General features: G+C 71.1%; 62 protein-coding genes and 1 tRNA gene (2 of these 63 cut by a window edge). 31 read left to right on the top strand and 32 right to left on the bottom strand.

Translation table 11 applies throughout. The features are described from left to right. From CP973_RS38665 to CP973_RS38720, 12 genes are all read left to right on the top strand, one after another. A protein-coding gene (locus tag CP973_RS38665) for a DegT/DnrJ/EryC1/StrS family aminotransferase (protein ID WP_150249505.1) crosses the window boundary here: on the top strand, positions 1–109 show its final stretch. It extends 1,127 nt beyond the left edge of the window; the window shows 109 of its 1,236 coding nt (coding positions 1,128–1,236); its start codon lies beyond the left edge, outside the window; it ends in the stop codon at positions 107–109. Positions 110–249: 140 nt separating this feature from the next. Further along, entirely contained in the window at positions 250–1,260 is a 1,011-nt protein-coding gene (locus tag CP973_RS38670) for a glycosyltransferase family 2 protein (protein ID WP_150249508.1), read from the top strand. Further along, positions 1,257–2,681, top strand: coding sequence for an NAD(P)/FAD-dependent oxidoreductase (locus CP973_RS38675; RefSeq protein ID WP_280119053.1), 1,425 nt, complete (start codon positions 1,257–1,259; stop codon positions 2,679–2,681). The genes CP973_RS38670 and CP973_RS38675 overlap by 4 nt, the downstream gene beginning before the upstream one ends. Further along, entirely contained in the window at positions 2,674–4,158 is a 1,485-nt protein-coding gene (locus tag CP973_RS38680) for an aspartate aminotransferase family protein (RefSeq protein WP_150249513.1), read from the top strand. The genes CP973_RS38675 and CP973_RS38680 overlap by 8 nt, the downstream gene beginning before the upstream one ends. Next, positions 4,155–4,487 (top strand): hypothetical protein, encoded by a 333-nt coding sequence (locus CP973_RS38685; protein WP_150249516.1) that lies wholly within the window; start codon positions 4,155–4,157, stop codon positions 4,485–4,487. The genes CP973_RS38680 and CP973_RS38685 overlap by 4 nt, the downstream gene beginning before the upstream one ends. Then, the gene (locus tag CP973_RS38690) at positions 4,484–6,004 is read left to right on the top strand and encodes a GMC family oxidoreductase (RefSeq protein ID WP_150249518.1); all 1,521 of its coding nucleotides are present in this window, start codon (positions 4,484–4,486) and stop codon (positions 6,002–6,004) included. The genes CP973_RS38685 and CP973_RS38690 overlap by 4 nt, the downstream gene beginning before the upstream one ends. Then, on the top strand, positions 5,982–7,709 hold the full coding sequence (locus CP973_RS38695) for a GMC oxidoreductase (protein WP_150249521.1): 1,728 nt from the start codon (positions 5,982–5,984) through the stop codon (positions 7,707–7,709). Before CP973_RS38690 ends, CP973_RS38695 begins: the two co-directional genes overlap by 23 nt. Then, complete coding sequence (gene sbnA, locus CP973_RS38700; RefSeq protein ID WP_150249524.1) at positions 7,706–8,740, top strand: 2,3-diaminopropionate biosynthesis protein SbnA; 1,035 nt, start codon at positions 7,706–7,708, stop codon at positions 8,738–8,740. Before CP973_RS38695 ends, sbnA begins: the two co-directional genes overlap by 4 nt. Then, the gene (locus CP973_RS38705) at positions 8,741–9,841 is read left to right on the top strand and encodes an iron-containing redox enzyme family protein (protein WP_150249527.1); all 1,101 of its coding nucleotides are present in this window, start codon (positions 8,741–8,743) and stop codon (positions 9,839–9,841) included. A 23-nt stretch (positions 9,842–9,864) separates the two neighbouring features. Then, positions 9,865–10,956 (top strand): ROK family protein, encoded by a 1,092-nt coding sequence (locus CP973_RS38710; protein ID WP_150249530.1) that lies wholly within the window; start codon positions 9,865–9,867, stop codon positions 10,954–10,956. Positions 10,957–11,220: 264 nt separating this feature from the next. After that, positions 11,221–12,747 carry a purine-cytosine permease family protein gene (locus tag CP973_RS38715; RefSeq protein ID WP_150249532.1) on the top strand — a complete coding sequence of 509 codons (1,527 nt, stop codon included), beginning with the start codon at positions 11,221–11,223 and terminating at the stop codon, positions 12,745–12,747. Position 12,748: 1 nt separating this feature from the next. Beyond that, complete coding sequence (locus tag CP973_RS38720) at positions 12,749–13,291, top strand: pyridoxamine 5'-phosphate oxidase family protein (protein WP_150249535.1); 543 nt, start codon at positions 12,749–12,751, stop codon at positions 13,289–13,291. A gap of 10 nt (positions 13,292–13,301) precedes the next feature. On the opposite strand, the gene CP973_RS38725 is transcribed toward CP973_RS38720, so the two are convergent. The 3 genes from CP973_RS38725 to CP973_RS38735 are packed head-to-tail and all read right to left on the bottom strand — an operon-like array spanning position 13,302 to position 15,908. Further along, positions 13,302–13,529 carry a hypothetical protein gene (locus tag CP973_RS38725; RefSeq protein WP_150249538.1) on the bottom strand — a complete coding sequence of 76 codons (228 nt, stop codon included), beginning with the start codon at positions 13,527–13,529 and terminating at the stop codon, positions 13,302–13,304. 40 nt (positions 13,530–13,569) lie between these two features. Next, a complete protein-coding gene (locus CP973_RS38730) occupies positions 13,570–15,009 on the bottom strand; it encodes an amidase (RefSeq protein WP_150249541.1) in 1,440 nt (479 codons plus the stop codon). After that, a complete protein-coding gene (locus tag CP973_RS38735) occupies positions 15,006–15,908 on the bottom strand; it encodes an aminoglycoside phosphotransferase family protein (RefSeq protein ID WP_167538599.1) in 903 nt (300 codons plus the stop codon). Before CP973_RS38735 ends, CP973_RS38730 begins: the two co-directional genes overlap by 4 nt. A gap of 318 nt (positions 15,909–16,226) precedes the next feature. Here CP973_RS38735 and CP973_RS38740 point away from each other — a divergent pair, with 318 nt between their 5' ends. From CP973_RS38740 to CP973_RS38785, 10 genes are all read left to right on the top strand, one after another. Continuing rightward, positions 16,227–17,045, top strand: a complete 819-nt coding sequence (locus tag CP973_RS38740; protein ID WP_150249547.1) for a hypothetical protein — start codon at positions 16,227–16,229, stop codon at positions 17,043–17,045. A gap of 68 nt (positions 17,046–17,113) precedes the next feature. After that, the gene (locus tag CP973_RS40545) at positions 17,114–18,499 is read left to right on the top strand and encodes a hypothetical protein (RefSeq protein ID WP_208853384.1); all 1,386 of its coding nucleotides are present in this window, start codon (positions 17,114–17,116) and stop codon (positions 18,497–18,499) included. A gap of 91 nt (positions 18,500–18,590) precedes the next feature. Further along, on the top strand, positions 18,591–18,761 hold the full coding sequence (gene rpmF / locus CP973_RS38750; RefSeq protein ID WP_003983351.1) for a 50S ribosomal protein L32: 171 nt from the start codon (positions 18,591–18,593) through the stop codon (positions 18,759–18,761). Beyond that, positions 18,761–19,990, top strand: coding sequence for a GTP-binding protein (locus tag CP973_RS38755; RefSeq protein ID WP_150249550.1), 1,230 nt, complete (start codon positions 18,761–18,763; stop codon positions 19,988–19,990). The genes rpmF and CP973_RS38755 overlap by 1 nt, the downstream gene beginning before the upstream one ends. Then, on the top strand, positions 19,975–20,370 hold the full coding sequence (locus CP973_RS38760) for a Fur family transcriptional regulator (protein WP_150249553.1): 396 nt from the start codon (positions 19,975–19,977) through the stop codon (positions 20,368–20,370). Before CP973_RS38755 ends, CP973_RS38760 begins: the two co-directional genes overlap by 16 nt. A 199-nt stretch (positions 20,371–20,569) precedes the next feature. Beyond that, positions 20,570–21,067: an LPXTG cell wall anchor domain-containing protein gene (locus CP973_RS38765; RefSeq protein ID WP_167538600.1), complete on the top strand. Its 498-nt coding sequence runs from the start codon at positions 20,570–20,572 to the stop codon at positions 21,065–21,067. 31 nt (positions 21,068–21,098) lie between these two features. Next, on the top strand, positions 21,099–21,749 hold the full coding sequence (locus CP973_RS38770) for an RNA polymerase sigma factor (protein ID WP_150249559.1): 651 nt from the start codon (positions 21,099–21,101) through the stop codon (positions 21,747–21,749). After that, the gene (locus CP973_RS38775) at positions 21,746–22,396 is read left to right on the top strand and encodes a hypothetical protein (RefSeq protein WP_150249561.1); all 651 of its coding nucleotides are present in this window, start codon (positions 21,746–21,748) and stop codon (positions 22,394–22,396) included. The genes CP973_RS38770 and CP973_RS38775 overlap by 4 nt, the downstream gene beginning before the upstream one ends. 502 nt (positions 22,397–22,898) lie before the next feature. Continuing rightward, a complete protein-coding gene (locus tag CP973_RS38780; protein ID WP_003986294.1) occupies positions 22,899–23,195 on the top strand; it encodes a type II toxin-antitoxin system VapB family antitoxin in 297 nt (98 codons plus the stop codon). Positions 23,196–23,328: 133 nt separating this feature from the next. Then, the gene (locus tag CP973_RS38785) at positions 23,329–23,982 is read left to right on the top strand and encodes a LytR C-terminal domain-containing protein (protein ID WP_150249564.1); all 654 of its coding nucleotides are present in this window, start codon (positions 23,329–23,331) and stop codon (positions 23,980–23,982) included. Between the two features lie 122 nt (positions 23,983–24,104). On the opposite strand, the gene upp is transcribed toward CP973_RS38785, so the two are convergent. After that, positions 24,105–24,740, bottom strand: coding sequence for a uracil phosphoribosyltransferase (gene upp / locus CP973_RS38790; protein WP_150249567.1), 636 nt, complete (start codon positions 24,738–24,740; stop codon positions 24,105–24,107). Between the two features lie 190 nt (positions 24,741–24,930). Between upp and CP973_RS41550 the strand changes: the two genes are divergently transcribed. From CP973_RS41550 to CP973_RS38810, 5 genes are all read left to right on the top strand, one after another. Then, on the top strand, positions 24,931–25,056 hold the full coding sequence (locus tag CP973_RS41550) for a hypothetical protein (protein ID WP_280119054.1): 126 nt from the start codon (positions 24,931–24,933) through the stop codon (positions 25,054–25,056). 116 nt (positions 25,057–25,172) lie between these two features. After that, a complete protein-coding gene (locus tag CP973_RS38795) occupies positions 25,173–25,457 on the top strand; it encodes a hypothetical protein (RefSeq protein WP_150249570.1) in 285 nt (94 codons plus the stop codon). Positions 25,458–25,635: 178 nt separating this feature from the next. Then, a complete protein-coding gene (locus tag CP973_RS38800; protein WP_244410233.1) occupies positions 25,636–26,193 on the top strand; it encodes a tRNA adenosine deaminase-associated protein in 558 nt (185 codons plus the stop codon). A gap of 23 nt (positions 26,194–26,216) precedes the next feature. Beyond that, a complete protein-coding gene (tadA, locus tag CP973_RS38805; protein ID WP_244410234.1) occupies positions 26,217–26,780 on the top strand; it encodes a tRNA adenosine(34) deaminase TadA in 564 nt (187 codons plus the stop codon). A gap of 68 nt (positions 26,781–26,848) precedes the next feature. Next, a tRNA-Ser gene (locus tag CP973_RS38810) sits at positions 26,849–26,935 on the top strand. 1,055 nt (positions 26,936–27,990) lie between these two features. On the opposite strand, the gene CP973_RS38815 is transcribed toward CP973_RS38810, so the two are convergent. From CP973_RS38815 to CP973_RS38935, 26 genes are all read right to left on the bottom strand, one after another. Next, a complete protein-coding gene (locus CP973_RS38815; protein WP_150249573.1) occupies positions 27,991–29,019 on the bottom strand; it encodes a YgjP-like metallopeptidase domain-containing protein in 1,029 nt (342 codons plus the stop codon). 118 nt (positions 29,020–29,137) lie between these two features. After that, positions 29,138–30,679, bottom strand: coding sequence for a ParB/RepB/Spo0J family partition protein (locus CP973_RS38820; RefSeq protein ID WP_150249576.1), 1,542 nt, complete (start codon positions 30,677–30,679; stop codon positions 29,138–29,140). Between the two features lie 57 nt (positions 30,680–30,736). Next, entirely contained in the window at positions 30,737–31,390 is a 654-nt protein-coding gene (locus CP973_RS38825; protein ID WP_150249580.1) for a hypothetical protein, read from the bottom strand. A 79-nt stretch (positions 31,391–31,469) separates the two neighbouring features. Next, positions 31,470–32,291, bottom strand: a complete 822-nt coding sequence (locus CP973_RS38830; protein ID WP_150249583.1) for an adenine nucleotide alpha hydrolase family protein — start codon at positions 32,289–32,291, stop codon at positions 31,470–31,472. Further along, complete coding sequence (locus tag CP973_RS38835; RefSeq protein ID WP_167538601.1) at positions 32,288–33,379, bottom strand: N-6 DNA methylase; 1,092 nt, start codon at positions 33,377–33,379, stop codon at positions 32,288–32,290. Before CP973_RS38835 ends, CP973_RS38830 begins: the two co-directional genes overlap by 4 nt. A 148-nt stretch (positions 33,380–33,527) precedes the next feature. Continuing rightward, positions 33,528–34,007 (bottom strand): hypothetical protein, encoded by a 480-nt coding sequence (locus CP973_RS38840; protein WP_150249588.1) that lies wholly within the window; start codon positions 34,005–34,007, stop codon positions 33,528–33,530. A 334-nt stretch (positions 34,008–34,341) separates the two neighbouring features. Further along, positions 34,342–34,866 (bottom strand): hypothetical protein, encoded by a 525-nt coding sequence (locus CP973_RS38845; protein WP_150249591.1) that lies wholly within the window; start codon positions 34,864–34,866, stop codon positions 34,342–34,344. After that, positions 34,863–35,339 (bottom strand): hypothetical protein, encoded by a 477-nt coding sequence (locus tag CP973_RS38850; RefSeq protein ID WP_150249593.1) that lies wholly within the window; start codon positions 35,337–35,339, stop codon positions 34,863–34,865. Before CP973_RS38850 ends, CP973_RS38845 begins: the two co-directional genes overlap by 4 nt. Positions 35,340–35,359: 20 nt before the next feature. Further along, positions 35,360–35,878, bottom strand: coding sequence for a hypothetical protein (locus CP973_RS38855; RefSeq protein WP_150249596.1), 519 nt, complete (start codon positions 35,876–35,878; stop codon positions 35,360–35,362). A 111-nt stretch (positions 35,879–35,989) separates the two neighbouring features. Continuing rightward, a complete protein-coding gene (locus CP973_RS38860) occupies positions 35,990–36,445 on the bottom strand; it encodes a hypothetical protein (protein WP_150249599.1) in 456 nt (151 codons plus the stop codon). 20 nt (positions 36,446–36,465) lie between these two features. Continuing rightward, positions 36,466–36,888 (bottom strand): hypothetical protein, encoded by a 423-nt coding sequence (locus tag CP973_RS38865; RefSeq protein ID WP_150249601.1) that lies wholly within the window; start codon positions 36,886–36,888, stop codon positions 36,466–36,468. 26 nt (positions 36,889–36,914) lie between these two features. Further along, on the bottom strand, positions 36,915–37,238 hold the full coding sequence (locus CP973_RS38870; RefSeq protein WP_150249604.1) for a hypothetical protein: 324 nt from the start codon (positions 37,236–37,238) through the stop codon (positions 36,915–36,917). Positions 37,239–37,544: 306 nt separating this feature from the next. After that, on the bottom strand, positions 37,545–37,889 hold the full coding sequence (locus tag CP973_RS38875) for a hypothetical protein (RefSeq protein WP_150249607.1): 345 nt from the start codon (positions 37,887–37,889) through the stop codon (positions 37,545–37,547). Positions 37,890–38,552: 663 nt separating this feature from the next. After that, positions 38,553–39,149 (bottom strand): hypothetical protein, encoded by a 597-nt coding sequence (locus CP973_RS38880; protein WP_150249610.1) that lies wholly within the window; start codon positions 39,147–39,149, stop codon positions 38,553–38,555. A gap of 194 nt (positions 39,150–39,343) precedes the next feature. Beyond that, positions 39,344–40,207, bottom strand: coding sequence for a hypothetical protein (locus tag CP973_RS38885; protein ID WP_150249613.1), 864 nt, complete (start codon positions 40,205–40,207; stop codon positions 39,344–39,346). Between the two features lie 90 nt (positions 40,208–40,297). Beyond that, positions 40,298–41,446 (bottom strand): PD-(D/E)XK nuclease family protein, encoded by a 1,149-nt coding sequence (locus CP973_RS38890; protein WP_244410235.1) that lies wholly within the window; start codon positions 41,444–41,446, stop codon positions 40,298–40,300. 70 nt (positions 41,447–41,516) lie between these two features. Beyond that, positions 41,517–42,629 carry an AAA family ATPase gene (locus tag CP973_RS38895; RefSeq protein WP_150249618.1) on the bottom strand — a complete coding sequence of 371 codons (1,113 nt, stop codon included), beginning with the start codon at positions 42,627–42,629 and terminating at the stop codon, positions 41,517–41,519. A 44-nt stretch (positions 42,630–42,673) separates the two neighbouring features. After that, positions 42,674–43,012 carry a hypothetical protein gene (locus CP973_RS38900; protein ID WP_150249621.1) on the bottom strand — a complete coding sequence of 113 codons (339 nt, stop codon included), beginning with the start codon at positions 43,010–43,012 and terminating at the stop codon, positions 42,674–42,676. Between the two features lie 174 nt (positions 43,013–43,186). Then, on the bottom strand, positions 43,187–43,750 hold the full coding sequence (locus tag CP973_RS38905) for a hypothetical protein (RefSeq protein ID WP_150249624.1): 564 nt from the start codon (positions 43,748–43,750) through the stop codon (positions 43,187–43,189). A 179-nt stretch (positions 43,751–43,929) separates the two neighbouring features. Beyond that, positions 43,930–44,757, bottom strand: a complete 828-nt coding sequence (locus CP973_RS38910) for a hypothetical protein (RefSeq protein WP_150249627.1) — start codon at positions 44,755–44,757, stop codon at positions 43,930–43,932. 1 nt (position 44,758) lies between these two features. Further along, the gene (locus CP973_RS38915; RefSeq protein WP_150249630.1) at positions 44,759–44,959 is read right to left on the bottom strand and encodes a DUF5999 family protein; all 201 of its coding nucleotides are present in this window, start codon (positions 44,957–44,959) and stop codon (positions 44,759–44,761) included. A 29-nt stretch (positions 44,960–44,988) separates the two neighbouring features. After that, entirely contained in the window at positions 44,989–45,123 is a 135-nt protein-coding gene (locus tag CP973_RS41555) for a hypothetical protein (protein WP_280119055.1), read from the bottom strand. An 85-nt stretch (positions 45,124–45,208) separates the two neighbouring features. Continuing rightward, on the bottom strand, positions 45,209–45,700 hold the full coding sequence (locus CP973_RS38920; protein WP_150249632.1) for a LuxR C-terminal-related transcriptional regulator: 492 nt from the start codon (positions 45,698–45,700) through the stop codon (positions 45,209–45,211). Continuing rightward, complete coding sequence (locus CP973_RS38925; RefSeq protein ID WP_150249635.1) at positions 45,697–46,431, bottom strand: hypothetical protein; 735 nt, start codon at positions 46,429–46,431, stop codon at positions 45,697–45,699. The genes CP973_RS38920 and CP973_RS38925 overlap by 4 nt, the downstream gene beginning before the upstream one ends. A 53-nt stretch (positions 46,432–46,484) precedes the next feature. Further along, positions 46,485–47,342, bottom strand: a complete 858-nt coding sequence (locus tag CP973_RS38930; protein WP_150249638.1) for a hypothetical protein — start codon at positions 47,340–47,342, stop codon at positions 46,485–46,487. Between the two features lie 290 nt (positions 47,343–47,632). Continuing rightward, a complete protein-coding gene (locus tag CP973_RS38935) occupies positions 47,633–48,205 on the bottom strand; it encodes a hypothetical protein (protein WP_150249641.1) in 573 nt (190 codons plus the stop codon). Between the two features lie 505 nt (positions 48,206–48,710). On the opposite strand from CP973_RS38935, the gene CP973_RS38940 reads away from it, so the two are divergent. Continuing rightward, entirely contained in the window at positions 48,711–50,060 is a 1,350-nt protein-coding gene (locus tag CP973_RS38940) for a hypothetical protein (RefSeq protein WP_150249644.1), read from the top strand. A gap of 22 nt (positions 50,061–50,082) precedes the next feature. Beyond that, positions 50,083–50,646, top strand: coding sequence for a GNAT family N-acetyltransferase (locus CP973_RS38945; protein ID WP_150249646.1), 564 nt, complete (start codon positions 50,083–50,085; stop codon positions 50,644–50,646). Positions 50,647–50,923: 277 nt separating this feature from the next. Here CP973_RS38945 and CP973_RS38950 read toward each other — a convergent pair whose 3' ends face one another. Continuing rightward, entirely contained in the window at positions 50,924–52,168 is a 1,245-nt protein-coding gene (locus CP973_RS38950; RefSeq protein ID WP_244410236.1) for a glycosyltransferase family 4 protein, read from the bottom strand. Between the two features lie 101 nt (positions 52,169–52,269). Then, on the bottom strand, positions 52,270–53,970 hold the full coding sequence (locus CP973_RS38955) for a hypothetical protein (RefSeq protein WP_150249649.1): 1,701 nt from the start codon (positions 53,968–53,970) through the stop codon (positions 52,270–52,272). A gap of 1,267 nt (positions 53,971–55,237) precedes the next feature. Here CP973_RS38955 and CP973_RS38960 point away from each other — a divergent pair. Beyond that, entirely contained in the window at positions 55,238–55,906 is a 669-nt protein-coding gene (locus CP973_RS38960) for an HNH endonuclease family protein (protein WP_150249653.1), read from the top strand. Next, positions 55,906–55,984: the beginning of a hypothetical protein gene (locus CP973_RS38965; RefSeq protein WP_150250871.1), read on the top strand. The gene runs 200 nt beyond the window's last position; only the first 79 of its 279 coding nucleotides appear in the window; its start codon is at positions 55,906–55,908; its stop codon lies off the right edge, out of view. The genes CP973_RS38960 and CP973_RS38965 overlap by 1 nt, the downstream gene beginning before the upstream one ends.

A 55,984-nucleotide genomic window follows, 5' to 3' on the forward strand; every position in this document is an offset into this window, starting at 1 on the left:
CGACACGTATCTGGGCGCCGACTTCGGGGTGGACGTCTTCAGCGGCGGCGACGAGATCGCCGAGGTCGCCGAGCGGTTCCGCGAGACGGCCGACGAAGTGCTCGGCTGACCGGCGCACGGGCCCGCCCCGTACGCCCCGCCCCGTACGACCTACCCCGTACGGCCGGGCCCACTTCCCGTACGACCGCCCCGCACGACCGCTCTCCCCCTCCCCCCGGATCGCCGCCCCCGCCCGAGGAAAGGACCGTCATGTCCGCGACCCGAACCACCGCGCAGTTGCCCGGCGGAGCCACCATGCCCCTGGTCAGCGTCGTGGTGCCGTGCTTCGACGAGGCGGCCGTCATCGGGGAGACGCACCGCCGGCTCAGCACGGTCCTGCGCGGCCTGCCGGAGTGCGAGTACGAGGTGGTGTACGTGGACGACGGCAGCGGCGACGCCACCTGGGACCGGCTCACCGCGCTCGCCGCCGAGGACGCGCGCGTCCGGCTGGTACGGCTGACCCGCAACTTCGGACACCAGCCGGCCGTCCTCGCGGGCCTGCGCGAAGCGTCCGGGGACGCGGTGGTGACCATCGACGCCGACCTCCAGGACCCGCCGGGCCTCATCGCCGACATGGTCGAGCGCTGGCGCGCGGGCTGGCCCGTGGTCTCCGCGCGGCGCACCGGACGGGAGGGCGAGAGCCGCTTCAAGACCGGCACCGCCCATGTCTTCTACCGGCTGCTCGCCGCCGTCGCCGACCACCCCGTGAACCTGGACACCGGGGACTTCCGGCTGCTGGACCGCGAGGTCGTGCGCACCCTCTCGCTGCTGCCGGAGAGCGAGCTGTACCTGCGCGGTTCGGTGTGCTGGGCGGGTTTTCCCGAGACGAGCCTGGAGTACGGGCGGCTGCCGCGGCTGGCCGGCCGGACGAAGTACACGCTGCGCAAGATGGCCGGGCTGTCCCGGCGCGGGCTGCTCGCCTGTTCGTCCGCCCCGGCCCGGGTGCCCGCCGTCGTCGGCCTGGCCTGGCTCGGCGGTACGGCCGCGGTCTCGGCCGTGCGGGGCCGCCCGCTGCCGCTGGCCGCGTGGACCTTCGGCTGCGAGGCGGTGCTGCTCGGGCTGCTGGGCGAGTACCTGCTGCTGGTCCACCGCGAGGTGCGCGGGCGGCCGCCGTACGTGGTCCGCCAGCGGTGGGCGGCCGGGGTGGCGACGCCGGTGGAGCTGGTCCCGGTGGAGGCGGCCGAGCACGCCAAGGCGTGGGCCGCCGGGAGCGCCCGGTGAGCGCCGGGGGCGGCGGCCGGGATGCGCGGGGGCCGTGGGACGTGGTCGTCGTCGGCGCCGGGTTCACCGGGCTGGCCGCCGCGCACGAACTCGGCCGGGCCGGACTGCGCTGCCTGGTGCTGGAGGCCGACGACCGGGTGGGCGGCCTGGCGGGCACGTTCTCCGTCGGTGACCGGCAGCTGGAGCGCTTCTACCACCACTGGTTCGCCTCCGACACGGACATCTTCCGGCTCTGCGCCGACCTGGGCCGCCCCGACCTGGTACGGCGGCACCACGGCCGTACGGGCTTCTACTACGCGGGCGGCATCCACCGCCTGTCGAACCCGCTCGACGTGCTGCGCTTCGCGCCGCTGCCGCCCGCCGACCGGCTGCGCCTGGGCCGCTCGGTGCTGCGCGCCGGGCGCGTGCGGCACTGGCGCGAGCTGGAGGCGCTGACCGCCGAGGAGTGGCTGGTCTCGCTGGGCGGGCGGCGGGTGTACGACCGGGTGTGGCGGCCGCTGCTGGAGGGCAAGTTCGGCCCGTACGCGTCCGAGGTCGGCGCCACCTGGATGTGGACGAAGCTGCACCTGCGGGGCGGCAGCCGCAGCCGGTCGGGCCGCGAGGTCCTGTACTACCTGCACGGCGGCTGCGGCGCCCTGCTGGACGCCTGGCTGCCCCGGCTGGCCGGTCTGGGCGTACGGATACGGACCGGCAGCCCGGTCACGGAGGTGCTGACCGGGCCGGCCGGGGTGACCGGCGTCCGGTGCGGCGACGAGGTGATCGAGGCGCCACGGGCGCTGCTGACCTGCGCGCCCGGCCCGGCCGCCGCCCTGCTCGCCCGGTCCGGCCACCCCGCCGCCCCGGCGCTGCGCCGCCGCCTCGGGGCGATCCCGTACCTGGCCAACCTGTGCCTGGTGCTGGAGAACGACCGGCCGCTGTCGGACACGTACTGGCTCAACGTCACCGACCCGCGCTTCCCGTACGTCGGCGTCATCGAGCACACCAACCTCGACGCGCCGGAGCACTACGGCGGGCGGCACCTCGTCTACCTGTCCGCCTACCTGCCGGCGGACGCGCCGCTCTACCGGATGAGCGACGCGGAGGTGTTCCGCCGCAGCCTTCCGCACCTGCGCCGGATGTTCCCGGCGTTCCGCGCGGACTGGGTGCGCGCCCACCACGTCTGGCGCGCCGACCACGCGCAGCCGGTCATCACCCGGCACTACTCGCGGGCCGTGCCCGGCGTCGAGAACGCCCTGCCGGGCCTCTACCTCTCCTCGATGGCCCAGGTCTTCCCGGAGGACCGGGGCACCAACTACGCGCTGCGGGGCGGGCAGCGCGCCGGCCGGCTGATCGCCGACCGCCTCCGTACGGCCCGGCGCCGTACGGACCGCAGCGCACCGCACGGCGCCGACGACCCACGGATCGGAGCGGACCATGACTGACCCCCGGGCGATACCGCCCCTGTTCACGACGGAGGACTGTGAGCGCATGCCCGCCCACCAGGTGCACGAGCTCTACCGGCACTACGTCAGCCGCGCCCAGGTCTCGCTCCTCGGTTCCTTCGGTTTCGGCCACGACCTGGTCGACCACGCCGAGGGCTGCTGGATCACCCTGCGGGACGGGCGCCGCATCCTGGACTTCACCGGCGGGATCGGCGTGCTCAACCACGGGCACAACCACCCCCGGCTCCTGGCCGCCCGCCGCCGCTTCGGCGAGCGGCGCGCCATGGAGGTCCACAAGAACTTCCTGTCGCCGTACGTGGCGGCGCTCAGCCACAACCTGGCCCGGCTGCTGCCCGGCGACCTGAACATCAGCTACTTCCCCAACTCCGGCGCGGAGGCCGTCGAAGGCGCCGTGAAGCTGGCGTACAAGTACCACCGCGGGCACCGCGGCACGGTGCTGCACAGCGACATCTCCTTCCACGGCAAGCTGCTCGGCGCGGGCAGCCTCACCGCCTCACCGGAGGTGGACTTCCCCTACCCCCGCCTGCCCGGCACCGACCACTTCGCCTACGACGACCTGGAGTCCTTCGCGCTCGCCCTGGAAAGGCACCGGGCGGGCAGCGGCGGCAGCGACGTGTACGCGGTGGTGCTGGAGCCGTTCAGCGCGTCCAGCGTCCGCGAGTGCTCGGAGGGGTTCCTGCGCGAGGTCCGCAGGCTGTGCACGGAACGGGACATCGTCCTGGTCTTCGACGAGGTGTACACGGGCTGGGGACGCACGGGCACGCTCTTCCACTTCATGCGCCACCCCGGGCTGGTCCCCGACGTGGTGACCACCTCGAAGTCGTTCGGCGGCGGCAAGTCCTCGATCTCCGGCTACACCGCGCGCGAACCGGTCTTCCGCGCCGCGTACGACAACCACGCCGACGCGACGCTGCACAGCACCACGTACTACGGCTTCGGCGAGGAGACCGCGACCGCGCTGGAGGCCGTCGCCGTCGCGGTCGAGGACGACTACCCGGCGCGCGCCGTGCGGATCGGCGAACGGCTGGGCGGCGGCCTCGCCGACCTCGCCGCCCGCCACCGCTCCCTGGTGAGCGGCACCTTCGGCCGGGGCGCGCTGCACGGCCTGTTCCTCAACGACGGCAACCCCGGCCTGGACCGGCTGCTGCGCCTGCTGCCCTCGACGTTCGCCAGGGACCCGCGCGCCCGCCGCAAGCTGGTCACCGCCGCCGTGATCGCCTCGCTCTACCGCGACTTCGGCGTGCTGGCCTACTACGGCTCCAACCACGGCCTGCCGCTCATCGCCTCGCCGCCGCTGGTGGCCGAGGAGACCGAGGTCGAGGTGTTCCTCCAGGCGCTGGACTCGGTGCTGGAGCAGGGAGCCGGGCGGCTGCTGGCCCGCTTCGCCAAGGACGTACTGGCGCAGCACGTACCCGTACGGGGGAAGGAGTCCAGGGAGCAGGTGGTGGCGCGGTGAGCGGCGCACACCTGGTGGACGGCGGGCGGATGGCGCGGGCTCTGCGGGCGAGCGGACTGCCGGCCCTGTGGGCGGCCCGCTACCCGGCGCTCGCCGATCCGCTCGCCGGTGCGCGCGCTGCCGCGCATGTCAGCGGGTCGCTGGGGCGGCTGCCGGTGCTGTATCGCGTCGGTGCCGAAGTGGCGCTGCGCGCGGCCGGGTTGGTGACGCGCCCGGTGCCCGCCGCCAAGTGCGACCGGCTGGCGCGGGTGCCCGGGTTCGGGCGGCTTCTGGCCGTCACCGACTCCCTCGCGCTGTACGGCGGGCTGGACGGTGAGCCGAGCAAATGACCCGCCGCCGCACCCCCACCCGCACCGTCTCCTGCGACGCCCTGGTCATCGGCTCCGGCGCCGGCGGCGCGGTCGCCGCGCTGGAACTGGCGCGGGCCGGACACCCCACCGTCGTCCTGGAGGAAGGCCCCCGGACGACCACCGCGGAGCTGGCCGCGTCCGCACCGGCGACCAATTTGCGCCGCCTCTACCGCGACGCCGGACTGACCCCCATCCTCGGCAGCCCGGTCATCCCGTACGGCGAGGGCCGCTGCGTGGGCGGCAGCACGGTCGTCAACGGCGGGCTGCTGTGGGCGCCGCCGGACGCGCTGCTGGACCGCTGGGCGCGGGTGATGGGCACCACCGGCTACCGCGCCGAGCGGCTGGCCGGACACCTGCGTACGGTGTCCGAGCGGCTCGGCGTCGGCGAGCAGCCGCACGGCGACGGCAACGCGGACTCGCGGCTGCTCGCCGAGGCGGCCGACGCCCTGGGCTGGCGGTGGTCCGCCGCCCGGCGGGCCGCCCCCGGCTGCCGCCACCTGAACCGCTGCCCGACCGGCTGTCCCGGCGGCGCCAAGCGCAGCATGCTGGTCAGCTATCTGCCGGAGGCGGAGCGGTACGGGGCGGTGATCGAGCCCGGCACCCGGGCCGTGCTGCTGCGGCACGACGGCCGCACCGTGCAGAGCGTCGTGGCCCTCGGCGGCCCGGACGGCCGCACCCGCGTCGACTACCGGCCGCGTACGGTCTTCCTCGCCGCCGGGGCCGTCGGCAGCGCCCTCCTCCTCCAGCGCAGCGGCATCCACGCCCGCACCGCCGGGCGCGACATGGGCTTTCACGTCAACTTCCGCCTGGTGGCCCGCTTCACCGACCCGGTGCACGCCGGGCGGGGCACGATCTTCACGGCCCAGCTCCGGGAGTTCGAGGACCTGGGCATCCACGTCATGCCCGCCAACCTCACCGCCGGATCGCTCGCGGCGGCGCTCGCCGGACACGGGCCCGCGGTGGTCAACGCGCTGCTGGCGGACCTGCCGCGGGTCGCGGTCTACACGGTGCAGGTGCGGATGAGCGGACGGATCGCCGTACGCCGATTGCCGGGCGGCGGGCGCCTGCTGCGGCACCGGATGACGCCGTACGACCGCGGCCTGCTGCGCTTCGCGCTCGGCCGGGCGGCGCGGCTGCTGTTCCGGGCGGGTGCCGCGGAGCTGTATCCGCCGTCCCCCGGCGTACTGCGCTCGCGGAGCGCGGCGCGGGAGTTCGCGGTCCGCGCCGACCCGCGCGGCTGGGACCTGGTGTGCGTCCACGCCATGGCGTCCTGCCCGATGGGGCGGGCCGCGCTGGGCGGGGTGTGCGACCAGCACGGCCGCCCGTACGGTTTCGGCAACCTCCGGCTGTGCGACGCCTCGGTGCTGCCGGGGCCCGCCGGGCTCAGCCCGCAGGGCACCGTCATGGCCTTCGCCCACGAGATCACCGCCCGCTACCTCTCCTCACCCCCGCAGGTCCCCACGAGGAGGCACTGTGACAGCGACACCCCATCCTGATCCCGACGGCGCGCGGCACCGCGCCGAAGGCCGCCCGCGCGGCCTGCTCCGCCCCACCGGGCCCGTCGTGGACTGCGACATCGCCGTCATCGGCTCCGGCATGGGCGGCGCGACCCTGGCGTACGCCCTGCGCGGCACCGGCGCCCGGGTCCTGGTCGTCGAGCGCGGCGACTTCCTGCCCCGGGAATGGCAGAACTGGTCCGCGCCCGCGGTCTTCACCGCAGGGCGCTACCGCAACGCCGAGCCCTGGTACGACGCCTCCGCCCGGCGCTACTTCGCCCCCGGTGTGCACTACTACGTCGGCGGCAACACCAAGGTCTTCGGCGCCACCCTGCCGCGCTTCCGGGAGGCCGACTTCGGGCCGCTGGAGCACGCGGAAGGCATCTCGCGCGGCTGGCCGTTCCCGTACGGCGTGCTGGAGCCGCACTACGCGCGCGCCGAACGCCTCTACCGGGTGCACGGCGCCCGCGGGGCCGATCCGACCGACCCCTGGCGCTCCGGCGAGTACCCGTGGCCCGCCGTGGCCCACGAGCCCCCGGTCGCCTCGCTGGCGGAGTCGCTGCGCGCCCAGGGCCTGAAGCCGTACGCGCTGCCCACCGGCATCGACCTGCGGGCGGACGGCGCGTGTCTGCGCTGTGCCACCTGCGACGGCTTCCCGTGCCTGGTCGAGGCCAAGAGCGACGCCGACGTGTGCGCGCTGCGGCCCGCGCTGGCCGCCGGCAACGTCTCGCTGCTCACCCGGGCCACCGTCACGCGGCTGGTGACCGGGCCGTCCGGGCGGCGGGTGACCGCGGCGCTGGCCCAGTACGAGGGCCGGGAGCTGCGCATCCACGCCGAGCGGTTCGTGCTGGCCTGCGGCGCGGTCAACACGGCGGCGCTGCTGCTGCGTTCGGAACCCGGCGCGCTGCGTACCGGCCCCGTACGGGACACCGGTCTGGCCAACGGCTCCGGACAGGCCGGGCGCAACTACATGGTGCACAACTCGACGTTCCTGATGGCCGTCGATCCGCGCCGCGCCGACGAGGTGGTGTTCCAGAAGACGCTAGGCGTCAACGACTGGTACCTGGGCAACGGCACCCACGGCCCGCTCGGCAACGTGCAGGCCCTGGGCAAGCTGCGGGCTCCCTCGGCGGGCGGCCTGTGGCCCCGGGCCCCGCGCCCGCTGCTCGCCGCCGCCACCCGGCGCAGCATGGACCTCTACCTCACCAGCGAGGACCTGCCCGTGCCGGACAACCGGGTGACCGTCGGCCCCAGGGAACGGGTCGAGGTGCGCTGGCGGCCGGTGAACCTGCCGCCGCACCGCGAACTGGTGCGCCGCGCCACGGCGATGATGCGCCGGGCGGGCTTCCCCCTGGTCTTCACCCGCCGGATGGGCATCGCCGTCAACTCGCACCAGTGCGGCACCGCGGTGGCCGGGGAGGACCCGGCGACCAGCGTCGTCGGCCCGGACTGCAAGGCTCACGAACTGGACAACCTGTGGGTCGCGGACAGCTCCTGGTTCCCGTCCTCGGCGGCGGTCAACCCGGCGCTGACGATCGCCGCGAACGCACTGCGGATCGCGCACATGGTGGCGGGGACCGCGGACGTGGCGGAGGAGACGGGAATGCCGTACGGGCCTGGGGAGGGCGGCCTCCGGGACGGCGGCTGCGCGGGTCCGTGCCCCACCGGCGGCCCCCGGAGAGACGGAGGGACCGCGGGCCCATGATCGTCGACCACGCCTACGACCTGGTCACCGACGACCTCTTCCTGCGCCTGGACGGACTGCTGCCGCACGCCGAGCTGTTCCTGAAGCTGGAAGGGCTCAACCCGGCCGGATCGGTCAAGCTCAAGACCGCCACCGGCCTGGTCGAGGACGCCGAGCGGCGCGGCGTGCTGCGCCCCGGCGGCTCGCTGATCGAGTCGTCCTCCGGCAACCTGGGCATCGCCCTGAGCGCGGTCTGCGCGGCCAAGGGCTACACCTTCACCTGCGTCACCGACCCGAACGTACCGCGGCAGAGCGTCGCCCTGATGCGCGCGTTCGGCGCCCACGTCTGCGTCGTGGACACCCGCGACGGCAACGGCGGCTACCTGGGCAGCCGGATCGCGCTGATCCGCAGCGCCCTGGACCTCGACCCGTCACTGACCTGGCTCAACCAGTACGCCAACCCGGCCAACCCGGCCGTGCACGCGGCGCGCACCGCGGCCGCCGTCCTGCGCGAGATCCGCACCGTGGACTACCTCTTCGTCGGCGCCGGCACCACCGGCACCGTCATGGGCTGCGCCGCGCACTTCCGCCGCCACTCGCCCCGCACGACGGTCGTCGCGGTGGACGCCGAGGGCTCGGTGACCTTCGGCGGCCCGCCCGGCCCCCGCCGCATCCCGGGCCTGGGCACCAGCCGGGTGCCGGAGATCTGCCGCCCGCGCGACGTGCACCGGGTGGTGTCCGTGCCCGAGCGGGACGCCGTGCTGATGTGCCGCCGCCTCGCCCGCAGCCACGGCCTGGCCGTCGGCGGCTCCACCGGCTCCGTGCTCAGCGCCGTCCTGCGGCTGCGGTCCGGCATCCCGCCGGGCGCCCGCGTGGTCGCGCTCTCCGCCGACCTCGGGGAGCGCTACCTGGACACCGTGTACGACGACGCCTGGGTCACCGGGCACTTCGGCGCGGCGGCGGCCGGGCCGTCCGGCCGCCCCCGCGACCCCGGCGCCTCCCCCGTCACCGCTCACGGCTCCACGAAGGCCGCCCCAGAGGAGGTTCGCTGAATGACCCCGCCGCCCCCCGTGAACGCCACCCCGGCCACCCGGAGACCCCAGGACCTCCCGGACCTCCAGGACCTGTACTGGCCGCCCGTCCACCCCTTCGAGTCCCTGGACCCGGAGCTGATCCGCTTCCTGGCCGCTCCCCCACCCGCCCGGGCCGCGCTGCTCGCCCGGCTGCGCGCCGACCCCGAGGCGCACGGCCGCTTCCTCCACGACCACCTCGCCACCCTCTACGCCCACTCCTTCGGCTACCGCGACGGTCCGGCCGCGCACGCCCCCGACGACGATCTGGAGATCGCGCTGTACACGGCACGCACCCGTCTGGAGCACGAGTTCCTGACGTACGGCTGCTCCCCCGCGCCCGTACCGGACCTCCGCGGCCAGGAAGCCGCCGCCGACCACCTGGAAGCGCTCGCCGCCGACAACCCCGGCGCCTCCCACCCCCTCTTCCGCTTCCTGGCCACCGACGCCACCCGCGAGCAGATCGAGTACTTCCTGCGCTGTGAACTGATCCGCAACGAAGTCGTGGACGACGAGGTCGCGCTGCTCGTCGTCGGCCTCCAGGGCCGCCAGAAGGCGGTCGCCGCGGCCAACCTGTGGGACGAGTGCGGGCGCGGGCGGCTGGAGAACTTCCACACCTACTGGCTGCGCCGCCAGCTCGGCTCCCCCGCCGGCTGGGAGGCCCTGGCCTCCTACCGCCGCGACCACCCCTGGTTCGCCAAGCCGACGTCCAACCTCTTCGCGGCGCTGCTGCTGCGCCCCGCCCGCGTCCAGGCCGCGTACGGCTGCTTCCTGGTTTTCGAAAGTTGGGTCGAACCACACTTCACCCTCCTCCTGGAGGGCATGACGCGGGTGGGCATCCACGACGACGACATGCGGGTGTACTACACCGCCCACACCCGTATCGACCCCCGCCACAGCCAGGACCTGTGCGACGGCCTGCGCGACCAGCGGCCCCGGCTCACGCCCCGGGAGGTACGGGCCGCGCTGAACGGGGCCCACCTCGCGGTCGACACGGGCGTGCGGCAGTACGACCGCATCCTGCGTCACTTGGAGACCATGGGCCCGCGGGGACTACCCGCGCCACCGGCCCCGGACCACTGAGGCCGGCCGCGATCGGAGGAACCATGACGGACCCGGACCGCAGCGCCCGGCAGGCGAGCGCCGCCGACGCCGTACTGACCCTGCCCGACTCGGCGTTCACCGCCCCGGAACCCGGCCGGACGGCCGGCACCGCCGTCCCGGCGTCGGCCGCCGGACCACCGTCCGACGGCCCCAGCGTCACACTCGGGCTCGACATCGGCGGCACCGTCCTGAAGTCCGCGCTGGTCGCCCCCGACGGCACGGTCCGGTCCGAGAGCCGCTGCCCCACCCGCACCGAGGACGGCCCCGGCGCCGTGCTGCACACCGTTCTCGACCACGCCGCGAAAGCCCTGGCCAAGGCCCGCTCCGAGGGCGAGGACGTACGCGCGGTGGGCATCGCCTCCTGCGGGCTGGTGGACGAGGACACGGGCACCGTGGTGTTCTCGGCCTCCATCCAGTGGCGCGATCTGCCGCTGCGGCGGCTGGCGTCCGAGCACCTGGGACTGCCGGTCGCGCTCGGGCACGACGTACGGTCAGGCGGCCTCGCCGAAGCGCGGCTGGGCGCCGGGCGCGGGCACCGGGTCGTCCTGTTCGTGCCCGTCGGCACGGGGGTGGGCGGCGCGCTGCTGCTGGACGGGAAGCCGTTTCCGGGCAGCCACTGGTCCTCGGCGGAGGTCGGCCACGTCGTCGTCCAGCCGGACGGCGACCCGTGCCCGTGCGGCCAGCGCGGCTGCCTGGACACCCTCGCGGGCGGCGTCGGCGTGGCCCGCCGCTACAACGAGCGGCGCGGATCGCTCCCCCCGGTCTCCGGCGCCGAGGAGGTGGCGAAGCGCGCGGCGGCGGGCGACCCCGCGGCCGTGGAGGTGTGGGAGGAGGCGGCCGACGCGATGGCGCGGACGCTGCTGACGGCCGTCACCCTCTTCGACCCGGCCGTCCTCGTGCTGGGCGGCGGCCTCAGCCAGGCGGGCGAGCAGCTGCGCGCACCGCTGCGGCGCGGCCTCGAACGGCGGGCCGCCTTCCAGGTCCTGCCCGACCTCGTCTTCGCCCGGCTGGGTGAGCGGGCGGGCCGGATCGGCGCGGGTCTGCTGGCCTGGGACCTGGTCGAGGCCCGTGCCCACGACGGTGTACGGACCTGAGCGCATGCGGCCGGGACCGGGCAGGAACGGTCAGGGCGGCGCCCGTACGCGGGCACGGCCCGCCCCAGCCGCACCCCCGCGTCGGCTGCCGACCCGGCCCTGACCGGCCGTCCGGCCCTCGCTGACCGGGTCTGCCCGCGGCGCGGCGGGCGCGGGGGAAACGGGCATGTACACAGCAGTGGGCGCGGCGGACCGGCCCTGGAGGCCGTCGATCGGGTTCGCTTTCCCCAGCCGGGTTCTCCGTCCTCGAAAGGGGCCCCGACCATGGACCACCCCGCCTCCGGGTCCTCCGACCCCTCTGGCCCCCCAAGCCCTTCCGGCCCCTCCGGCGCCGAAGTCCCCCGCTCCGCCCGTGCCGACGCGGCGGACGCGCCGGACCGCCGCCTCATCGAGGGCCGCACCATCGACGCCGTACCGGAGGGCGAACGCCACGGGCGCCCGCGCGACCTGTTCGCCGTCTGGTTCGCCGCCAACATCAGCCCGCTGACCATCGTCTCCGGCACCATCGCGCCGCTCGTCTTCGGCCTCGGCCTGTGGCCGGGCATCGCCGCGGTGACCCTGGGCAACCTGCTCGGCGGCTTCCTGATGGCCCTGCACGCGGCGCAGGGCCCCCGCCTCGGCGTCCCCCAGATGATCCAGAGCCGCGGCCAGTTCGGCAGCCACGGCTCGCTGCTCGTCACGCTCGTGGTCGTCTTCATGTACGCGGGCTGGTTCGCGTCCAACCTGGTGATCGCCGGGCAGGCGCTGCACCGCTCGGTGCCCGCCATGGACACCTCCGGCTGGCTGGTGGTGTGCGGGCTGGCCGGACTGGTCGTCGCGGTCGTCGGCTACGACCTGATCCACCGCGTCGGCCGCTGGGCCACCGTACTGACCCTCTCCCTGCTCGCCCTGTGCGCCGTACGGGTGTTCATGACCCCCGGCGTCCTCGAACGCGCCGTCAACGCCACCGGCTTCACCGTCTCCGGCTTCGTCGGCATGACCGCGATCGGCATCCTGCTCCAGATCACCTACGCCCCGTACGTCTCGGACTACACCCGCTACATGCCCGCGCACGCCGCGTCCCGCCGCTCCACCCTGTGGTTCACCTACTGGGGCAGCGTCCTGGGCAGCGTGCTGCCGATGTTCCTCGGCATCGTCATGGGCATCGCGGTGGCGGACGACGCGATCGCCGGGCTGGACAGCGTGCTCGGCGGCACCCTCTCCGCCGTCGTCCTGTGCTCCTTCGCCGTCATCGTCGTCCACGTCAACTCGATGAACCTGTACGGCACCTCGCTGTGCCTGATCACCGCCGCGCAGACCTTCCGGCACCGCTGGCTGCCCGGCCGCCCGGTCCGCACGGCGCTGATCGCGGCCCCGCTCGCCCTCGGCCTGACCCTCGCGCTGGCCTTCCAGGACACCTTCCTCGCTTCGTACACCGACTTCCTGGCGATCCTCCAGTACGTCCTGATCCCGTGGACCGCCATCAACCTCGTCGACTTCTACCTGGTCCGGCGCGGCCACTACGACGTACCGTCCTTCTTCGCGCCCGGCGGCGGCGTGTACGGCCGCGTCAACGGCCCGGCCGTCCTGGTCTACGCCGTGAGCTTCGCGCTGGAGGTGCCCTTCATGCACACCTCGGCCTACACCGGCCCGGTCGCCACCGCGCTCGACGGGATAGACCTCTCCTGGGCCGTGGGCCTGCTGATCCCGTCCGTCGCGTACTGGCTCATCGCCCGCCGCCGTACCGCCGCCGTGCCCCACAGCACCACCGCGACCGCCCCTGCCCCCGCCCTCCCCCAGGAAGGCTCCTGAGATGTCGACCATCCCCGACTTACGCGCCGAGGCGGCCCGCCTCCTGCACACCAACCGCTACCTCACCCTCGGGACCGCCACCCCCGAAGGCATCCCGTGGACCACCCCCGTCACCTACGCCTGGGACGACACGGACCACTTCTACTGGTGGTCCGCCGCGGACGCGGTGCACTCCCGCAACATCGCCGCCAACCCCGCCGTCTCGCTCCTGGTCTTCGACTCCCGGACCTCCGACGCCGAGGCACAGGCCCTCTACGGCCAGGGCACCGCGCACGCCCTCGCCCCGGCCGACCTGCCGACGGCACTGGCGGTCTTCTACGCCCGCCGCTACCCGGACCCCGCCGTCCGCGCGCGCAAGGCCCGCGTCCCCGCCGAGTTCCAGGGCGACTCCCCCAAGCGCTTCTACTGCGCCACGATCCACACCTATTCAGCCCTGACCCCGGACCCCCACCCGGTCCACGGCAACGCGGTACCCCACCGGCTGGTCTTCCCCTTCACCACGGCGTGGGCGAAGGCTTACGGACCGGGGGAGCCGGGGGCCTGACGCCCCGCCCTCAGCGGGACTTGCGCAACCAGGCGAGCAGCGCCACCAGAGCGATCGGCGCCCCCACGGCCACCTTGGCGGCGAGCTTCGTGGACAGCCAGGCGAATCCGGGGCTCCACCACTCCATCCACCACGCCGCCAACAGCGCCAGCACCACCACTAAGGCAGTGCTCACCACGGACACCGCTATGCGGGCGGCCCGGCTGCCGAGCTGCTCCCCGCTCTCCCCGTCGCTCATGAGTGCGATGCTAATGGGGCGGGAGCAGCCGTCCGTACCGTCAGGGATCGATCCCGCCAGGCAGCACCGGCCGGCGCCGGCCGTGCCGCGTGGCCGCCTCGTACGCGGCACCCACCTGGAGCACCGCCAGGTCCGCGCGCGGCGGGCCGATGACCTGGAGGCCCACCGGCAGGCCGTCGGGAGTGAAGCCCGCCGGTACGGACAGCGCGGGCGCGCCCAGCACGGACACGAAGTAGGCCGAGCGCATCCAGTCGATGTACGTATGCTGCGGCTGCCCGTCGACAACCTCCGGGTACTCCAACTCGGCGTCGAACGGCGCCACTTGCGAGACCGGGGCCAACAGCATGTCGTACCGTGCGAAGAAGTCCACGAGCCGCAGGTGCAGCCGCCCGCGTCCCACCGTGGCGCGGACCAGGTCGGCCCCGGTGAGCCGGCGTCCCTCCTCGATGTTCCACACCAGGCTCGGCTTCAGTGCCTCGGGGGACGCGTCGAGCACCGCCCCGAGCGCCATGTCGAAGTGATGGGCCCGCAGCGTGCGGAAGACCTCCTCCGCACCGTCCAGGTCCGGGCAGTCCTCCTCGACCCGGCACCCGAGATGGCGGAAGACCTCCATCTGCGGTTCCAGTACGGCCCGTACGTCGGCGTCGACCGGCACCCGGCCGCCGAGGTCCGGCGTCCAGGCCACGCGCAACCCGGCAGGATCACGCGCCGGAAGCTCGCGGAACGCGGTGCCCGGCGTCTCCAGGCTGACCGGGCAGCGGGGGTCGGGCCCCGCCATGACCGACAGCAGCAGCGCGGTGTCGGCGACCGTACGGGCCATCGGGCCGGGCACGGTCAGCGTGTCCCACGGGTTCCACGCCGGGTGGGCCGGCACGCGGCCCGGGGTGGGGCGCAGCCCGACGACGTTGCAGAAGGAGGCGGGGTTGCGCAGCGATCCGCCCATGTCGGAGCCGTCCGCGAGCGGCTGCATGCCCGCGGCCAGGGCGGCCGCCGCCCCGCCACTGCTGCCGCCCGCCGAGCGCCCCAGTCCGTACGGGTTCCGCGTCACCCCGAAGACGGGGTTGAACGTGTGCGAACCGGCGGCGAACTCCGGCACGTTCGTCTTCCCGATACGGATCGCCCCGGCCGCCTGGATCCGCTGGACCAGCAGCTCGTCCTCGTCCGGCACGGTCTCCGCGTACAGCGGCGAGCCGCTCGTCGTGCGCATGCCCCGGGTGAGGTGGGTGTCCTTGAAGGCGATGGGCAGCCCGTGCAGCACCCCCACCTCCGCACCCCGCGCCAGACGCTCGTCGGCCGCCGCCGCAGCCGCCACCGCCCCCTCGGGATCGAGCGAGACCACGGCGCTCACCTGGGGGTTCACCGCTTCGATGCGGTCCAGGTGCGCCCGTACGACCTCCCGCGCGGACACCTCGCGGCGGCGGATACGGGCGGCGAGATCGGTGGCATCGGCATGGACGAGGTCGGCGGCGTCCTCACTCATACCCCCAACTCAACACCGCCCAGCAGCGCCCCGACCACCCCCCTGGCCCGCCCGACGGCTTCCTCGTCGCCCGTCCGCAGCCCGCGCGCCCACGTCTCCGCGGCGTCCAGGGCCGCGAGCGCCGGGAGCGCGTACCGCTCCGCGTCCGTCAGCTCCCGCCCGTAACCGCACAGGAAGGCGGCGCGCAAGGCCCGGTCGGGCAGGCACGCGCCGTACGCCACCCGCACGAGGTCCTCCACCGCGCACCCGAGCCGCGCCCGCGCGAATCCGGCGAGCGCCAGGCGCCGGCCCGCCGCGTCCCACAGGAAGTGGTGCTCGCCGACATCGCCGTGCAGGAAGCCGGCGGGCAGCGGCGGGAGCAGGTGGAGCACCGCGGCGCGGTCGAGGATCAGCCGCCGCTCCGCCGCGTCGAGCGCGCCCGCGGCCGAGAGCGCGGCCACGTGCTCCTCCGCGGCGGCGCGCCGTTCGGCGGCCCAGCGGTCCGCGCCGCCCTCCGGGACCGCCGCGCCCGCCGCGCCGCAAGCGTCGTGAAGACGGCGCAGCAGGCTTCCGGCCTGCCGGTACAGCTCCGTACGGTCGGCACGGCCCAGCCCGCGGCCGGACGCGCCGCTGCCCGGTACGGCGGTGAGCAGCAGTGCGAGCCGACCGGGGTCGCTGTCGACCAGGACCGGCGCGTGCGCGTGGCCGAGGGCGGGGACGGCATGGCGGTACGCGTGCGTCTCCCGCGTATAGCGGTCCGGCGTCGGCGCCACCTTCAGGAAGAACCGGCCCACGTCCGCGCGCGTCAGCTCCCACACCCGGGCGCCGTCCGCCCGCCACGAGACGCTGCGGACCGCGGTGATCTCGCCGCCGATCCGGCGGCGGGCCCAGGCACCGATGGTGTTCGGGACGGCTTGCACAGTTCCTCCTCGGTTGACGCCGGTTCGGACGGGTGCTCGCAGAACGAGGCCCGCGGACCGTTCGTCACGGTCCCACGAGGGCCCCCTCTCGGTCGAAAGTTCGACCACCCCGTCAACCCGGCGGCCCGGCACGGCTTCGGCCGGTCACGATTCACCCGCCCGTGCACAGCCACCCGTTCCGGGGATTGTCATGGCCGGAAGTCGGCAGCGACAGGGCCGCCCGGCCTTTTCGAGTTATACAGTTGCGCAATACGGCAAGTAAATTGAGAGCCACGGGCCGCGCCGCGCGCCCCGCACCGAACCGCCGGGGGGACCCACATGCCAGGCACCGACTCCTTGCGCCGCGCCGAGGAGACCGCCGCCTTCGAACAGGCCCTCACCCAGGCACTCGCCTCCCCGGAGATCGAGGAAGCCCTCCGCCGCACCCCGGACGCCCCCCGCCCCGAACAGCTGCGCCTCCTGGCCCACCGCGAACGCGCCGCCCTCTGCGCCACCGCGGCCACCGAGTACGAGACCTACGCGAAGCTCCGCACCAAGCCCAGCCCACCCCCACCCACCTCCCCCACCGCAACTGCCACCGGCGGCGGCCTGCTCCCCGCCCTCGCCGTCCTCGTACCGAGCCTGGGCGCGGTGGCCGCGGCCCTCTTCCTCGCCATCGGCTTCGGCATGCGGCTGGTCAACGCCCACCGCCCCTTCGCCGACGAGCTGGTGTACGCGGGCTGGCTCGCCGCCGGCATCGCGGCGGCGGCGATCGCGGCCGACCTGGTCTGGCTCCTCGTGACGGCGGCCCGCAACCGCTCGACACCACCGACGAACGACCCGGCACCCCCCACCCCGGGCGCCGCCGCGCCGGACACCCCCACCCCGGACGCCGCCACCCCTGACGCCGCCGTCCCAGGAAGCGAGACCGCCGAGGCCCGAGCGGCCTGGCACCTGGCCCTCCTGGAACGCGGCATCCTCCCGTTCCTCCTCACCCACCTCCAGGAGGGCAAGCCGGACCGGCCGAGCGGCCGACCCGGTTACTCGGCCCCGAAGTACGGCAGCCCCGAATACGGAAGCCCGGAGTACGGACGGCACGCGTACGCGAGCCCGGGGTACGGGAGTCCCGAGTACACCGGTCACGCCGGTGAGAGATAGGCGGACCGAGCCCTTACGCCCCGACTCGGCGCTTGTTGTGACCCTCGCCACACAGGCACTATGGGTGCATGAGGAGGGCCGCCGGTTTCGCGCCACCGATGCTGCCGCTGCCGCCGCGGCGGAGGTACAACGCAGTGCTCGGACTGTACGACGCGCCGCTGCACCGGGACTGGGCGTTCTGGCTCACCGTCGGCCTCGCCGCCCTGGAGACCGTCAGCGTCATCACCTACCCCGGGCCGACGAGCGGCCTGCCCCGCTGGCTGGACATACTGCTCGCGGTGCTGCTCATCACCCTGATCTTCGGAGTGGTACCCACCTGGATCCGGCTGCTCGTCCGCAGATGGCGGTGGCGCAGACACCACCCCCAGCCGGCACCGACAACCGGCAACGTGCCGCCCACTCGGACCGCCCCACCCCCACGTGACGCATCGCCTCCGCACACCACTCCGTCACCACGCGCCTCCGCGCCCCAGGAACACCCCACACTCCGGCCCGCCGCCTTCACTCCAGCCGCCGCCCCAGTCCGTGAACCCGCGCGCCCCGAGACCGCGCCTCCGCCGTCACCCGACCCCTTGGCCGTTGCCCGCCGGACCCTGCCCCACCCCGTGGCCCGGACCGTTCACGAGATGCAGCGGGCGCACACCCACAAGGAGCGCCACGAGGCGCTGCTCGAAGCCGCCGAAACGCTTGCCGCGACCGTCGCCGTCACCGCGGCCGGCCTGCTCCAGGCGCAGGGCATAGGCGCGCGCAACCTCGCGGACCTGCGCGACACCCTCGCCCGCGGCGGCACCACTTTCGGCACATGGACGTTCTGGCTCCACGGACTGCGCCCGCTCGCACACTCGCATCCGGACTTCATGCCCGGCCTGCCGGACGCGCTGCGAAACGGGGACAGCGGGACCACCGGGCATCCCGGCAACGGCGATTTCGCCGCCCTCCTCGACCTCCTCAGGACCGAGCGGAACCGCACCTCGCACGGCGACAAGCCGCGCACCCAGGAAGAGGCCGCCCTACGGGTCGCCGAGTACCGACCGTACTTCGAGCAGGCCCTGCTGCGCGCCCAGTTCCTCAGCGGTCTGCCGTGGCTGCTGACCGTGTCGTGCGCCTACCAACGCCGAACGGGGACGTTCGAGGTCTCGGCGGACCACCTGATGGGCGACCATCCGGACTTCGACCGGCTGACCTTCCCCTGCACGGCCCCGGTCGCCGACGACACGGTGTACATCCTCGGGCCCGCCGGGCCGGTCGCCCTGACCCCGTTCGTCGCCAGCCGGTACTGCGCGGAGTGCGGACAGCGCGAGCTCTGTCACGCCCACCGCGCGGGTCACCGGCGCCTCCCCGCGGCCTACAAGAGCTTCGGCCGGGGGCACATCGTCCCGTGCCCCGAGCTCGACGACGAGATCGCCGCACTGACCCAGCATCCGCCCCGCACCCACCAACCACCCCAGTCGTAATGGGATTCATTTTCATGTAGCCTCGGTCGCGCCATTCGGTGCGTGCGCTGCGCGCCCGTACCCGCCCCCACCCCGGAAAGGTCCCGCGACCATGGCCGTCCCCAAGCGGAAGATGTCCCGCAGCAACACCCGTCACCGGCGCGCCCAGTGGAAGGCGCGGACGCCCGCGCTGGTCCCGGTGACCGTCGACGGGTCCGTGTACCAGGTCCCGCGCCGGCTGGCGAAGGCGTACGAGCGCGGGCTGCTGCGGCCGGAGGGCTGATGGCCGTGGACCGGCGGACGCCGCTGCCCGTCACCGTGCTCTCCGGGTTTCTCGGCGCGGGGAAGACGACCCTGCTCAACCACGTCCTGCACAACCGGGCGGGGCTGCGGGTCGCGGTGATCGTCAATGACATGAGCGAGGTCAACATCGACGCCGCGCTGGTGCGCGGCGGCACGGCCGCCCTGTCGCGGACCGAGGAGCGGCTGGTCGAGATGACCAACGGGTGCATCTGCTGCACCCTGCGCGACGACCTGCTGGAGGAGGTGGACCGGCTCGCGCGCGAGGGCCGGTTCGACTATCTGCTCATCGAGTCCAGCGGGATCTCGGAGCCGATGCCGGTGGCCGCGACCTTCGCGTTCCCGCGCGACGACGGGGCGACGCTGGGCGAGGTGGCCCGGCTGGACACCATGGTCACCGTGGTGGACGCCGCCGACTTCCACGCCGAGCTGACGGGCGGCGACGGCCTCGCCGAGCGCGGGCTCGCGCCGTACGAGGACGACGAGCGTACGGTCAGCGACCTGCTCGTGGACCAGGTCGAGTTCGCCGATGTGATCGTCCTCAACAAGCTGGACCTGGTGGGCGAGGAGCGGGCGGCACGCCTGCGGGCCGCGCTCCGGCGCCTCAACCCGGTGGCCCGGATCGTGCCCGCCCGGCACGGCCGGGTGGCGCCCGCCGAGATCCTGGGCACCGGTCGCTTCGATCTGGAACGCGCCCAGCAGGCGCCCGGCTGGGTCAGGGAGCTGAACGGCGATCACGTACCGGAGACCGAGGAGTACGGGATCTCCAGCACGGTGTTCCGCGCCGCGCGCCCCTTTCACCCCGGGCGGCTGTGGACGTTCGTCACGGAGGGGATGGACAGCGGCGCGTACGGGGAGATCCTGCGATCCAAGGGGTTCTTCCGGCTCGCGGGGCGGCCCGGGGTGACCGGCCTGTGGTCGCAGGCGGGGTCCGTCGCGCGGTTCGAGCCGTCGGGGGCGCACGGCCCGGTCGAGGAAGGCTGCTCCGAGGACGTACAGGAGCTGGTCTTCATCGGGACCGGGCTGCGGGCCGACGCGCTGCGCGCGGCCCTCGGCCGCTGCCTCGTCACGGACGCCGAGGCGCGTGCCGCGGATTACGGCAGCGATCCGTTTCCGGCCTGGGAGACGTACGGCGTGCACGGCGCCTGCGAGACGTACGGCGTGCACGGCGCCTGCGAGCACGAGGACGTACCGGCGTGGGCGGCCGGCTGACCCGGCAGCGGGCCTCCGTCCTGCGCGTGCTGACCGCGTGCCAGGACTTCGTCTCGGCCCAGGAATTACACGTACGCCTGGTGACCGCCGACATCCCCGTCGGACTGTCCACCGTCTACCGCACCCTGCGCGACCTGGAACGGGACGGGCGGGTCGATGTCGTACGGGACGAGGCGGGCGAGCGCCTGTACCGGCCGCGCGCCGCCGACGGCCACCGGCACTACCTGATCTGCCGCCGCTGCGGACGCAGCCGCCCGCTCGACTCCGACGTGGTGGAGCGCTGGGCCGAGCGGGTCGGCGCGGAGAGCGGTTACAGCGCGGTCGAGCACACCGTGGAGCTGAGCGGTATCTGCGGGCGGTGCACGGGGAGGTGCGTGTGACCCGGTCCAGTCGCCCCGGCGGGCCGGACCGGGCCAAGCGGCGCCGGGCCGGTCGGCGCCGGGCCGGTCGGCGCCGGGCCGGGCCGGGCCGGGCCGGGCCGGAAAATTTCCGTCCCTTCGGCAACCCCCGCCCCCGCCGCACGTCGTGACGGGTGAGGGCGCCGTCCGGCGCCGTCCCGCCGATCGTGGAGCAGCCACTGTGAACGACTCCCGTACCTCCGCCTCGCCCCTCTCCCCCTGCCCGCCCGCCACCTCGTACGCGCCCGCCGGGCGTGTGGCCGCTGGCCGGATACGGAGTGCCGTGACCGCCGGGCTGCTGGCGGCGGTCGCCCTGCCCGTACTCTCCCTGACCGGTACGGCGTACGCCGAGGATTCGGTCCCGAAGGCGCAGGCCCCGAGCGCCGCCGCCCCGAAGGCGCAGGCGCCCAGCGCCGCCGCTCCGAAGGAGGAGCGGGACTCCGCGCGCAAGCCGTCCCCGGTGCCGTCCCACCCGTCCGCCGCGCAGCCGAGCGCCGCGCAGCCGAGCGCCGTACCCGGTGCCGCGTCGAGCGCCGCACCGGCCCCCGCCCCCCGCGACGAACTCGCCAAAACAGGCGCCTCGACCACCACGAACGTCGCGCTGGGCGCCGGTGCCGCCCTGCTGATCGCCGTGGGCGGCGGCGCCGTCTACGCTTCCCGTCGCCGTCGCGCCAACTGAGGCCACCGCCTCCCCGACGGCCGAGGAACCGATGCAGTTCACCTCCGCCGCGCTCATCGCCCCGGTACGGCCCGCCGCGCCGGGGCCTTGGCGCGCCCTGCGCCAGCGCCTGCTCCTGCGCGGCGCCCGGCCCACCACCCTGGCCGCCGGGCACCCCGTCGCCGGGCCGCCCGCCGGAAGCGCCGACGATCACTCCGGCCCCACCATCACGGACCTCTACCACGCGCACCGGCTGTCCATGGTGCGGCTGGCGGTGCTGCTGGTGGACGACCGGGCCACCGCCGAGGACGTCGTCCAGGACGCGTTCGCGGCCCTCTACAAGCGGCACGGCGAACGGCTGGACGAGGTCGACAACGCGCTGGCGTACCTCCGTACCGCCGTCGTCAACGCGGCCCGCTCGGTGCTCCGGCGACGGCGCACGGCACGCGACTACACGCCCCCGCACGAGACGGACGCGCCGTCCGCCGAGGAGCGCATCGTCCTGGACGAGGAGCACCGCGAGGTCCTCGCCGCCCTCGGCCGGCTGACCGCCCGCCGCCGCGAGGTGCTCGTCCTGCGCTACTGGGGCGAGCTGACCGAGGCCCAGATCGCGGCAACCCTCGGCATCAGCCGCGGCTCGGTGAAGTCGATCGCCAGCCGTGCGCTGGATTCGCTGGAGAAGATGCTGGAGGCGGGGGAATGACGGATCACGAGGCGGGGGCGAGGGCAGGGGCGGGGGCAGACGCCGCCGCTGGTGAGCGGCCCGTCGAGGCGCGGCTGCGGGCCGCCTTCGCGGCGCGTGCCGGGCAGGTCGGCCTCCGCGACCTGCGGCCCGCCGCGCCGCCCGGCCCCCATCCGCGCCGCGTACCGTTCCCGCGCCGCGCACCGCGCATGGGCCGACGGCTACGGCGCCTCGTCCTGCCGCTGGCGGCGGCGGCCACCGCGACCGCCGCCGCCGTGGGCTACCTCGCCCTCGCCCCGGAGGACCCCACGCCATCGCACCCCAGGCCCGCCTCCACCCCGAGCCCCGCACCGACCCGTCCCACCCCTTCCCCGTCCCCGGCCACCCCCACATCCCGGCCCACCCCCAGCGCCTCCACCGCACACCCCACCACCACGCCTACGCCTTCTCCCCCAAGCGCCACACCCTCCCCGACCGCCCCCACAGGCCCCGCCGCCCGGCGCGACAGCCCGTCCCCAGGCCCGCGTACCGGCGAGGCGGCCGCGGACTCCGTACGGAAGGACGCGCACCGGCAGGGTTCCGCCGCCTCGCCCTCCGACCCGCGCGACCGCACCGGCGCGGGCACACCCGGCCGGGCGCCCCTGCCGTCCACCGCGCCGGGACGTTGACGGGAGGGGGTGACGGGAGGGGGTGACGGGAGGGGAAGGCACGAGGGGAAGGCACGAGGGGGTGGCGGGAGCGGCGTACCACCCCCCGCCGCTCGTATCCGCCCGGCGCGACGTGCGGTACCTCGTTCGTGTCGAAGTTCGTGCTGAATTCGCCCTCGCCACACAATTCACGGGCTTTGCGGAATTCGGCACTCTTTGCCACGCCGACGGGAAACACCGACGGCCCAGCCCACCCGCCCGTTCCGGCTCCCGCAACCCGCCCAGCACTCATTTCCGGCCGTCCTCCGGGGCACGTCGCGCCACTTTTCCCCGCCGTCACCCGCCTGTCCCGGGCCGCGCCCACCCTCCGCCCACCGTGGCAGCGCGGGTCGCGCGCCACCCTCCGCACTCCGCTCCCGCACCCGTCCCCCGCACACCGCGCTCCGGAATTGCCACCCTTTGTCGCCTTCGCACTCCGTCCGCATGGCTGCGCCCGGAGCCGATGGCCCGGTAGGCTTTCCGTGTGATCTTCAAGCGCATCGGAAATGGGCGGCCGTACCCGGACCACGGCCGGGAAAGCACCCGCCAGTGGGCGGATGTTGCCCCTCGCCCGGTACGCCTTGACCAGTTGGTAACGACCAAGCAGCAGCTCGACCTGGAGACGCTGCTCGCCGAGGACTCCACCTTCTACGGCGACCTCTTCGCGCACGTCGTGAAGTGGCAGGGCGACCTCTACCTGGAAGACGGGCTGCACCGCGCCGTGCGCGCGGCCCTGCAACAACGCCAGGTGCTGCACGCCCGCGTCCTGGAACTGGGCTGACGCCCGGCCGGAGACCGACCGACACGGCCCCGCCCCCTGATCGGCGGAACGCATTGGCCCTTTCGGGTGGGGTCTCCCGCCACACATTGATCATTTAGTAGGCATGGGCCATGGCCCGCACTACGCTGCGGACATGAGCATGCTGACGCCCCCCGGCATGGGCGGTAAGAAGTACCGCATCACGGGCGACAGGTATCCGCGGATGCGCCGTCCCCGTCACCGTCGGCGGATCACCCTGGTGATCGCTGCCGCCGTCTGCGCCCTCGCCCTGGCCGGGTGGGGCACGTTGCAGCTCATCGATGTCTTCGGCGGCAAGGGCGGCACGGCCCAGGCCGCGCAGGACAAGAAGAAGTGCCCGCCGGGCGGCGCGAAACAGGCCGGTACGGCGGCATCCGCCGGTACGGGCAAGCCGCTGCCCAAGCCCGCCGACGTCACCGTCAACGTCCTCAACGCGACGGCACGCGGCGGCCTGGCCAAGTCGACCGCCGACGAGCTGAGGAAACGCGGCTTCAAGGTCGGCAAGGTGGGCAACGCCCCGCCCGCCTACGACAAGAAGGTCAAGGGCACGGGCGTACTCCTGGGCGCGCAGACCGCGTCCGACGGCGCCCGGAAGGTGCTGGGCACCCAGCTCACGGGCGCGGAGTCCAAGACGGACACCCGGAAGACCGGGGACGTCGATCTGATCATCGGCGATACGTTCAAGGCCCTGGCCGAACCGGCCGCCGCCCAGAAGTCGCTCACCGCGCTGACGGCACCGTCGAAGACGGAACCGGACTGCCGGAGCTGAGCGAGCGGGGCGGGGGGCGGAGGCCGCAGCCCCCGCCATGCCCCGGTGCCTTACCTGCCGCCGGTCCGAAGCCTCACCGGCCGCCGTCCCGAAGCTTCCCGGCCCGCCGCCCCGATGCCTTCCTAGCCCGCCGTGCCGTACATCCGGTCGCCCGCGTCGCCCAGGCCGGGGACGATGTAGCGGTCGGCGTTCAGGCACTCGTCCACGGCCGCCGTGACGACCGTCACCGGCGCGCCGGCCAGCTCGCGCTCCATCACCTCGACGCCCTCCGGCGCGGCCAGCAGGCAGATCGCGGTGACGTCGTCCGCACCGCGGTTGATCAGCTCCTGGATCGCCGCGACCAGCGTGCCGCCGGTGGCCAGCATCGGGTCCACCACGTACACCTGGCGGCCGGAGAGGTCGTCCGGCATGCGCGTGGCGTACGTGTGGGCCTCGTACGTCTCCTCGTTGCGGACCATGCCCATGAAGCCGACCTCGGCCGTGGGCAGCAGCCGGACCATGCCGTCCAGCATTCCCAGCCCGGCGCGCAGGATCGGCACGACCAGCGGGCGGGGGTGGGAGAGCCGCACTCCGGTGGTCGCCGTCACCGGGGTGTCGATGTCGACCTGCTCGGTCCGCACATCGCGGGTGGCCTCGTACGCGAGCAGGGTGACCAGCTCGTCGGCGAGGCGCCGGAAGGTCGGGGAATCGGTGCGCTTGTCGCGCAGGGTAGTGAGTTTGTGCGCCACCAGCGGGTGGTCGACGACGTGGATCCGCATGACATCGACACTAGCCGAGGTCAGCGGCACCGGCGCCCGCCCCGTCGGCGTCGGGCGGGCCGGGCACGGATTCCGCCGCGCTGGCATCGAACCACCGCTCCGGGGGAAAGTGGGCACAAACGCCCGGTCTGTCGCACCGGCGCCGGGCATGGACCTCGTCCCAGGGCGGTGTACGGCGTGCCAGACGGGAATGGGAGCGGAAGCGGCGGCGGACGCGGTGGTCGCGACGGCGGACGCGGTGGTCGCGACGGTGGACGCGCCGGTGGCGGCGCGGGCGATGACGTACGTGTGGGCCGGGACGCGGGCGGAACCGTGAGCGCGAACGCGGGCGGAACGGTGAGCACGAACGCGGGCGGAACGGTGAGCACGAACGCGGGCGGAATCGCGGAGCGGCGCCGTACCGGCAGAGCGGCCGAACGCAGCCGCGATCGTATGCAATCGCCTTCCCGTCTTCCCTCGGACCAGGACTCCGCCCACGCCCCCGCCGACGCCCCCAGCGGACCCACCGAACCCACCGGCCACCCGGAACCCCCCGACCCCCCCGAACCCGACGATCTGGCCACCGGCGGCGAGAACGACGCGGCGCGCCGGCGGCGGCGCGCCCAGTTCCTCCGCGACCTGAACGAGGCCAAGGAGCTGCGCGCCCGCGTCCAGCCGCGCCGCGCCCGGGCCGCCCGGATGCGTCAGGCCATGAGAATGCGCACGTTCCGCTGGTAGCCGAACGCCTCTCAGGCCTCATCAGAACCTTCCGCCCCTCCCGACGTGAGCCACATCTCTCGGAACGGCCGCACGACGCAACGCCGAAGACCCCGCGCAATCGCGTTGTTTCTGCCACGATTCCGATGGGCGGGGACCTGCGGCGCCGAGGCGTCACCCCGTCCGACCCGGCACGCCTATGACCAGTGGGAGAGTCACGGTGTACTTCGCCGCACTGCTCGCGCGCACCGAAGACGGGTGGGAAGCGAGCGACACGGAGCTCGACAATGTGGAGACCCTGACCGATCTGGCCGACCTGGCCCGTGAGGCAGCGGTCGACGACGACACGGTGGTGGCATACATCGAGCAGGAAGGCACGTGGTTCGGAGTCGTCCGCGTGGACGGCGAGGACGATCCGCGGATCTTCATCTCGAACGCCGCCGCCGCTGCCCGCAGCTCGTACGGTGCGATGCTCACCGACGAACTGCTCGGCCGCGACGAGGACGGCGCGGACGACCTCGACAGCCTCGACCTGGACGGTACGGAGGACGGCGAGCCCGACCCGGCGGACGGCGGGGGCGAGGAGGCGGCCGTCGCGGCCGACGCTCCCGTACCGCCGCCCGGCCCGCTCGGCGACCCGGACCTGCTGGCCGACCTGGGCATCGGCGGGAAGGAACTGCTCTCCCTCGACACCGACGCGCTGTCCGAGATCGCCGACGCCCTCGGCTGCACGGACGTCCTGGAGGCCGTGAGGTAATGCCCGTCACGGACACTGGGGGCATGACCGCCCCCGTGCCCGGCCCCTTCCCCACCTCGTCGAACCACGCATCGTCGGACCACGCCTCGTCGTCGGACCACGCCTCGCCGATCCACGCCCCGGCGACCGATCCGCTGCGCGATCCCTGGACCGCCGCGATGCGACAGGCGCTGGACGAGGCCGCCCTCGCCCCCGGGACCGGTGACGTCCCGGTGGGCGCCGTCGTGCTGTCCGCGGACGGCACGGTGATCGGCACCGGTCGCAACGAGCGCGAGGCGACCGGTGACCCCACCGCCCACGCCGAGGTACTCGCCATCCGGGAGGCCGCCCGCGCGGCCGGCTCATGGCGGCTGACCGGCTGCACGCTCGTCGTCACCCTGGAGCCCTGCACGATGTGCGCGGGCACCATCGTGCTGTCCCGCCTCGACCGCGTCGTCTACGGGGCGGCCGACGAGAAGGCGGGCGCCGTCGGCTCCCTCTGGGACGTCGTACGCGACCGCCGCCTCAACCACCGCCCCGAAGTGATCACCGGCGTCCTGGCCGCCCCCTGCGCCGACCTCCTGACCACCTTCTTCCGCTCCCGCTGACCCCCGCACACCCGCTCCGCCGGATACCGATTTCGGCGTACGGCCCACCGTGGGCTAGAGTTCCTCTCGGTAGCGTGTCCGAGCGGCCGAAGGAGCGCGCCTCGAAAGCGCGTGAGGGGGCAACTCCTCCGTGGGTTCAAATCCCACCGCTACCGCTCGAAGGGAACCGCCCCTGACCTGCGAAAACAGGTCAGGGGCGGTTTTTCGTTGCCGCATCGTGCAACACATGTGCAACACGGGCACCTCGTACGGTGGTGGTTGGCGGCGGCACGCCAGTCGATAACGATCCGCTTGTGCGGATCTGCGTGCCGCCCGCCCCCTGCGAAGCCGTGCCCGAGCCTGCCGCAGGTCCTCCTTGATGACCTTCTGAGCGGCCAGGAACGCCAAGCGCACCAACAGGCCACGCCCGTACAGGTCGCCCAGTTCCTCGCACCGCTAGGTTCTCGCTGATGTTCTGCGCACGGGGACCCACGAGCGGCTGCTTCAGGTTCAGGAGGACGTCAGGGCCGAAGCACGACGTCTGCGAGAGCATGTCGACGGGGCCGAGGAGGGCCCAGAACCGGATGAGCCTGGGGCCGGCGGGGACGGCCAGGCTGAGGTCGACGGTCGCTCCGGCCCCTGCCGGGTGATGTCAGCGTGAGGGTGTGGTTATGCGTGGCGAGCGCGAGTGCGAAGCGTTGGACAAGCAGGTGTCACGGCGGCGCTGGCCTAACGGGCACTCGCGCGGCGAGCAGGCTCCGCAAGCACCTGCGGATAGGTCCCTGAGCTGGAGAAACGCCACTCCAGGTGGTGATTACCGCTGCTGGAGGGTGGGTTGGGGATCGCTCCGAACCGCTGCTTATCCGGCTCGATTCCCACCCGGAACGCTCTTGTAAAGCGTAGGTCGTCGGTTCGAATCCGACAGGGGGCTCTAGGGTTGACCAGGTAAAACGCACTGAGAACGCCCCTCCGGAAGGTCTTCCGGAGGGGCGTTTTTGCTCTCTGAAGCCCGTCCGTGGACAAACCGTGGACAGCGCGAAATCCGGGTGCGGGGGAGCCGTGGTCCCGCTCTTCTGGGCCTCTGTCGAGCTAGCAAGCGCGGTCCGGCAGCCTGCTGGGTCTTGAGAGTCGCGCCGTGTCAGTGCCTCTTGAGGGCATTCGCGGACGGCCGAGGAAAGCCGCGCGCCCCCAAGGTCAGGGGCGAGCAGGTGAGGACTCTCGTGGAGTCAGGTCACACCGGGAGGACCATGCGCTGGGTGGCTATGTCCCAGCGGCATTCGGCGTAGAGGCGGTTGAGGTCGTGGTGGGCGTCCGGGTCGTCGGCGTTGCAGGGTTCGTAGCCGTCGAGGCCGTAGCGGCAGTAGAAGCCGTATTCGGCGCATTCGGTGACGCCGGGGTAGTGGCCGGTCCAGATGGTGTTGCAGACGTCCGCAGGGTGGCAGGTGTCGCGCTGGCGGCCGGTGAGGGCGCAGCGTGCGATGTCGCAGTGGTCGGCGTGGAGGGCGCCAGGTGGCGTGGAGCAGGCGGGGCAGGTGGCGTTCGGGGTCGGCTGGGGGAGCGGGAGGGGGCGGTGGGTGAGGTCACCGAGCCAGAGGTTGCGCAGCTCGCGGTCGAGCTGGTGGGTGTCGGCCACGGTGTGGAGGTTGAGGGTGCGGTGGAGGAGTTCGCGGAGAAGGGGGGTAGGTAGTTGGGCGGTGGCCCAGTGGAGGGTGAGGCCGCGGTCGGGGTGGTGTCGGGCCCATGTGGTGCGGAGGCGGGAGGATGCGGTGAGTGTCATGTCTGGTGTGTTGGTGTATCGGGTGATATACGGGCCGTAGATTTTCAGCCATTCCTGTGCGGTTTTGACGTGGAGATTGATGAGCTCTCGCCGTGCTTTGTCCAGGTTTAGGGACGTGGTGCGGCGCATGAGGACGGTGGCACCCGATTCGGTGTCTTCCTGCCGTGTGGCGGGGGCGGTCAGTGCGTCGTCGGGGACGATGCGGAATCGGTGCCGGCGGCCGAGGAGGGTGAACTGCTCCCCGTCGGCGAGGTGCCGTACGGGGGCGTGGGGGGAGGTCTCGGCGAGGTGGTTGAGCTGTCGGTAGATCCATCGGCGGCGGCGTTCGACGAGGGCGGTTGCTTCGGCGTCGGTGGTGTGGTGGGGGCCGCGGACGACGATGCCGCCCGCTTTCGTGACGTCGAGGCCGAGGGTGGTGCGGTTACTGGTTCGCACGGTTACGGCGGTGTCGCCGACGAGGAGGGTGCGCTGGTGCTGAGGCATGGTTCTTTCGGGCTGGCCCGGCACCACCCCGCCTTCTTGGCGGTTTTCTACTATGGGCGAGGGTGGGGCCGGGGGTTTGCAGTGGGCGGGGTGTGGTGATGTGCTGCGTTGTAGTTGGTCAGGCAGCGGAACTGGACGGCCGTTCGCGTGCGGAGTCGAGCACTTCGGCTTCGATGTCGCTGAGTGCGTACTTCTGGCGCTGGAGGAAGGCCAGCCAGTTGGTGGTGTCCTTGCTGATCGGGTTCCGCCACGCCTGATCGGACATGGCCTGATGCTCGTACACCGCGGCGACCTGGGCGAAGAGCAGTCTCCAGCGTCCGGTCGCTCCGGTACGGGTGATCAGCGGCCCGAAGGGGTCTTCGACTCGCCGCCACGGCTCGCTGTCGTGGTTGGGGTCTTTGATCTTCAGGAAGGCCGAGATGAGGTCGGTGCGGTGGCGTGCGATGTACTGGGAGTACATGGCGGAGGTCCCGGTGATGGTGCTGAGGGTGAACTTCCAGATTTCATCGGTCGCGTCGCCGGGCCGGGTGCACAGATTCGCGATGAACTCCTGCCGTACAGGGCGGGCTTGACGCCAGACTGCGTTGTAGCGGATGGTTCTGCGTCGCTTCTCCGCCATTTCCGCGGCGTCCGGTGCTGCCGACCCGGACGCTTCGGGACTCAGCTTGTGCTGGCAGGCTCGCCAGTCGGTGCACAGCCAAGTCACCGTGGGCTTGAACGGGTTGAGGGTGGCGGCGTGTCCGGGGCACCGGGCGTGCTGGTCGGCGGTGATGGCCGTTCCGAGGGGGGTTACCAGATCCTTGAGGGGGCGCATGGGAGTCTCGTGCCACCGCCAGTCCCAGTCCACTAGCTTGATGCCGGCGGCGGCGAGGTCCTGCTTGAGCTGGGCGCGCTTGGCTTTCTCGGCCGCCTCGTCCTTGAGGCACTGGAGTGCGTGGGCCCAGTGGCCGCGCGTGCCTGCGCCGTCGTTGCGGTCCCGGGCCTTCGCCGCTTCGAGGCGACTGCGGGCGTTGCTGATGTGCGCGACTTCCTGGAAATCGGCCAGCTCCACCAGGTCGAAGTCGTGGGCGACCGCGGCGCTGAGGCTCTTGTCGTCGAGCTTCGATGCCTTGTCGGCGGCGGTGAGCTCGGCGGCGGACAGGCCGAGCGCGCGTGCGTGACGTTCCTTTGCGGCTTGGGGCAGCGGCATCAGGGACAGTTGCCGGGCGGCTTCGACGTAGTCGCGGGCGTGCGCGTCCCGGCGGTGCTTGTTCTCGATGACTGACAGGGTCAGCGCCTCGTCATCGACGCCGCGAAGGTCGTCGCGGATCAAGGCGGGAACGAGCATGTAGGTGCGGCCCTCTTCCTTGGCCTTGTCGGCGGCGATGATCGCTGCCTTGCAGCGACGCTGCCCGAAGATGATGCCGAGTTTGCCTTCGTTGTCCCCGGTCTGTGGACGCAGGAGGACCAGGCTCTGCACGCCGACCTCTTCCACGGAGGCGATCAGCTCGGCGTCGGGTTCGGTTCCGTCCGGCTCGTCGTCTGAGCGGTGCTGGCGGTGGTTGTACGGGTCGACGACGAGTTCGTAGGGATCGACCCAGGCGAAGCGCCCTTCGAAGGCGGGCTGCGCGGCGATGGTGTCGGTGCTGTCCGGTGCGGTGAGGGTGGTCGTGGTTGTCATGGGAGCTCCGTGGTGAGAAGAGGGGCGGGCGGTGGCGCCCGCCCCTGCGCGTGTGGGTCAGGCGGCAGCCGGTACGGCCTTCGGCTTGGCCTTGCGCTTGGGCTGCGCCGCGGCGGTCTTGGGTCGCGCGGTCGCCGGGGCCTTCTTCGCCGTCCGCTTCGGGGTGGGCTTCTTGGTGGCGGCCTTGGGCGCGGGCTTGGACGGTGCGGCCTTCTTCGCGGGCGACTTCTTCACGGTGGTCTTCTCTGCGGCCGGCTCGCTGGTTGTCGCGGCGGGAGCCTCCGGCTGGGCGGGCTGCTGCGGCGCGGGCTTGTCGGCGGTGGTGACAGGGATGCGGGTGCCGTCGTAGCGGAGCTTGGCGCGGTGGCCTTGGAAGACGGGGAAGAGTCGCAGGTGGAGGGTGTTGAGGAGGGTGTCGAGGGGTGCTTCGACGGTGGTGAAGTGGCATGCGGCGTTGTAGTGCGGGCCGGTCTTCTCGGGGCCGCGGGCGAACGTTTGGGCGGCGGAACCGTTCCACAGGCGGCGGATGCCGAAGGTGCGGCCGTCCTGGTGGGTGAAGTGGATGGTTTCCGGGTCGATGGAGTCGTCGGCCTTGTGCCAGCCGTCGCCGAGCTTTTCGATGATCAGGTCGGCCAGGAGGTAGAGGTCGATGAGGGAGATGTCGAAGGGGGCAGCTTCGGTGGCGGGGTTCTGGGCGGTTTCGGTGGTCACGGTGGGTTTCTCCAAGAGGTGTGGGGTTGTGGTTTTCCCTCAACCCGATAACTAAATTCTACTATGGTTAAGGGGGGCGTCAACTGCGAAGATGCAGGTCAGGCGGGGGCCAGGTCATGCACCAGCCGGAGTCGCAACCCACATCAAAGGGCAACTCCTCCTGTGCTGCCTCGACCGCTTCGAGCAGAGGCCGGCCGGTACGGGTCAGGAACACTGCGTCGCCCATGCCACCCCACTGCCGCGTCTCGTTCAGCGACTCCTCAAGGCAGCAGGCACGCAGGAACAGCCCCGGACGGTCGCGACGCATCTCCTTCCAGCCCTCCAGCGACTTCAGCGGACAGAACCAGCAGGCGCTCTTCGGCGGCATCGGCAGGCCCGCGTCCGAGATGATCCGCTGGCAGTCGACCCGACGGAGCTTGAGGTCGAGCAGCGGGTAGACCAGCTGCTCGTACGGCTCGACCCGCCGGTTGGCCGCCCGAGCGATCTCATCGAGCGAGATGCCGACGGCGACCGTCGCCGGGTTGCTGGGTGTCGCACCATTCGCCTTGAGCCACTTGCCGGTGACCCAGATCTTGAAGTCCCGAGTGCAGCCCCGCGTGCCAGGGGCGCCGTTGGACATCCGGATGGGTATGGGTAGGGCGCGAGAGCCCTTGCGCATCATCCGGCCCCACAGTGTCTCCGTTCCCCCGGCGCGCAGTGTGCGATGCAGGACGTGCAGGTCAAGGCCGCTGGCTGCCGCGTACGGTCTCGCGACATGCCGTACATACTCCAGCGTCGCCGGGTCTTCGCTGTCGTCACCCACGTTCGCGAATAGCAGGGTGCGGTACGGGATCTCGCGACGGGCAGCCAAGACCATGAGCGCAGTGCTCTGTACCCCGCCGCCGTAGCTGATCACGTTCACGCGGCGTACTCCGTGGCCTGGTCGAGGAGGCGCTGAGCCATCCCGACGGCGGCAACGAGTTTCGCCTGGCCCAGTACGGAGTTGCGGTGTTCGATCACGGCTCGGGCGTGTGCGGCGGCGTCCTCGATGGCCCTGGGGTTGGCCAGGGTGTCGGCACAAGCCACCGTGACGCGGGGGCCGAGGCCCCAGATGATGGCGTTGACGGCGGCGCAGGCGGCAGCGATCTCGTCGATATCGCACATCGACCACTGGAAGTCGGCGGGATCCAGGCTCCTCTCGCGCAGGTTTTGCGCTGCGGCGCGCAGCAGGCCGCCGCTGCCGCCGGCCGGGTCGTGGATGTGCTGGCCTGGCTGCGGGCGTCCGGTCTCGGCGTCGGCCATCAGGGTGCCCAGGGCGTTGAAGCCCATGAGGCCAGCCATGGTTTCCGCAACGGAAGCCGGGGTGTGGAACTCGCCGAGTCCCTGTTGGGCGCCGCGACTTCGCAGCAGCATCATCACGGGCGAGAGCACGTCGGTCATGGAGCGCAGGTAGGGGTCGGTGTACCCGGTCAGGGTGAGCAGGCCATTCTTCAGGGCTGCTTCCGTGACGGCGCGGACGGCGGATATGCGGTTCTTGTCGACGTCCGTGTCGTTCAGCCACTCGTGGAGGATGCGGGCCCGGTCGATGAGGTCGGGGCGCTGGATCCAGTGGGTGGACCAGATCTCGCGGTACATGCCGATCAGGTTTGTGTCGTTCAGGCTGAGGATCTGCGTTGCGAGGTCGGGCCCGTTCGGGTCCTGTTGGCCGATCAGGCCGAGGGCGGCCACGATGCCGATCGGTACGTTTATGTGGTTGCCGCCGTGCTGTCGATGCCAGGCGCCGGCGACGGCTTCGCCGATCTGCATGGCCTGGGCGTGGGGGTCGCTCGCGGGGCGGACGCTGATGGTGCGCGGGGGTGCCGGTGTGCTGGGCTGTTTCTTGGTTGGCCGCGGCGCGGGTGAAGGCGGAGTGGCGCGGCTTGGCTTCGCGGCGAAGGTTGCCGGGGCCTTGGGTTGCGGCGGCATGGGGGTCGGCTGGAGGTCGGCGAAGAGGTCGAGCTGCTGTGTCATGGGGGTCCGAATCGGTCGGGGTGGTGAAAATGCGGCGGCCCGCCCTGCGGGTGCGGGGCGGGCCAGGGTTGAAGGTTTCCCCCTCAACCCCATAACTAAATTCTACTATGCTAGCGGGTGGGGTCAACTGCGCTACGGAGCGCGTGAGTTAGCCGTGGCCGACCCACAGCACGCCGTACGGAGTGAATCGCGTGGTGAAATCCGCGTGCTCCTCAATCACGGTTGCCACCGTGGAGCAGTCGATCCGCCCGCACCGGTCCCGGTACGGCTCCAGATCCCAGTCAGCGCGTGTGCCGACCGCCGAGGCGAAGAGCTGGGTGTAGTTGTTGCCGAACGCCACGACCCGATTCCGGCAGGAGTCGTGCAGGTCTCGAAGCCGGCGGCGCCACAGGGGGTCGTCGCCGGACGGCCGCCAGTCGAAGTCCGGATCCGTCTCCGCCGAATCCATCAGGGCGGCCCACGCCACCGCGCGCTCACGCGATCGCACGGCCGGGGTGAACGTCCAGGCGCCGAGCGCCACCCCCTTGCCGAGCGGCGGCCGCCCCTGCCGCTCCATGAGATCGGAGTGCAGCTCGTACGCCAAGCAGTGGGCCTGGCTGAACGTGCGAGTACGCTTCGTGGAGAACAAGTAGTGCCATTCCGCGAGGCTGTCCTCGGGCCGACGAATGCACATGCGCCAAGTCCCGTACCGCCCTCGCGCAGATGGCCGGGCGTCCGCGGCGGCCGTTATCAGGCGTGCGCGCTCCATCCGTGCCGGAGTGCGCGGGGCGAGCGTGGGCGGATCGGTGATCGTCGTACGGGCCGGAGCCTTCTCTGTGCGGAGATCGCTGGGGCTGTTGGGCATGGTGTTTCTCCAATCGGGCGGTGGCCCGCCGAATCGGGCGGGCCACCGTGACAGGACCATCCACATAGTGCGTCTTCTACTATGGATGGCGATGTGGCTGAATGATCGAGCCCGGTAGTCAGCCCTGGTCGAGCCAGAGCAGCCCGTAGGGCGTCTGCCGCAATGTACTCATCGCCGCCTTGCCGATGTCGGCTCGAACGTCCGCCCAGTTCACCCGGCCGAACGGATCCCGGTAGGGCTCCACGTCCCAGATGCCTTCGGGACTGGCGGAGGCGATCACGTCAGCCACGGAATTGCCGAATCCGACCACTTTCGCCTCGTGTTCCTCGATCAGCAGCCGGAGTTCCGATGGCTCGGCTGTGCCAGCATCCGCACGGGCTGCCCAGGCCAGAGCGCACCCCCGGCATGAGGCGCTGGGCCTGAAGGTCACCTCGCAGATCACCACCTGAGTGAGGCGCTGCCCGGCTGTTCCTGCGGCTGCCGTTCGGTGCCACCGGCTCGCGGTCGCCCTGGCGGCTGCTTCGGTGCTGGTCGTACGGGAAGGCAGAAGGTACGACGACGTGCCGCTGTCGCGGGTGGGTTCATGGAAGACGATGCGCCACGCACCGAGAAACCGCTCCGCCTGATGGGGCGCGCGCTTCACCGGTCGTCTCCCCATGCTTCGGAGACCATGCGTGACAGCCACAGGCCGAAGCCGGCGGGGTCGTGCCGTATCCAGTGCTCGGAGTAGAGGGCGGCGAACGCCGCGTGCTTTTCCCGCTCGTCGCGAGTGAGCGGAACGTCCACGCGGGCGTGGTGGCGCCCGCGTGGCCAGGTCGGCCGGGTGGAGCCGGGCGCGGCGTGGTCGGCGTGCCAGTGGGTGTTGGCGCCGATCTGAAGTGGGGCTTGGAGGTGGAGCGGGATGTCCATCAGGGTGAAGTTGGCGATGCTGGTGTGGTAGGTGCCGACGGTTCCGCCGACGGCGTCTTCCGGCAGGTCGATCCATACTCGGTGGCCGTACTCCTCGCGGGGGCCAGCCTCGATCACGAAGCGGTTGTAGACGATGGCGGGGCCGTCCTGGGCGTCGTACGCCGCGCAGACGCGGTCACCGGGCTTGTAGGGGGCGGGGGCGGTCATGTGCTCTCTTCCGGTTCTGGTCACTTCTGGGCTGTGGTGGCGTACGCCTTGGCGGCTGCGGCGCGCTGAGCCGTAGCGGGGCACGGGCCGAGGAGGTGCTTGAGGGCTGCCAGGAGGCGGCGGGTGTCGGACTCGCGCCAGGCGTCGTCGGCGATTTCGATCAGACGAGCCACGTCTTCTTCCCTGGTGGGGTGAGGGATGTGGCAGGGGCAGGTGCTCGTCGCGTATGAGTTCAGGGCGCTGAGGGCTCGGGCGTGGTCGGACACAGGTGCGCACTTCTGGTGGCGCTTGAGGGGCTTGGCGCGTCGCAGGTGGCTGTAGAAGCGTTCGCCCTGCCAGCCGCAGACCATGCACTGGACGGGCCACTGGACATCGGAGCCGGGGTAGCCGGAGCGGGCGGCCCAGCCGAGTTCGTCGATGCGGGCGAAGGCGACGGTGGCCGAGATCAAGTTGCGCGGCGTGGGGGCGAGGGCCATCAGGTAGAAGTCGAGGGCGCGGGCGCCCTGCCAGGTGTCGCCGGGGTGTATGTCGAACTGCACGATCAGGTATCTCCTTGAGGTGGTGAAGGGTGAGGGGGTGCGGCACCCCCTCACCCGTTAACGAAATTCTACTATGTATGTGGGGTGGGTCAACTACGCAGCGTTACGGAACTAGGAGGCGGGTGCCTTCTGGTGCTGTCGCATCTCCTCTGTGGACATGCGGCCGGCGAGTCCGTCGTACGGCGCCGTCCATGTCCAGCCGGGCCGGACATCCTCGGCCCGCACGACGCCCCCGCTGGTGTGGAGATGAAGGTGCGGTATCGTCACCGACCGGTTGTTGACCCGCAGTACCTCGTACCAAGTGCCGCGGTACTTGGCGAAGTCACCGCGCTGGAAGTCGTCTCTCGACCATCGTTTGCGGCCCTTGCGGGGGGTCTCGGTGCACCGCCTCGAAACAGGGCTGACGCGGTGGCGGGTGTACCAGCCGCTGAAGATCTCGTTGGCAGTTGGGTGGTCGGTGGTCAGTCGGTACCAGGTACTGGTGGCGAGTGCGTCGACGGCCGTGATCTCGAAAGCCACGGGCAGGCCCTCGACGTCGAGGACGTGGCGGCCATCGGCGTGACGCAACCAGACAGGGTCGCCGGGTTTCACATCTGCCTCCCGGAGTCGTCCGTGGACAGCAGTACGGCCAGGGACAGGAAGACCAGCAGGGACAGCTCGTTGTTCGCCTTGCAGGTCAGCCAGGTGCAGGCAAAGAAGGCGGGATGCACTCCGTCGCAGAACTCTTCCAGGGAGCCGCCCGGCTTGTCGGCCGTCCACTTGCGCGTGGCATCGATCAGTTCGTGGGCAAAGCGGTCTTCGTGGAATGTCCCCCGCACGGCCTGGGTGTTGCGTGCCGCCCATGAGGCCACCAGCAGCAACCGGCATCGGCGGGTGGGGGAGAGCTGCCCCCACAAGTGCAGTAGGGCACGGTGGTTGGCGAGCACGAGATGCGGTTCCGGGTGAGAGAAGTCGGCCAGAAAGCGGGAGGTGGTTATCAGGGTGCGGTGCAGGGATGCGTGGTCGGTCACGAGTGATTCCTCTTCGGGTCGGTCAATTAGCTGTGCTTCAGCGGCGGGGAAGCGGTCGGCGCCGGGGAGGGGTGAAGGGCTTGCGCTGCGCTGGTCAGTGCGTACGCCTCCGCGAAACGTTCGAGGTGGATGAGTGCGCAGACTTCGAACATCAGCGTCCAGTGGCATTCGGGCACGGCGTCCGCGAACTCTTCGTATTTCAGGTGGCGTTTGGCGCTGGTGCGCCGCGCGAAGGCCCGCTGAACGATGTGTTCCATGGCTGTGGTGGCACGGCGGACCTGCCGCGAGTTCAGATCGAGACTGCTGATCACGTCGGCAACCGCCAGCAGCGGCAGGCGTCTATGCAGCATCAGGGTGCGAAGTCCTTCCAAGAGGTGTCGGGCCGCCGGCTGCGGGTGCGACCAGCGGCGGTGTGTCAGTAAGAGGCCCACCGAAGAGGGGCCGGGTGGACCTCGTGTTTCTCGGCGATCGTTCCGGTGTGGCCACCGTCGTGCCCCCGGTGGCGTCCTCGCGTGCCTGCTTGTAGGCGGCTTCGAGGGCGGGACCGGAGGCGGTGATGTAGAACTCGACGGAGCCCATCTCTGCCTCTCCTTTCGGGCGAGTGGGCATGACGCGGTCCGTCCCGGCCAGGGCGGACCGTCGCGTGCCAGCGGTCGTCAGCGGATGTGCACGCGGGGCCGACTGGTGCGCATGACACGCGGCAGCCGGGAGGCGGAGAATGAGCACCCGGGCACCTGGGAGGAATCGGCGTCGGCGGCGAGGACGATGGTGATGGACTCTTCAAGTACGGCTCGGCGGTGACAGGGAGTGAATTGCTCGGCCCATCGCTCCATGGCCGATCCGTCGGCGCGGTCCTCGCCGACTGCGTCCGCGTGCAACTGCCAGGCGTCGACCAGGTAGTTGGCGGCCAGCAGGAGCGCGGCTTCTGCCTGGTGCTCGGTGAGGCCGTAGTCGGTGGCGGTCGCCAGGACGGTCAGCGGGTCGGGCGTAGGTGTGTTCACGGGAGTCCTAATCAGTAGTTAGCGGTTCCGGTCCGGGACGCGGTCTTTCGTTCATCGGGCGGGTTTCCCCTCCCTGCGATAACTAAATTCTACTATGGCCACTGGGGGTGTCAATCGCGGGCAACTAACCCCAAAGCCCGACGCAGTGACTCGCCCGGATGCGTGCCTCACCCGCCGCGCGTTTCGATCACGCGGCCACCGTGGTGGAACTCTTGCCTCGTGGCCGCTTGCGGATGCTCGCTGGGCCGGCGGAGCGCACCTGGGCGCGCAGTGCCACCTCCCGGCACTCCCCGCACAAAGGCTCCCCCACCCGCGCGTGTCCGGCCACCCCTCCGCTAGTGCCGCAACTCCCCGCGCGGGACGGAAGCTTGCCCAACGCCGGAGCGCCCTCGGCCTTCGCGACCACCCTTCCGTTGATCCATACCCGGGCCGCGCACACGCCGTCGAACCGTCCGGCTTCCGGACGCACTCGCTCGTAACACCGGGAGATGAACGGGCAGGAGTCCGCACACTTCTGCATCAGCGGAGTGCTTACGGCGATGAGGTCGCTGGGTGGGTCGACCTGCGAAGCGTCGGGTACGTAGCCGTCCTCGGCGGCACACGGTACGAGGTCGATCCAGGTAGACGGCTTGGTGGGGGTGATCACGAAATCTCCTCGCGGCGTCAGAAGAGGGATGGGTGAGCTACAGCGGCGGGCACGATGGCGTTCAGTGCGGTCGTCGAGCGCAAAGACAGAGCGGCCGAACGGCGCGACCACGAGCGGTAGAAGAGGTCGTTCCAGACTTCGGCCGTCCGGTACGGAAGGGGGCATGTCGTGTATGCGGCCGCATGGGCCTGCTCAGCCTCGACCGCTTGGCGCAGGGCTCCGTAGCGCACGGGCGTCAGCCGCCCGGTGGCCTGGACGTGCACTTCTGTCCACGACAGGCGCCCGGCGCGAGTGCCCGAAGACGCTTGCACCTCATACGTGAACCCGCCCGGGTCGGGAGCCCAGCAAGTTGAGGCCCCGGCATCAGGCTCGCCTTCCACGCGCCGCATCCGGCGGGGAGCTGTCGGCAGCCCGAAGTGGCGTACCGCCCACGCGGTGCGCGCGCTGGCGTCGGCGAGATCGACAAACTCCAGCAGTTCGGCCGGGGCAAAGAACCCGTGCACGGCCATCTGCCGGTCTTCGTCCCTCAGCTCCGCCGTGGTTCCGGGGGCCACTGTCTTCAGGTCGGCCCACTCTCGTGGGGCGTCCGATGCGGTTACGAAGGTGTCCACCATGTCCCCGTCTTCTTTACGTTGCGGCCTATTAAGTGCCCGGTTGAGTGTTCGTCTCGGTGCCGCACCCCTCGGGTGCGCTGTGCTCACCGCGCGAGGTCGGTTGGCCTTGCTCGTCCTGCCGGGCGATTGTGCGGCTCGTCTTAGGGGTGGCCAATCGGGCGGTTAGCGGTCCAATCGGAATGATAAACGACGGCCTATTTGTTGGTCGATGTCGCCCCCGGGCCAGAGCCCTGGTCCACCACCCGCTGCCGCGCTCTACGCATCTCTTCGATCCGGCGCCGGGCCACCTCCGACAAGCCGTCCCCACCCGGCCGGCGCCGAACCTCCGCCAACATGTCCTCGTTCGCCGACCGCTCAGCCTGTTTGACCCGCTCCCTCTCTGCCCGTTTCTCCGCCTCTCGCTGAGCGCGCGGACTCGTCCCGCACCCTCGGCACGAACGCCCCGGAGCATCCGGATGAGCAGCACACGCCTGAACCGGTACCTCCTTCGCCGCAGGCACTGGCTTTTCGTCGCCCGCGGGCAACGACTCCCCTGCGGCGACAGCCGTGGGGGTAGGGGGGATCTCCTTCTGAAGGTATTGGTTGTAGTTACTACCTAGAACCCCTGAACTACCGGCCTCCGGAGAACCGAACGCTGGTGCACCGATCTCTGAAAACCCGTTTTCGGTAACCGAAGGGCCCTCATCAGCCTCGGAACCCAACTTCTTCGACAGCTTCCTCGACACCCGGCGCGCCTCCAGCCGCTCATACTCCTCGGCCACCCACTCCTGCCCCGTGTCGTATACCTCGGTGAACCGCGCGAACCTCCCATCAGCCGCCTGCTCGGTCACCACCCGGTAATAGCCAAACCTCTTCAGCTCCCGCACCGCCTCCGCCACGGCATCGCGGCCCTCTTTGCCCGCAGCCGCGATCGCCGTGATCCGCACCTGCCAGTTGTCCGGCTTCGATACCAGCCACGCCAGGATGCCCCGCGCCCGAAAGCTCAGCCGCTCATCGTTCAAGGTGCTGTTGGGCAACACCGTGAATCCAGAACTCAGGTGGCGGCGCAGAATGGTCACGGAACATGCCTCCAAGGCAGCACAAGGCTCGAAAAGATCAAAGGGGGAGGCGAACCCCGCACCGTGCGTGCGGGGCCGCTCAAGAAGGCGTCAGGGGCGCTTGCGGGAACGCGTGACGTTGATGGTGCGCGGAGTTTTCTGCCCCGCTGCGTTACGCATCGGCACCGCCACGCCGGCACGACGGGCCACGGCCACCATGCCGTCCACGTCCGGAACCATGGGAACCGTCAGCCCGGCGTTCTCGAACGTGTCGACCAACGCCTGAACGTCGGGCTCCTCCTTCGGGTTACCGCCGCCCCAGCTCAGCGCGTTGTCCCCGTAGCAGCCCTCGGGTGAGTCGTCGAGCATCGCCCGCAGCACTTGCTTGCGCTTCCGGGACGCGCTCTCCCGCTCACGGTGGCGCACGTAATCAGCCAGCGCAGCCGCCCGGTCCTCGTCATCGTGCACCAAGACCGTCTGCACCGGGCTGCCCGGCGCCGCCCCTGGCCAGCACGCCGACGCCCATGGGCAGAAATCGCACAGCGTCTTCGTGGGCAAGCCCGGTCCATCGTGATCACGGGACAGTTCCTCGGGAGTGTCCGCTTCCAGCACCCGGTCCACCCACCACCGGGCCTCGTCCGCCAGCCACGGATCGAAGTCGAACTCGTCGATGTGTTCTTCGCCGGTGTCCCGACACACGAAGCGAAAGCGGATCCGCTGCACGTCCACCGGCCCTATCCGGTGCAGGTACCGCTGCCCCGGCACATCAGCGAAACCGACTGTGCGCAGCAGATCGGCGTACAGCAGGACCTGCCGCACCTCGGCAGCCGTCGGCCCGTACCGCACCACTCGGTCCCACACGCGGCTCGACTTCGTCTTCACGTCCTCGACCGTCAGCACCTCGGCCGGCTGGACGGGCCGGTGCCGCTTCGGCAGCCGAGCGGCCGTCGCGGCATCCAACTGTACGACGTCGATGTGCCCGCGGATCCGGTCATCAGCGACCGTGCGTTCCACCAGCCAGCCGTACTCGGTGCGAGCAGACTCCAGCAGCCCAGCGTGGATATAGGTGCCGAGGATCGCGGCCTTCTTGTCCGGCGTGTCCGTGGGCGGTACCTGATGTACGACGTATCCGGCGCGGCGCTGGCACACGGTATCGGACGCGCCGAGCTGTCGTTGCTGTGACCGGGGACGCCGGGCATCGACGGCGGCAGCGGCATCCCAGATCGACACCGGGGCGGGCTGGTTCAGTGTTGCAGTCACGCGGTTCTCCAAGAGGGCACGCCGAGCCCGCCCGCACGAGCGGGCCCAGCGCAAAACGGGACAGGGAAGGTCAGTCGACGGGGGCGTACGGGTCCTCATCGAACGGATCGGGCTCCGGTTCGCCCTGTTCGCCCTGCTCGGCGAGGGCTGCGGCGCGCAGTCTGGCCGCGTCGCTCGTCGGATCCTCGATCTTCGGCGGGTTCTTCAACGCCGCTACCTGCTGAGTGATCGCATGACGGACCACGTTGATCTCGTCCCGGCTGAGGGACTTGTCCGCGCCGACCTTCTTCCACAGCTCTTGGAGTCCCGGGATGCCGTCTTGCTCAGCCGTCTCCTGCACCTTCGCGATCCAGGGCTGAGCCAGGTCTCCCGTCAACTGCGGTGCCTGGCGTGGTGCCGAGTGGGGGCCGCAGCCCATGAGGTCGAAGACCAGCGACTCGACCGAGAAGTTCGACACCGCCTTGGGCTTGCCCTCGCGGGGTACCTGGAACTTCAGGGAGCGGGCGCCCACCACGTAGGCGTGATCATCCCCGCGCAGCAGCCGCACCCACACGGTGGCGTCGAACGCCAGCGACTTCTGGCCCTCGACACGCCACGTCTTCGTGTTCGGGATAGGTTCTCCCGCGCCGTCGATGGCCTGCACTTCCTTGCCGCGCGCCAGCAGGAGCACGATGCCGGGCATGGTGCGCACCAGGTACATCACCCGGTTCCACCGCTCCGTCGCGTCGTTCCACAGGTTCATGCCCGGCTTGATCTCCGCATCCGGGTCGAAGCGCAGCTTCTTCTGCCCGGCCCTGCTGCGCCGGCCGCGGTCCTGCGTCCAGTTCACGAGCATCCGCCACAGCAGGGACACCGAGTCGATCACCAGCACGACGGGCGGCTCGCCTGCGGCGGCGGCACGCTTGGCTTCGGCGTGCACGGCCTCGACCTGGTTGAGAATGTCGCGGTAGGTGCCGTTGTGCTCGATCAGCAGGTAGTCGGCGCCGGGGACGGCGGCGTACTCGTCAGCGGTGTCCTCGCCGAGCTCTAGCCAGTACGCCTGCCCTGTCCGGTCGCAGCCGGTGAAGGAGGCGGCTAGGTAGCTCTTGCCCGCTTTCTCTTCACCTTCGAGCAGGATCTTCGGCCAGGGGATGGCGCCTGTCGGCTTGCGGGTGCGCAGCTTCGGGACGGTAGGGGTGGTCATGCAGTAGCTCCAGTCCAAGAGGAATCAAAAACAGCGGCCTATTTCTAGGCCGAGCGAAGGCCCCTGAGCTCGAACAGGGCTGACCACTCGGGGTGCAGGTCGATGAGCTTGCGCACGTACCTGGAGCGGTAGTCGTTGTTCAGCTTCCATGGCTCGCCGCGAGTCGCCCTGCCGTACTGCCAGCGCAGAACCTCGAACAGCATCCCGATGCCCACGCGCTTGACCCCCTGGTTGACGCAGTCGAGGGTCAGTGTCTCCAGCTGGTCCAAAATCCACGGGTTGAGCTGGTGGAACGACTCGAAGCGGTCCTGGATGCTGGCACTTCCGAGAGTCTTGGGGTGCCGCAAGGGCGCAACGGGCAGTTCCAACTGTTCGGGAACCATGATTCCCCCTCCGTTCAAATGCTGCGGCCTATTTTGCGGCATGGGGCGCACCTGATCAAACGCGCCCCTCCTTCGGTAGTTGAATTCTACTATGTTTGGGGTGGGGGTCAACTACGGAAACTGCGGCGGAGTCCACCCCGACGCCGCCGCATGCTCAGCCCCCTACCGCACCAGCTACGGCTTCTGTGCGGCCACGCCGCGCTTCGCGATGAACGACCCCGGCCCGTCGTACCGGCCCTCCCGCAACGCGTCCGCGACATCCACCCGAAGCTGCCACGTCGACTTCCGGGACTTCTGCATCGTCACCTCGGCGGCACCCAGCACCGTGTCCAGGAGCCACAAGCGCGAGCCCGACAGTACGTAGTCCGCCGGCGGCAGCATCCCCGTGCTCCGAGTCGCCGCCTGGGCGGCGGCCACCTCGCCCACTCCGAACAGCTCCCCGTACTCCTGCGTCCCGACCAAGGGAGGCAGCTCGCCCTTCCTCTTGGGGCGCGAGGTAGCCTGCTGCTCCTCCACCACCTTCTCCAGCAGCCCCTCGTCCAACTGGCGCCCCCGGCCGCCGGGCGGCAGCGCAACGTCTACGACGAGACCGCCCGGCCAAAACGGCTTGCCAGAAACGATCGCCGCATCCTCGTACGACAGAATTCCCGATGGCACCCAGCGGTCACTGACCGCTGTCGGCGCGATGTTGTACACCCGCGCGATCTCTTTACGGCCAAACAGCAGCGGCTTCGCCACAACGGTCTCCTTCCGTCCCGAAACAGGGATAGCAGAATACGCGCAAGCGTCGTGCCGTCGAACGTCGGGCCGGACTGTCGGTGGCCACTGTTAGGGTGAAGGCACCCTTTCCAAGAGGTGAAGCGACGGCCCCGGTCCGATGGACCGGGGCCGTCGCGATTCGCGCCTTACGTCACCCGTCAGAACGTCCGCTGCGCCTCGCGGCCTTCCGGAAGCGGAGGGCGACCGGCGATCCCCACTCGGAAAGGGACACCCGCGGCCCGCATACGCCGAACGGGTTTTTCGAACCGTCCCACGGAAGCCCGGACGTCCCTCACGAGTGGCTTCTCGTGAATCCGCTGGTCGACCAGCACTTGCCACAAAAGGCCGTCACCGTCGCTGATCTCATAGCGACCCGGCTGGCGGGGGGCCAGCTCGGCGACGGCTCTTGCACGTTGCGCCGCGGCCACGTAAGCATCGGCGAGCGGCATGGGGGAAGCCCCGCTGCTCCGGTGCCGGGCGTAGCCCCACACCACGTCTTCGCTCATTCGTACAGGCAGCGATGAACTGAACGACAGCAGGTAGCGCCACGGCACGATGCTGTCGGCAGGCGGTAACTCTCCACGTACCGGCGGGAGCCACAACCGGGCTCCTTCCGGCGGCGGATTCACCGCGAGCCGACAGCGCGCTGCCGCGTGGCTGGTGCGGTACTCGTACGCGTGGAGACCAGTCGACCCCACCACCATCTGGTGGCACAGGCCATGCTTCCTGGCCTGGTCCCGTACGCAGTACAACCCGCGCTCAGCCGAATGCCTCCACGCGCCGGACAAGATCAGGTGCATGGTGAGCGCCCGCAGGAGGCGGGCGCCGAACCAGGTGTCGATGCGGTGGATGGCGGCGAAGGCGCCCTTGATCGCAGGGGAGACGTACATGGTCTGCGGTGCCCGCAGGGCTGTGACGGGAGCCTCGCACGGTTCCCAGGCTGTTCCCTTCAGCAGCCGTGATTGGGGTTTGATGCGGTAGGCCACGTCACACTGCCTGCCGATCGCGACGGGCGGACCGGTACGGGCGGATGACCTGGCCGTCGGGCAGCAGGTCACCGGTGTCCTCGAAGTGCACGACGCCGTTGCACAACAGGCTCCAGCCCTGTTCCGGGTGGTGGGCCACCAGGTGGGCGGCGTCCCGGTCGGCTGCGTCGGCCGGCGGGCAGGGCGGCTGGTGCTGGCACATTAGCAGTCCTTTCACCGCGTTGACGGCCGTTACATCAGGCCGTGCCGGTTGGGGTCCATGCAGCGGCCCTCGGTGGTGCCGCAGCCGATGCAGCCCATCCCCTTCGACGGGAGGTCCTGGTCCTGGTTCTGGTCGTCCTGGTCGCTGGTGTTCTGCTCGCTCATCGTGTTCCTCGGTGTGGTGGTGTACGGGAAGTGGGGGCCGCTCGGTGGGCCAGGGAGGATCGCTCCGGTGCACCGAGCGGCTGTCTCAGGCGGCCTGGTCGGGCCGGGTGGTGCGGGGTGGACCGCAGCCGTCGGCGTCCTCGTTGAGGAGGCCGTGCTGCTCGCAGATGCGCATCGCGTCTATGCGGTCGTCGGCCCCCAGCTTGCTGAGCAACCGGGCTACGCCGACCTTGATCTGGTCGTAGGTCTCGCCGTTCTTGGCAGCGATCTCGTTCAACGTCAGGCCGTCCGCCATGTCCCGCAATAGACCCTGTTCGTCGTGGGCCAGCGCGGGGGCCTCGCCTTCAGCCGCGCCGGGAGGCACGTACCGGAGTCGGAAGGCGACGCGGGCCAGCGTCGCCCGGTGGCCCCGGACGCCGAGCTTGTGGCGCAGCATGACCAGGTAGGTGCGTACGCTCGTCGGGGCCACACAGAGCACGTCGGCGATTTGCTTGTTGGTCTTGCCCTGCGCAACCAGGGTGAGCATCTGCTTCTCCCGGGCAGTGACGTGCGCGGGATCGACTGGGGGCGGAGTCATCGGCTCTTTCTCCTTCGAGCGGGTCCGGCACCGGTGCGTGACGGGGCGGGCCCGGGGCGCGTGCCGGTGGTGGGGGTGGGCCGCGGGGCCCAGGCGGACTCGATGGTGCAGCCGGTCAGGGTGGCCACGAGTTGGGAGGCCAGCACCCAGTGCACGTCCGGGGCGTCGTAGAGCCGGGTCACCTTCGCGGCCGGGACGGGCAGCGGCCTTCCGGGGAGGTAGAGCCGTCCGAAGACGCCGTCGAGGACCGGTTCGTGCACGCGCACGGTGACCCAGTTGTTGCGCAGGTGCGGGCACTGCTCGATGGCCTTGTCCACACAGCCGCCGCGGCAGACGGGCGGGTGGACGGTCATCTGTCCTTCCGGCCAGTCCGGATGGTCGGCGCGGCCGTCTTCCAGCAGCCACAACAGGCCCTGGGCGTTGCGGTCGGCCGGCTGGCGGCACGCCTGGCAGCGCAGGCGCCGCATCGCATACCGCTGGCGCACCGAGTGCACCTTGGAGAACAGCGGGCTCCCGGCGCCCTGGTGCACTTGGCGTCGGACCCACAGCACACCGTGCCGGTCCCGGTCGTGCAGTTGCTCGTCGGCGAAGGCGATCCCGTCCCCGCCGCGGGCGGGGACGACGGCGGAGGGCAGTTCGTGCTCGGCGCTCCAGCGGGTGACGTACGGGACGAGGCCCGGGGGCCAGGGAACGCCAGGGGCTGCTGTGGGCGGGGGTACCGAGGTGATCATGGGCGGACTCGTTCTCTGTCCTTGAAGGGATACGGGGCTCGGGGTGCGCGGGTTCACAGGCCGACGCGCCGCAGCCACGCCTCGGGCTGGTGGATCTCGTCGTCGGTCGGCACCAGGCTCCGGTCGTGCCAGACCTTGTTGAACCGCGCGAGGTCGCCGATGCCGGCCACGGCTGCGGCGACGAACCGCGCCCCGTCAGCACGGGGGTCCAGGACGGGTCCAGGCGGCTCCGCCGAGGTGGGCGGCTGGGCGCGGCGGGTGTGCTCGTGAAGGTGGCGCTGGTGCAGCCGGTAGCGCCAGGAGCGACGTAAGACATCCGTGGCCGTCGGGCCGCCGAACGTCTCGCTGGTGTAGCGGCGTTCGGCCCATTCGGCGTGCCCCTCGAACAAGACGGGCACCGCCCGGTCGTCGAAGGCGTAGCGGCGCACCGACAGGCGGGGCGGTACGACCGCGCCCTGGCTGGCGAGGATCTGCCCGTGGTGGACGCACTCGTGCACCAGAAACCGGTGCAGCGCCGGGCGGTCGCGCCGTAGCCCGGTGTGGTGCAAGGCCCTTGGCGCGATAAGGGTTTGCGGCTGCCCGCCGGGATCGGTCAGCGTCATGCCTTCCTGCATCGGCCAGGTCCACGCCACCGTCTTGCGCCAGGACTCCACCTTCTGCGCGGCTTCCGCCCGCTCCCGCTCGGAGACCTCGGAGCCGGCGAACGCCTGCTGCACGCCGCGCTCGACATAGGCCACCACCTCCGCCCGCCAGGCGCGGGGCGTCACCAGCCGGAAGGTGACCGTGGGCGTGGCCAGGCCGGTGATCTCCTCCAGCCGCGGCGCTGCCTCGGCCAGCACCTGCCGCACCAGCCGGGCCAGCCTGCCGGCCCGGCCGGTTTCATCGCGAACGCTCACTTCGATGCCGCTCACAACGCGCCCCTCGGAGTGCGGAGGGAACTGGGTGCGGCGGACGACAGGGGGGTGCTGGCGTAGAGCGGCACGGTTATCGACCCGGCGGGGGTGCGCTCTATGCGCACCCGCCCGAGGTACTGGGGCGCCGGGGCCGGGCGGCGCGCCGACCACGGCGGGAGGGGGGAGTGGGAGGTCATGGCGTCTTTCGAGGTGAGGAAGCGGACGGGGTGGGCCCCTTCGCCGGGGCAGGCATGGTCCACGGGGCCCGGCGAAGGGGCGGTACGGGAGGCCGGAGTACCGGCCGGGCATCAGGCGCGCAGGACGGTGACCAGCTCGCCGAGGCCGTAGAGGGAGGGCAGGCACACCACGGCCGTCAGCACGGCCGCGCCGGGGTGGCGCCGAAGCAGCCCGGCGGCGCGGCGTGCACCGCCCGCGTGTCGGCGGTGGGTTCGGGAGGGTGCCGGGGGCCGGGGGGTGCCCGGTCCGGTGTGGTGCCGGGGCAGGCGCGCGGTGACGGCGGCGGTCGGCGGGGCCGGGCAGCGGTTCAAGGCGTCGGGGCCCGCCCGCAGGTAGCGCACCTGCTGCTGGAGCACTTCCGCCAGGTGCAGCATGTGCAGTGTCGACCCCATCGGGCCGGGCGGCGTCTCCTGCTGCACCTGCCGGGCACGGGCGAGCAGCAGCCGCTGCACATGCGGCGCCTCGTCAGCGGCCTGGTCCCTCAGAAGGGCCGTCACTTCCCGGAGGTGCTTCTTCAGCCCGGCGATGCGCCGGCGCACCTCGGCGTCCGCCAGCAGCGGCGCGTCTTTCATCAACACCGCGTCGGCCGCCAGGGAAGCCGCGCGGACGATGTCGCTGTCACGCCCAGCCTTCAGGCAGACCAACGCCCGCTGTAACTCCTCGACCCCCCAGGGACATTGAGGCGCCCGCACGCTGTGCACGGTTTTCTTCAGCAAAGGCGGGTGCGTGTCTTCGAAGGCGTGGGCCGTGGTTCTCGCGGGGGACATCATGTGCGCTCCAATGCGTGGCGCAGGCGGGCCCCGGGGAAGCATCACCCCGGGCTCTTCGGTGTGCTTGCTCAGGTGCCTCGCCAACCAACCGAGGCCGGCAGCCGCGGTACGGAACACACCGGTGCACGACCCGGGCACAGCTTCCGCAGATTCCGGGGGCCGCGATCGTCTGGGCGAGACGATATGAGCCTGTTCGCTGGCAAACCCCAGATCCATCCGCAGGCCCACCTCACATCTCCCTCACTTCGGTGGGTGGACGGTGTGCGGCCTCCTCATATGCGCCTCATAGTTCGCAAACGGGCCACTTTTTGCCGGGAGTTGGGAACAGATAGCCCTACCGTCGAAAGGGAAGTGCTGAGCCGAGGGGATGAGGCACAGGATGCACACGCTGTTCCGGGCGCTGATCGACCAACGCGAGTGGAAGGCGTTTCCGGCATTCCGATCGCGGTACCAGCAGGCAGCCAAGGAAGTCGCCGCCGCCGAGGACAACAACCCGGCGCTCAAAGCTCTGACGCTGTCCGACGCCACCTTCGAACGCTGGTACTACGGCACGCATGCCCCTCGCGGGGACGCCCGGCGGGTCCTGGTCCACATGTTCGGCTACTCGATCGATGAACTGTGGGCCAAGGCTCCCGCCCAGTTACCCCCGGTCCACCCGCACGGCGCCGCAGCAACAGACACCAGCGCCGACGACGGCGCACACCTACAACAGATGGGACGGCAAGCAGCCATGGCCGCACGGCGCGCAATGCAATTCGCGATAGGAGCCGAACACGGGCAGATCGGAGAGGAGACCATGGGCTATGTCCAAGACCGCGTACGCGACCTCGCCGCCCGGTACACCCGCGTTCCGCTCGCGGACATCCTCGACGATCTCACCGAAACCCAAGAGCAAACGTTCACCCTGCTGGAAGGCGACCGCGCCACTCCGGACCAGTCCCGGGACCTGTATCTGCTGTCGGCCCTGACCAGCGGGATGTACGCCAAGGCATGCCACGACCTGGCCGACCCCGCCTCGGCGATGATGCACGCCCGCGCTGCCAGTGTCTGCGCCACCAAGGCCGGTCACACCCCGATGCAAGCCTGGGTCAGTGGCCTGAAATCCCTGATCACCTACTGGGCGGGCGAGCCCGGGCGGGCCCTGCACTTCGCGCGTTCCGCCGCAAAGACTGCTGAGGGCCAGCGCGGCAGCGTCACCGTCTGGGCGGCCAGCCTGGAAGCCCGCGCAGCCGCCCTGCTCCGCGACGAGGAGATCGTCCGCCAGGCCAACCGGCGCGCCACCGAACTGCGTGACCGCTGCGAGCCGGACGAGCTCGACGCTCTCGGCGGCCTGCTCGTCTTCCCCAAGGTCCGGCAGGACTACTACGAAGTCGAAGCCAAGGTCCTCCTGGGCCACGGGGATGCCCGGCTGGTAGCGCAGGCCGAGGAGACGGTCCGCGGATACAGCGACCCCACCGACCCGCACTGGGCCTTCGGTGACGCCGCCGGAGCCCAGACCGATCTGGCGCTGGCCCGGCTGTACACCGCCGAGCTGGACGGCGCCATGGAAGCTGTCCGGCCCGTCCTCGACCTGCCGCTGCGGCAACGCAACGCTGGCATCGTGTACTCCGTCAACCGTGTCGCTGGCCAGCTGAACACCGGATGTGGCCGCGACTCCGTGGCGGCGCGCGACCTGCGGGAGGAGATCGAAGCGTTCGGCCGCCTGCGTCCCCTCGCGCTGCCCCGGTGATCGGCGAGTAGCATCCGCGGTCATGTACCCGGTCATCCGCCACAGCTCCCGGCTCGCACTGCGCGAGCTGACGATTGACGACGTGGACGCCGTGCACGCCATCTACGGCGACCCGGCGGCCACTGAACACCTCAGCTTCACCCCGCGCACGCGCGAGGAGGTCGGCGGCATCGTCGCCCGGGGCATCGCCGCGGCCACCGCCAGCCCGCGCCAGGAGTACGTACTCGCCGTCGTCACGCAGGGGGACGACGGCGACCTCATCGGCGTTACCCGCCTGGCCATCGACCCCCACCAGCAAAAGGCCGCCACCATGGGCTTCGCCCTGCGGCCCGACGCCTGGGGGGTCGGCTACGGCCGGGAGACCGTACGGCTGACCCTCGACCTCGCCTTCACCGAACTCGGCCTGCACCGCGTGTGGGCAGCACGGGCCCCGCGAAACGAGGCATCCGCCAAGACCCTCCTCGCCGTCGGCATGGTCGAAGAAGGGCGCATCCGCGGGCACGTCTACGTCCGGGAAGCGTGGCGTGACTCCATCACGTACGCGATCCTCCAGGACGAATGGCAGGCCCGCACCGACACCCAGTAGACGGGCACCAACCCCACCACCTTGGGCTTACCGGCGCCGCTCGGCGAGCGGCAGCCGCCGCACACCACCAGTACAACAGCATCACGCGCGATTCGAGCAAAGCCGGCCGACCATGCGTTTCGCCCGGCCCCGCCCCGTTCGTGTTCGACGCTGCCGGAACAGTCGAAGCACCGGATGCGAGTTCAGGAGGTGATGGTGCGCTCGGGCTGTGCGCGTTGGCCCCTTGAGGGCCCGGCGGCGCCGACGGCTTCGGGGACGGGAAGGGTGTTGTCCTCGGTCATGGCGTGCTGCCCTTGCGCCGCGGGTCGCCTGGTTCGGTCGTGGTCCGCTCGGGCTGTGCGGCACGGTGAGCGGAACCGGCGCGGCCCGTTCTCGCGGGCCTCAGGGACGTCCCCAAAGCTCCGATGAGCGCGCCGACGGTGCGCCTGCGCGGGCCGGTGGGCAAGCGTGTCGTGGCGGGCGGTCCGATGGCGGTGCGGGTCTTGGCCAGTGCTTCGATCGCGTCGCACCACAGGTCGACGTCGGGGGCCGCGCTCAGCTCACGGGAGCGGGCCTTGGCGCGCTGGGAGAGGCGGGACCAGATGGCGGGATCCCGCAGGGAGGTCAGCGCATGGATCCAGGCGTTGAGGTCGTCGCGGTAGGCGAAGGTGCCGGCCTCGCCGAGGGATTCTACGAGTCCGGGGGTGGGGTGGGCGATCACCGGGATGCCGGAGGCGAACGCCTCCACGGCCACCCGCCCCCAGGATTCGTACAGGCTCGGCATGAGCACGACGCGGGAGCGGCTGTAGACGTGCTCGCGCATCTGCTGCCCGGGTACCCCGTCGAGGACCTCGCAGTTGGGCAGCCGTGGTGGCGGCATGATCTGCTGCCCGTAGGCACCGCGGACGCCGAGGAAGTGCCACTCGGGGGTCCAGGCGGCGATCTGCCAGAAGAGTTCGCCGCCCTTGTCGGGATTGAGGTTGACGAGGGTCACGCAGTCACCGGGTTCCGTACGGTATTCCTCCGCGAGTACAGGGGGGCGCACGACGATGCTGCGCTTGGGCAGGAATTCCGGCGGATAACCGGCGTAGAAGATTTCGCCGTCCCGCCGGATCCACTCGCTGTTGTAGACGACCAGATCGGCGCCCGCCGCGTTGTGGAAGCTGTTGTGGAAGTTGTCGTGGCAGATCACGGCCAGGGGTTTGCTGTTGGCCCTGGCGAGGCCCGCCACGAGCGGGACGTTCTCGAAATGGGACAGCAGCACGTCCGCCTTCTGGGCGTGGGCGGCGAAGTCCATGCCTTCCTGGAAGGGGACGACCCGTACCCCGTCGATCTCATAGCTCTTCTCGATCGTCCCAGGGTGCGACAGCCAGACCGTCACTCGGTGGCCGCGCGCGGCCAGGGGGCGGAGCATCGAGTGGAGCATCCACTCCGAGCCGGCGTTGTGGGCCGGCGGATATCCGTATACCCGGGCCTCGATGGACATGCTCCGCGTCGTGGGGGCCGCGATCAGCAGGTGCGGGTGGGGTGCCGCCGACTCCACGTAGGGCTGCTCCCTTCGGATGGTGGTGGTGCGTGAACGAGGCGGGTCCGGGCGAGGGGACCGTGACGGTGCCCTCGCCCGGTGTGCCGGGCGGATACGTCTCACCCGGCGGGTGCAACGATGTCGATGGGAGTGGAGGACGAGGTACTGCTGTTGACCGTGAAGGTCAGTTCCGCGGGGCCGGCAGGAGAGCTTTGAGCGGCCCTGACCGCGACCCACAGCTCGACGGTCTCTCCCGCAGTGACGTCCAGGCGGACTTTGTCGAAGGTGAGCGACTGCTGGTCATCGGAGAGGTTTCCGGTGTACTGGACTTCTCCGGACACCGGAGAATTGACCGTCAGCTGGTAGTCGGCGCCCGCCTCGGCGACGAAGGACAGTCCGCTCCCAGCCGGGAGGGCGACGGTGACCGCCATGTCGGCGTGGAGCGTCGAACTGCTGGTGTTGCGCACCCTGACGCCCGGGTATCCGGGAGCCGGTTCGCCCTGTACGAGGGTGACGTCGGGCGGCCCGCCCGGCTCCACCACGAACACCGGCGCGGGTTCGACCTTCACGGGCGTGGAGGCGCACTCCTGGTCATCGAGGGAGAAGACCAGCGAGGTATACGCCGGGGCGGCGTCCGCCGCCGCGCTGACGCCCACCCACATGAGCGACTCCGCCCCGGGAGCGGGAAGGCGGGGATCGACGTTGGTGAAGGTGAGGCTCTGCCCATCGTCCGAAAGGGTTCCGGTGTAGACCGTGTTGGTGCCGGTTTGGAGGTCGTGAACGGTCAGCTGGTGGTCCGGGGCGCCGGGCTTGCCCCACAGCAGTTGAGTGTCCTGGGGCAACCGAACAGTGACGGTCAGCGGGGACACCGGTCCGTCATCGACCTTGGTCAGCTTCACCCCGGGATAACGGACGGCTCCCGCCGGCTCCAGGAGATCCTCCGGCGGCCCACCGGGGCTGGCTGAGAACGGCGGGCCGACCACAGGCGTGCCGATGAGTACCGGCGTGGAATCCGATGCCTTGCCGCCGACAGTGAAGGTCAGGGCGGTATAGCCGGCGGCGGCCTCAGGGGCGGCGCTCACGCAGACGTACAGCACCTTCATCAGGCCCTCGGGGACGTCCAGGTTGACGCCCTTGAAGGTCAGGGTCAGCCCGTCCGGCGAGAGGGTTCCCGGATACACTCCGCCGTCCAGCACCGAGAGCTGGTAGTCCGGCTGGCCGGCGCTTCCCCATTGCAGCCCCTTGCCCGCAGGCAGTTCGACGGTCACCTCCTGTTCGCCGAGCGGCGCCGCGCCGGTCTTCTCGACGACCACGCCGGGGTAGCCGACGGCCGCTCCGCCGGGTACCAGGCCCACATCTGGCGGCCCGCCCGGCTCCACCTCGTACTGGGTCGCACTGGCGATGGTGAGGAGGAACTCGGTTTGGGCGTTGCCCGATGCGGCGACCACTCGCACGGGGCCTGCTGCCTGTCCAGCCGTGAGCACCGGCGCGGTGGCATACCCGTTCACGTCAGCGACCACCTTCGCCTGGGTGGCGCCATTGAACGATGCTCCGCCGGACACCACAGTGAACGTCACCGCAGCCCGGGGCATCGGCTGCTCCTCCACGAAGGCCCGCGCCCTCAGGAGATTGGGGAAGTCCTGATCGGGGTCGGTCTGCTGCTGGTCACCTTCCGCCTTCTCCAACCGGTTCACCGGTGTGACCGTCCATTGCAGCACTACCTGCCCGGGCCTGCCGCTGTCTCCGACGCCCGCCTGGTAAAGGGGATCGTTCTTTCCCGCCGCTCGGCTGCCCGAACCTGCAACCGTCTGCCCGTCCACACCGGGGCCGCCGACGAAACCAGAACCTCCCCCGCCGCCGCTGCAATTGCTCCAGCTGGCCCAGTGCCCCGAACCCCCACCGGCATAGCCGCCACCGCCGCCAGCCGAATTCGTGCCGCCCCCGCCGCCGCCCATCCCCGCGATGGGCAGCCTGCCACCAGCCCACCCGCCACCCGCGTAGCCGGTACGCCCTCCCGCAGCTCTAGTGGCGCCTCCGCCCGCGCCGCCTGACGAGCCGGACGCCCCTTGGCCGGGGCGATGGCCCTGTCCCTGCGTCCCGCTCAGCCCTCCACCCGGCCCGCCCCTGTTCTGACCCTGCCCGCCACCTCCCCCGCCACCGGCAATCAGCAACGTCTGACTCTGTCGCATGCTGTAGAGGCCGCTCATGCCCCCGCCCCGGGGGCTATGAATGGTGGTGCCTCCTCCTCCGCCACCGAAGCCGAAGGTGTTCCCCACCACCACGGCCAGCTTCTCGCCGGGCTGCACGTTCACGGTCGCCGTGGTGTACCCACCGCCACCAGCTGATGCGGCCCCGCGAGCAGTACTGGCCCCTCCAGAACCCCAGCAGCTCACCTTGATCTGAATCACACCATCGGGCACCACCCAATGCTGCACGCTCCCCGTAGCGGTAAAACGCGCGGTGTTGGCGGTGGGTGTGACGGGGCTGGTATTGGTCATGTCTTAACCTCGGGTAGGCCGTTCGGACAAGACGACATGGAATATCCCTCCTGTATAGGAACTGGAATAGGGACAGGTACGGTCATTGGAGAGCTCCGGACGCTGCGGAACTCTGATCAGTCGCCGTCCGCTTCACTGATTCGGTGGCCACTGCGAACAGAGCGCCAGAGCTCTGCTGAGCCGGTTGCTCCTCTGCTCGGGCCATGGCCGTACAGCCCGCCCTCATCGACGTGAATGCGTCGTTGTAGCTCCACGTCGGCTCCCACCGCGTAGGTGCGGGCGTACCGGTGTAGTTGAATTCGGTATAGAACGTGACCTGATTGCCGTACACCTTGTCGCCCTTCTAAGCCACCTTGGTAATCACTTCGGTCAATAGGTGTACCTACTATTCGGACGTCAGTACACGGAGGGGGGTGAAAATCAGCCCGTTCGGAGGTGTCGTCGCAGACTGCTATCGGGCGGCGCGCGGCACGCCGTGGCGTTCAAGCCCGGCATCGGTGCGGGCGACGGTTTCGGAGGGCTGGCATGAAACGCCCTCGATCGGGCGATGCGCGACGTTTGTCTGCATACGAGCACTATTTATTAGCGCATGCTCTCTACGCGTAGGTGGCTTCGCGCGGCCACTGCCCTGCTCGGCCTTGGGGCAGTCCTGGGGCCTGCCGCGGCTCCGGCCGGCGCCGCCATCGTTCCGGTCGACCGCCACCGTGGAATCCCTGAGCCTCCACCGGTCGAAGAGGTCCTCGCCCAGCTGGGCAAGCTGGCCGTCGAGGCGCCGCACTCGATGAGCGGCTACAGCCGGGCGAAATTCCCACACTGGATCAAGCAGTACGGCCAGTGCGACACCCGCGAAGTCGTGCTGTCGCGCGACGGGCAGTCCGTCTCCCAGGACTCGCTGTGCCGGGCCGTCGCCGGAACCTGGCACAGCCCCTACGACGGCAAGATCCTCGGTTCCGCCTCGAAGGTGGACATTGATCACATGGTCCCGCTCGCCAATGCCTGGAGATCAGGTGCCGACACGTGGACCACGGACAAGCGCAAACGCTTCGCCAACGACCTGAACAACCCACAGCTGATCGCGGTATCCGCTTCGTCGAACCGTTCCAAAGGCGACCAGAGCCCTGACCAGTGGTCCCCACCGAACACCGACTTCTGGTGCACGTACTCGCGGGCCTGGACGAACGTCAAATACGTGTACGGCGCGAGCGTCACCCAACCGGAGAAAGACAAGCTCACCACGATGCTGAACACGTGCGACTGATGGACAAGACGCCCCACCCCGCCCCGCTCCGCGACACCGTGATCGCAGGATCGGGCGGCGCTATGACGGTCGAAGTGG

It is taken from the genome of Streptomyces albofaciens JCM 4342 (assembly GCF_008634025.1).
Taxonomy (GTDB): Bacteria; Actinomycetota; Actinomycetes; order Streptomycetales; family Streptomycetaceae; genus Streptomyces; species Streptomyces albofaciens.

Coding starts and splice junctions, on each gene's coding strand:
- CP973_RS38785 (WP_150249564.1), top strand. CDS start 23,329: ATGAGCATGCTGACGCCCCCCGGCATGGGCGGTAAGAAGTACCGCATC.
- CP973_RS38680 (WP_150249513.1), top strand. CDS start 2,674: ATGACTGACCCCCGGGCGATACCGCCCCTGTTCACGACGGAGGACTGT.
- CP973_RS38800 (WP_244410233.1), top strand. CDS start 25,636: ATGACCAGTGGGAGAGTCACGGTGTACTTCGCCGCACTGCTCGCGCGC.
- rpmF (WP_003983351.1), top strand. CDS start 18,591: ATGGCCGTCCCCAAGCGGAAGATGTCCCGCAGCAACACCCGTCACCGG.
- CP973_RS38720 (WP_150249535.1), top strand. CDS start 12,749: ATGTCGACCATCCCCGACTTACGCGCCGAGGCGGCCCGCCTCCTGCAC.
- CP973_RS38925 (WP_150249635.1), bottom strand. CDS start 46,431: ATGATCACCTCGGTACCCCCGCCCACAGCAGCCCCTGGCGTTCCCTGG.
- CP973_RS38880 (WP_150249610.1), bottom strand. CDS start 39,149: ATGGTGGACACCTTCGTAACCGCATCGGACGCCCCACGAGAGTGGGCC.
- CP973_RS38770 (WP_150249559.1), top strand. CDS start 21,099: ATGCAGTTCACCTCCGCCGCGCTCATCGCCCCGGTACGGCCCGCCGCG.
- CP973_RS40545 (WP_208853384.1), top strand. CDS start 17,114: ATGAGGAGGGCCGCCGGTTTCGCGCCACCGATGCTGCCGCTGCCGCCG.
- CP973_RS38915 (WP_150249630.1), bottom strand. CDS start 44,959: ATGTGCCAGCACCAGCCGCCCTGCCCGCCGGCCGACGCAGCCGACCGG.
- CP973_RS38795 (WP_150249570.1), top strand. CDS start 25,173: ATGCAATCGCCTTCCCGTCTTCCCTCGGACCAGGACTCCGCCCACGCC.
- CP973_RS38710 (WP_150249530.1), top strand. CDS start 9,865: ATGACGGACCCGGACCGCAGCGCCCGGCAGGCGAGCGCCGCCGACGCC.
- CP973_RS38730 (WP_150249541.1), bottom strand. CDS start 15,009: ATGAGTGAGGACGCCGCCGACCTCGTCCATGCCGATGCCACCGATCTC.
- CP973_RS38755 (WP_150249550.1), top strand. CDS start 18,761: ATGGCCGTGGACCGGCGGACGCCGCTGCCCGTCACCGTGCTCTCCGGG.
- tadA (WP_244410234.1), top strand. CDS start 26,217: ATGACCGCCCCCGTGCCCGGCCCCTTCCCCACCTCGTCGAACCACGCA.
- sbnA (WP_150249524.1), top strand. CDS start 7,706: ATGATCGTCGACCACGCCTACGACCTGGTCACCGACGACCTCTTCCTG.
- CP973_RS41550 (WP_280119054.1), top strand. CDS start 24,931: ATGGGAGCGGAAGCGGCGGCGGACGCGGTGGTCGCGACGGCGGACGCG.
- CP973_RS38690 (WP_150249518.1), top strand. CDS start 4,484: ATGACCCGCCGCCGCACCCCCACCCGCACCGTCTCCTGCGACGCCCTG.
- CP973_RS38870 (WP_150249604.1), bottom strand. CDS start 37,238: ATGCTGCATAGACGCCTGCCGCTGCTGGCGGTTGCCGACGTGATCAGC.
- CP973_RS38850 (WP_150249593.1), bottom strand. CDS start 35,339: ATGACCGCCCCCGCCCCCTACAAGCCCGGTGACCGCGTCTGCGCGGCG.
- CP973_RS38820 (WP_150249576.1), bottom strand. CDS start 30,679: ATGACAACCACGACCACCCTCACCGCACCGGACAGCACCGACACCATC.
- CP973_RS38740 (WP_150249547.1), top strand. CDS start 16,227: ATGCCAGGCACCGACTCCTTGCGCCGCGCCGAGGAGACCGCCGCCTTC.
- CP973_RS41555 (WP_280119055.1), bottom strand. CDS start 45,123: ATGAGCGAGCAGAACACCAGCGACCAGGACGACCAGAACCAGGACCAG.
- CP973_RS38670 (WP_150249508.1), top strand. CDS start 250: ATGTCCGCGACCCGAACCACCGCGCAGTTGCCCGGCGGAGCCACCATG.
- CP973_RS38835 (WP_167538601.1), bottom strand. CDS start 33,379: ATGACACAGCAGCTCGACCTCTTCGCCGACCTCCAGCCGACCCCCATG.
- CP973_RS38895 (WP_150249618.1), bottom strand. CDS start 42,629: ATGACCACCCCTACCGTCCCGAAGCTGCGCACCCGCAAGCCGACAGGC.
- CP973_RS38940 (WP_150249644.1), top strand. CDS start 48,711: ATGCACACGCTGTTCCGGGCGCTGATCGACCAACGCGAGTGGAAGGCG.
- CP973_RS38705 (WP_150249527.1), top strand. CDS start 8,741: ATGACCCCGCCGCCCCCCGTGAACGCCACCCCGGCCACCCGGAGACCC.
- upp (WP_150249567.1), bottom strand. CDS start 24,740: ATGCGGATCCACGTCGTCGACCACCCGCTGGTGGCGCACAAACTCACT.
- CP973_RS38775 (WP_150249561.1), top strand. CDS start 21,746: ATGACGGATCACGAGGCGGGGGCGAGGGCAGGGGCGGGGGCAGACGCC.
- CP973_RS38945 (WP_150249646.1), top strand. CDS start 50,083: ATGTACCCGGTCATCCGCCACAGCTCCCGGCTCGCACTGCGCGAGCTG.
- CP973_RS38725 (WP_150249538.1), bottom strand. CDS start 13,529: ATGAGCGACGGGGAGAGCGGGGAGCAGCTCGGCAGCCGGGCCGCCCGC.
- CP973_RS38960 (WP_150249653.1), top strand. CDS start 55,238: ATGCTCTCTACGCGTAGGTGGCTTCGCGCGGCCACTGCCCTGCTCGGC.
- CP973_RS38900 (WP_150249621.1), bottom strand. CDS start 43,012: ATGGTTCCCGAACAGTTGGAACTGCCCGTTGCGCCCTTGCGGCACCCC.
- CP973_RS38715 (WP_150249532.1), top strand. CDS start 11,221: ATGGACCACCCCGCCTCCGGGTCCTCCGACCCCTCTGGCCCCCCAAGC.
- CP973_RS38815 (WP_150249573.1), bottom strand. CDS start 29,019: ATGCCTCAGCACCAGCGCACCCTCCTCGTCGGCGACACCGCCGTAACC.
- CP973_RS38920 (WP_150249632.1), bottom strand. CDS start 45,700: ATGACTCCGCCCCCAGTCGATCCCGCGCACGTCACTGCCCGGGAGAAG.